This is a genomic window from Rickettsia japonica YH (assembly GCF_000283595.1).
Taxonomy (GTDB): domain Bacteria; phylum Pseudomonadota; class Alphaproteobacteria; order Rickettsiales; family Rickettsiaceae; genus Rickettsia; species Rickettsia rickettsii.
On sequence record NC_016050.1, the window covers coordinates 1235573 to 1283087 of the forward strand.

Here is a 47515-nt window from a genome sequence, read left to right on the forward strand (position 1 = left end):
ACTAGTATCATATTGCTTTGTTTTGCCTGTGCAGCTATTAAAGCATCGATTGCATTCGTACTATCAATACTCATTAATTCACCCCACTCCTCACATATTTCTTTGTCAATATTAAGAATTCTTTCATTATAATCTATTATTATTCTTTCTAACCATTTTTCTAATTTCAAACTTGCTATTTTATCTTTCTTTGCTAATTTTGATATTCCCTTTCTTATTTCGCCGATAGTAATACAACTTAAGTATAACTGGCTAGAATGAACAATTGAAAACCATGCTGCTACTTGAGAATTGGATTTTTTCTTTTGAATTTCAGACACAACATTAGTATCTAATAAATATTTCATAATTCAAAATCTCTAGCATATCCTTTTGCTCTCTGAATATCCAAATTATCTGTCTTAGGTATGCTCAATAAATATTCTTTGAAATCAGGTTTTTGTTTAGTAAGTTGTTTATAGTCTTTTATACTAATAATTACAACTGCTTCTTCACCCCTTTTCGTAATACATTGAGGGGTACCATGCATTGCAATATCAATAATATTACTTAACTTATTCTTTGCTTCGTGTAACTGCCATTTATTCATATAAAATCCTCATATAGCTAGATTGTCTAGATTATTATAATATAAAGATTCAAAAAAATAAAATATTTTTTTATTAATTTGAGGTCTTAATAATACTCCTTGCCGATCTCGATTTTAGGACGATTGTTTGCCACTCGCCAATTGTTAGTATCACGGAAAGAATAAACACAGCCACAAAATTCTTGTTTATAAAAGTTCTCTTCTTTGGCAATTTCGTACATTCTGCTAGCACCGCCGTCTTTACGCCAATTATAAGTCCAATAGGTCACCCCTTCATAATGAGATGCCGCCCTAGTTCCTGATTCATTAATTTGGTTCATATCTTTCCATCTAGAAATACCAAGCGAGCTAGTTATAACTTTAAAGCCGTTCTCATAAGCATATAAAGCCGTACGCTCGAAACGCATATCAAAACACATTGTACAGCGTATACCTCTCTCAGGCTCAAGCTCCATCCCTTTAGCACGCCTAAACCAATTTTGCGGATCATAATCTGCATCGATAAATTCTATATTATGTTTCTCGGCAAATTTAATATTTTCATTTTTACGAAGCTCATATTCTTTTTTAGGATGAATATTAGGATTATAGAAAAAAAGCATAAACTTAATGCCGGTATCGATCATTTTTTCCATTAAAGGGCCAACACAAGGAGCACAACAACAATGGAGTAAAACCTTGCTTTCACCGTTTGGTATTTCAAAAACTTCGCTCATATTAATTTACTAGATTCTTTTTATAGGTTTCTTTATAGAATTTTAGAATTATAGAAGATAACAAGGCAAGTGCAATTAAATAATATGCAATAGCATAATTGTTTCCGGTAACTTTCGTTAATATCATTGCTAACATTGGAGCAGTACCGCCAAATATAGCAGCTGCAAGGTTGTATGAAAGTGCAACACCGGTAAATCTTATGCTAGTCGGAAATATCTCTACTAAAACCGTTGGAATAGGCCCCATATAGATGCTAATAACTCCAGCAAATATTACTTGAGATATTATAGCTAAAGTAAAATTCATCGACCCTAAGGCTACAAAAATAGGATAGACTGATAAAATTAACAAGATAATCCCCCATATTAGTACAGGACGTCGCCCCACCTTATCCGAAACATACGCAGATATAGGAAATACTATCATCATTACGATTAATATTATACTACTAACAATTGTGCTTTGCTGATTAGTATAACCGAGTGTTTGCATAAAATTACCAATAAAAACCGTAGAAGTATAAAAAGGAGCAGTTACGGTAATATACAGACCAAGTGCGATAATTAGTTCTTTTGGGTATTTTGTTAATGTTTCTCGTAAAGGAAAACGTGCTAAACGCCTTGTTCCCTTAGCTTTTTTATAAATAGGACTTTCTGCTAGGTTTTTTCTAATATATAAACCTACAGAGCTAATAAATAAACCGGCAATAAAAGGTATCCTCCAACCCCATTCAAATAGCATATCGGCAGGCATAAAATAAGAAAAACCGGCTGCTGTACCAAGTCCAAGCAGCATACCACCGCACATACTAACAAATGAGCTACTCCCCGCAAGTCCTCGCTGCTCGAACGAAGCATGTTCTACAATATACGAAATACAACCGCTAAATTCCCCTCCTAAAGAAAAACCTTGTATGAGTCTGATAATAGTTAAAATAATAGGAGCGGCAATTCCAATAGTTTTATAACTTGGTAAGAGCCCTATCCCGGCAGTCGGTATTGCCATAGCTATAATACCCATCACCAAAGCAGTACGTCTACCGAATCTATCACCTATATTACCGAAAATAATACCACCGAGCGGTCGTACTACAAAGCCTGCAGCAAATACCGCAAAAGTTAACGTCTCTCGCATTTCTGGATCCGGAAAAAAATGCTGCCCTATAATATAAGCAAATTGCGCATATAATGCATAATCATACCATTCTAAAGCGTTGCCGATCATGCCGGATATTACTACTTTTCTCATTAAGTTATTTTATTGATTAAAAAAAAGATAATAAGAGTAATATTTTATATTCTCAAGTAAAAATAGCTTTATTTCATGCGAATAGCTTTGCTTGCGTTGATACCGTAGTCGTCATTGCGAGGAACGTAGCGATGTGGCAATCTAGAAAAATAATTAAAAAAATTCTGATTTACAGAATTTTTACTGGATTGCTTCGTCGAATTACTGCGTAATTCTTCTCGTAATGACTATACCCTATCTATGTTTTTCATTAACCACTTTCTTAGTTAATTTAGTATTGATTTGAGAAGGAGAAACTTTAATATTTTGTTTGATGTTTTTTATTTTTTCTTGAGATAGAAGACTTTCTTTATCATTTTGTAATGTTTTCATAAACTTATCTATATTGCTTTGTTCTAGTTTTATTGCATTATCATTATTTAAAATTAATCCTCCAATTTTTTCACCAAGTTCAGGTGCATATCTGATGGCAAAAATTGATGCTGGTACAACTATGATAGAAAAAGCCGCTCCTGCAGTTGCAACACTGATTGCTCCGACTAATAAAGCACAAACAGCACCGGCGATTTTTCCAGTTGTTTGTTTAAATATATTACTTTTTTGTGTCAATGCTAAAGACATCTCTAATATTTTATTAAATTCTTTCTTTATATAGATGGTTGCTTCATCAATATTATTATATTTCTTCATGGCATACATTACAGAAGCCTTAAATAATTTTTTGTGAGACTCCGCATAATTTATTATTTTATCAAAATTCTTCTCTTTTAAAAGAGTTTTAAATATATTTTTAATTTTTTCTTTTTCGGTACTATTTATTTCATCTCCAAAATAAACTTCTACAAGATTTTCTGCTATTATATCTTGTGATTGCTCTAAAATATTATTCTTATTTTGCTCATTTTCGTCTTCAGAAGTAATCATTATTGCAAATAACTCTAATGCTACAGAAAAATTATCATCGTTAATAACCCGCATACCTAAATAATTTTTGAGTCTAGAAATACATTTATTAATATATTTTTCAGCCTCTGGTTTAGAATTAAGCCTTAGCGTATAATCTATAGCAAGCATATTTGCAATAGTAGAGCAAGTAGATTTCATAAGATTATTGACAAAATTATTAACAATATCTTTTTTAAATAAATTAGTATTTACGTTATTAAGTACTATTGCATTATTCATTTTGGTAATTTATTTTGAGGCTAATTCTCTGATATATAATATCAATTTAGCATAAATAAGATTAGGAGCATGATTTACTGAAAGTTTATATATATTCTTAGGTGTTAACACTTCTTCATTACGTACTCGTACAAAAGATATAAGAGTATTAGGAGGCATATAAGAATAAATTTCAGAGAATATTTTTAGAAAAGTCAAAAAATCTGCACATGCATATTTTATATTTATGCTATAATTATTTACATGAATCGATTCACCTTCTCCTTCAATTGCCTGAACATTATTTTTAAAAAATACTGAATTTATAAATACATCTATAGGTTCTACTAAATCATATTTATTGCTTAAGCTTTTTATTTTAGGAATTAGTTCTTGATAATTTAAGCAACTCACACTACTTGGCACACTTAAATCTACATATTTTTTGTACGATTCTAATATTTCTTCTTTAGAGTTAATGACAGAATAAAGCTTTAAAACTTTCTCTGTTAGATTTTCTTGTAAAACTTGTTTATCAAGAATAGATTTACTGTATTCTTGCTGGAAAATTTTTATTATCCAAATAGTTAAGGAAATAAAGAAGAAATATATAATAAATTGAAAAAATATAAGATTCTTTAAATACATAATATATTTTTCAAACATTATTTTTACCTTGGGTTATTAGTGCCTTTGCATGGTTTATGTCATTCCCGCGTAGGCTGGAATCCAGAGTAAAGCGAGATAAATCGAACTTTTAAAAAGCTTTAAAGTACTGGATTCCCGCCTACGCGAGAATGACATGGAATATTACGTTTTATTATCAACTATATTAACCGATAAAGGAATTACTACCTTACCGAATATATCAAGTATTTTATCCTTATATATAACATAATCTATCTGCAAATTAGATAATTTATTTTTTACGTTTGTCATATGATCATCTAGCATCTTTAGAGATTCATCTACCGATAGATTATTAGTATGATATTTAAGTATTAACTTGATTATTAATTGTCTCTTAGAAACTAACAAAATATTATCTATATTTGTTAATTCCCATTTAATTTCTTCTAATTTAAAAGCCGGATTTAAAGTAATTATTAGCCTTTTAAGTAAATCAAACGGCAGTGGTACCGGTGTTTCTAGTAATTTTTCTATTACATATAAATCAGCTAGGCTAGTAGTATTTTTAATATAAGGATATTTATATTTGATATCATCATATTCTTGATTTGTTGCATAATATTTTTCATTAATAGAGTTTATGTCTTTGTAATTTTGTTTTGTATTATATTTGATAATACCGACCACTAATATTAATATTATAAGTAATGCACTATATAATTTAAATGTCAGATCCCTTATAGTAACTAGTTTTTTTATTGATTTTAAATTATTATTATAAGCGGGAAAACTCTTATATTCTAGAAACAGTCTACTAATATTCGTATCTATAAATCTTTCTTTTTCTAGAGTTTGCTTATTTAGTATATTATCAACCGGTATAAAGATTACAGGGCGTTCTTCAAAATTTGTTGATTCTAATAAAGATTTTAACTCTTCATCTACTATAAGAATTATACAGGCTCTTTGGTCAAGATTACTTATATAGTTTTTAAATAATATCAAACAATCATTAATTTCTTGTTCTATAATACCTTGAACATAGCCGGTTGTTTTATCCAATGGATACTCAAGATTTCTAATTGTTATTATATTATTTTTATGTTTGATAATAAATTTTATACCGCTAGCTTGTGATGCATATACACAAATTTGAAAATAATCGTTATATTTATCATTTTCTATATTCTGCACTATTTTATTTATAATAACTTTTAGCTCTAACGTTAAAAAGTAAATTCCTTTTAAATCAAGAGATCTTTTATCTATAATGCATGAAATTATATCACTTAAAGGTGTTTCAAATGGACACGACATAATTAAAGTCGACCACATTTCACTTGGGGTAGTAGTAATTTCGTAAACACAATGTGCTATAATGTCTTCTTTATTAAAATAACCTTCAATAAATTGTTCAATAGGATCAAGTTTAACTATTGACTGTAATATAGGTATTTGATCGTGCCGTGTTTTACATTCACTGCCGTCAAGTAAAAAATAAATATCACTTTTTGGAAATTTACTAAAAAAGTTTTTATAAGGATTTAAATCTATCTGTTCCCGAGTAGGGATAAATAATTTATCTAATAATTTATTATCAAGAAAAGTACTAAGAAATACACCTTTATTACCTAGTAACACCACAATCTTTTTTCTTTTGAAAGAAAATATTTTTAATTTTGTAGCAAATTGAACAAAATGTAATTTGATCGAATCAAAAATATTTTTCATAAATAAATTTATTTTAATCATAATTCAGTGTATTTTACTATACTGGACGTCATTTCTGCGTGGATACCCGAACCGTCATTGCGAATGACTGATAAGGAGCGTGACAATCTCAGGACTTTGGCACGAGATTGCGTACGTACAATTACTAAGTAATTTTCCTCGCCATGACGAAAAATGATCCTCTCCGGAATGACATAACATTAAATAATATATCTTTCCATGACTAAATTTACCACCGAAGAAGTTAGAAGTAAATTTATAACTTACTTTAAAGCAAATAATCATACACATGTACCGGCCAGTTCGTTAATTCCACACAATGACCCTAGCTTAATGTTTGTTAATTCCGGAATGGTACAATTTAAAAATGTTTTTACCGGACAAGAAAAAAGACCTTATAACAAAGCGGTAACTAGTCAAAAGTCTCTTAGAGCCGGCGGCAAGCATAACGACCTTGAGAATGTCGGTTATACGGCAAGACATCATACCTTTTTTGAAATGCTAGGTAATTTTTCATTCGGTGACTATTTTAAAGAACAAGCCATATATTACGCTTGGAATTTATTGACTAAAGAATTTGAACTCCCAAAAGACAAGCTTTATGCAACAATTTATCATACTGATGACGAAGCAGCTACTTATTGGAAAAAAATAGCAGGTTTTGGGGATGATCGCATCATAAAGATCAAAACAAACGATAATTTTTGGTCAATGGGTGATACTGGCCCTTGCGGTCCTTGTTCCGAAATTTTTTACGACCACGGTGAACAAATATATGGCGGACTTCCTGGTACTAAAGATGAAGACGGTGATAGATTTATCGAGATTTGGAATATGGTATTTATGCAATATGAACAAATCGATAAAGATACTAGTATAGAATTATCGCAAAAATCTATCGATACCGGTATGGGTCTTGAGCGTATGACGGCAGTATTACAGCATGTTAACAACAATTATGATATAGATTTATTTCAGGAAATAATTAATTTTATAGAAAATATAGTAAAAGTGAAAGTAGAGGGAGAAGCTAAATTTTCTTACCGAGTTATTGCCGACCACTTACGAGCAAGTAGCTTTTTAATAGCTGACGGCGTTATTCCTTCAAATGAGGGGCGTGGTTACGTACTTCGCCGCATTATGCGAAGATCCATGAGGCATGCTCATATGCTTGGGTCAAAAGAGCCGTTAATGTATAAATTACTGCCAAAACTTGTTGATTTAATGGGGAATGTTTATCCTGAACTTAAAAGAGCAGAAAGCTTTATAAGCAGTATCTTAGAACAAGAAGAAATTAGATTTAAAGCCACATTAGAACGTGGTCTCAAACTTCTTACCGAAGAAACAGAAACGCTAACAAAAGGTAATGAATTATCAGGAGAAGTAGCATTTAAACTATACGATACTTACGGATTTCCGCTTGATCTAACCGAAGATATTCTAAAAAATCGTGATATTTTTGTTGATCACAAAGGGTTTGAAGAGCAAATGCTTATGCAAAAAGAACGTGCTAGAAAATCTTGGCTTGGCTCCGGTGAATCAAAAACCAATCAGTTGTGGTTTGATATCAAAGAGCAACATGGTAGCACGGAGTTTTTAGGATATACACTTAATGAAGCAAAATGTAAAATAATTGCATTAATCAAAAATAATAATTTAGTTAATGATATAAAAGAGATAGATACACAATTCCTGCTAATCAGCAACCAAACTCCTTTCTACGGTGAATCAGGCGGTCAAATAGGTGACATCGGAACGATATTTGCAAAAGATTCTGAAGTAGAAGTAATAGATACTTTAAAATATTTAGGCTCTATTATAGTCCACAAATGTATTTTGAAAAAGGGGCAGATTAACGTAGGCGAGAATGCTAATTTTAGTATAGACATAAGATATAGGCAAAATTTAAGAATTCATCACTCGGCAACGCATATATTACATGCAGTACTGCATGAGGTACTTGGGAAACATGTTACTCAAAAAGGTTCGTTAGTCGCTCCGACTTATTTACGCTTTGATATTAGCCATTCTAAAGCTGTGACTAATGAAGAAATCACTTTAATCGAAGATAAGGTAAATGAGATTATTAGAGATAATCATGAAGTAACTACTACATTAATGGCAACTGAAGATGCAGTTAAACAAGGAGCTATAGCACTGTTTGGTGAGAAATACGACTCTGAAGTAAGAGTAGTTAAGATGGGTGAGACTTCTTTAGAATTATGCGGCGGTACGCATGTCAGACGTACCGGTGACATCGGTTGCTTTAAAATCACAAGCGAAAGTGCTATAGCAGCAGGTGTTCGTAGAATTGAAGCAGTTTGCGGTGAATTCGTAATTAAATTAATGAGAGAAAAGGATAGTTTACTTAAATCGATAGAAAACAGTTTCAAAACTAATAAAAATGAACTTATTACTAAGGTTAATAATATCTTAGAGCGTAACAAGGAAATTGAGAAAGAGTTAGAAAAAACTCATTTAGCTAGTTTAGATTTAAGTATAGAGCAAATTGAAAAGCAAGCTGCACAAATAACAGGAATAAAACTATTATACAAAAAAGTAGGAAATATAGACAATAAAATATTACGTCAAGCTGCCGAAAATTTAACAAAAAAAGTAGAAGATTTGATAATGGTATATATTGCCGAGGGAATTGGTAAATTATCTATTACAGTTGCGGTGAGTAAAGCTATAACAGACAAATACAATGCAGATATAATTGCCAAAAAACTTTCTTTATTCTTAGGTGGCAGTGGCGGAGGTGGACAAGCAAGCCTTGCTCAAGCCGGTGGAAATGATATAGGTAAGCTAACTAACATCCATGAAAAATTATACAGTTTATTGACAGTGTCGTAGTATACTAATTTAGGACGTCATTACGAGTGTGCTTTGTAGATGGATACCCGGTTGTCATTGTGAGCAACCGTAGTACTTGCGTGGCAATCTTGTCAAATATCCTGAGATTGCTTCGTCAATTACTTCGTAATTTCCTCGCAATGACAAGGTGGTATCCACGTAACAATGCCTATGCAGGGAGGCATTGTAATGACAAAATTTATGGTTGTTAATACGCTGCTTTCACAAAATAAAGACCGGAGGCGGGAGCAGTAGGACCGGCGGCTTTTCTATCTTTGGCTTCTAAAACATCTTTAATTTGTTCTGCCTGCCAAATATTTTTACCAACAAGTACTAAACTGCCGACAATATTACGTACCATATGATGCAAAAATGACGGGGCTGAAAGATATAATTTTATTTCTTCGTCTTCTTTAATAATATTAAGTTCAGTTAAAGTTTTAATCGGTGATTTTGATTGACATGAGCTAGCCCTAAATGAAGTAAAATCATGTTTGCCTAATAGATAGGCGGCAGCTTGTTGCATAGCCGAAACATCTAAAGGTGAACTAATCCACCATGCTCTATTTAAATCAATTACCGATGGATAAGGTCTATTAATAATTCTATATATATAATAACGAGAGGTAGCTGAAAACCTAGCATGAAAATTATTGGGGGCTAATTCACAATTCCATACTCCTACGGCATACGGTCTTGCAAAATAGTTGATAGCTGTAATAATTTTGTGAGGTTCTAAATATTTTGAAAGATCAAAATGTGCTACTTGACCTATAGCATGAACACCGGCATCTGTCCTTCCTGCCCCAAACAACATCACCTGTTCACTGGAAAATTTATAAATCGCTTCTTCTAATACCTGCTGTACCGACATTACTCCTGCTTGTCTTTGCCAACCTGCAAGATCCGTGCCTAAATATTCAATGGTAATTTTATATCGATACATAATAGCCCACTGTCATCCCGTGGCTTGACCACGGGATCTTGTATCATAGCCCGTGTCCTGAGATCCCAAATCACGGGATGACAGTATAAGTATTATCATGCTTCTAGTAAATCCGATGGATTACCGTCACCACGCTTTCCTCCGCTTCTAAAGCTATTAAGTTTTTTGGATCTAATAGGATGTTGTAACTTTCTTAAAGCTTTTGACTCGATTTGTCTTATACGTTCTCTAGTTACTTTAAATTGCTGCCCTACTTCTTCTAATGTATGGTCAGTATTCATACCTATACCGAAACGCATTCTAAGCACTCTTTCTTCACGAGGCGTAAGGGTTGCAAGTACTCTAGTGGTAACTTCTCGTAAATTTGACTGAATTGCCGCATCAATCGGTGCTACTGCATTCTTATCTTCGATAAAATCGCCTAATTGACCGCCGTCACTATCATCACCTACGGGATTCTCAAGACTTATAGGTTCTTTAGCTATTTTCATGACTTTACGCACTTTATCAAGCGGCATTGAAAGACGGTTAGCGATTTCCGTTGCTGTTGGTTCGTATCCGAGTTCATTAAGCATTTGTCTTGAAGTACGTAGTATCTTATTAATTGTTTCAATCATATGTACAGGAATACGTATAGTCCTTGCTTGATCGGCAATAGCTCTTGTTATAGCTTGTCTAATCCACCACGTAGCATAGGTAGAGAATTTATAACCACGGCGATATTCAAATTTATCCACCGCTTTCATAAGTCCTATATTACCTTCTTGAATTAAATCTAAAAACTGCAATCCTCTATTAGCGTATTTTTTAGCGATAGATATAACTAAACGTAAATTCGCTTCTATCATATCTTTTTTTGCTTGTAGTGTTTGTCTCTCGCTTTTTTGTATAGTATTCACTAGTTTTTTAAAATCATTAACTAAAAGACCGGTTTTAGATTCTATAACCGATAATTCAGCAATCATTTGATCTATATAATCCGATTCTTTAGTCATTAACTCTTTCCAAGCGACTTTTTTATTTTTCAGCATTTTTTCTTTCCATGCTGCATTGATAACCGATCCTATATATTCATCAAGGAAATTTTGGCGAGTTACTCCATATTTTTCAGCAAGTTTTAAAAAAGCTGTTTCTTTATTAATTAAATCACGATTTATTCCATACATCTTACCTAAAATTTCTTCCGTTCTTTTAGAATTAAAATGTATTTCCGAAACTTCATTTATTAATAATTCCAAATTATTATATTTTTTGCTATTTTGTAAAACCTTCGGCTCAAAAGATTTCTCATAACATTTTTTAGCTTCAATGAGTAGCTCTTCACAGATAAAAGAAATCTTTTTCATACGCTCTATAATATTAGGTAATATCTGCGTTTCTACTCTAGACATAGATAAGTGATTATCCTCATGTTCTTCTCCTTCGGTCTCACTACTATGTTCTTCATCATTTTCGGGTGTTTCGTCATGTAACATGTTAGCTTCTAAATCTATCAGATCACGTAGTAACATTTTTTCATTAACTAAATCTTCATACCATACTATAAAACAACGCATAGCAATAGGACTTCTGCATAAGGAAGCAGTCATTGTTTTATGTCCTTCCTCAATCCTTTTTGCTATTTCTACTTCATTTTCACGAGTTAAAAGATCGACTCCCCCCATATCCTTAAGATATAATCTTACAGGATCATCAGTAGTACCTATATTTTCTTCTTCTACCTCATCCTCAGGTTCATTATCAACATTGGTAGATAGCTTAAATTCTTCATCCATTCCGATATCAAGCTTAATTTCATCATCTTCATTAGATTCTAAAATATCTACTCCTGCATCAGAAAATTTTAATATAGCTTCCTCTAATTGTCTTATTGAAGGATTTTTATTAAGAGGAAGAGCGTTGTTTATATCATCATAAGTGACCGGTATCTTTTTAGATTTAGCTTTTTTAAGTAAACTATCTATTTTATCTAGATCATTGTCTATATTGCTATTGCTCATTAAATACCTATATGCTTTTTTCTTTTAAAAGAAGTTTGAAATAATTAAGTTATCGTGTGATTAATAAAAGATTCGTTTAAAACTTGCAGTTCATTTGCAATCTTCAGAATTTCTTTTTTATATAGTAAAACTTTTTCAAAGTCGTGATTGTCAGTACTGTTTATGGTAATAGAGTATTCTTGTTGTAAATTTATTAGATAATATTTCTTATGTAGCCACTGCCATAATAAATCCAGTCTGATATTATTTTTATTAAATGAGATATCTAAAAACAAATTATCCGTTTTTGATAATAATAAAAAAATATCAAAAAAGCTAGTTTTTTCCACAATTGCAGTAATTTCACTTGCTTCTACGTTATTATCTATAATCTCGTTTAAATACCAATTACGGAATTCTTCAAGCGATTTATTATTAAAATTTAAATTTAAGATGAAATCTCTAATATCTTTTTCTTCAAGTATTATAGGAAATTTAACCAACAAAGCACAAAAAGCGTGTTCTAGTATTTCAAGCTCCGAATAGCTGTGACTTGAAATTATAGGAGCTAAATTTGAGTTTTTAGTTGTAGCTTTCTTCTGCGTTGTAACTAAATTTTGCCATATTTGATCTTTAAAAAACCTGTAATAACTTGCTTTTAAATAACTATCCGATATTTTGCTGCAATAATTTGTTAAATTTTTTTCTAAATTAGCTTTTTCTTCCGCAGTTTTAAAACTCTTGCCGTTATACTCAATATGCCAAATCATTTCTGATAAGCTTATTCTTTTATCTATAAGCTTTGCAAAAAAATCAGCACCGTTTTTATTTACTGCATCGTCGGGATCAAATCCGCTTGGTAACCTAATAAAAGAAATTTTCTTTTCACTATTAATAAGCGGTAATGCTAAGTTAATAGTTCTTATGCTAGCTTTTATGCCTGCATTATCTCCGTCAAGACATAATATAATTTCATCGCCAGCACGCCATAATTTATGTAAGTGATTCTCGGTAATGCTAGTACCGAGACTCGCAACTGTTTCACTAAAACCTGCTTGATGTAGTGCTATAACATCAAAATAACCTTCTACTAAAATCGAATGATTTTTTTTATAGCTACTGCTTATCGCTTTATGCTCACCGTATAGAGTTTCACTTTTTTGAAATACTGTAGTTTCAGGTGAATTTAAGTATTTAGGCAGCCCCTCCCCTAGTACTCTACCACCAAAGCCTACAATTTTATTGTAAATATTTCTAATTGGAATAGTAATACGGTTAGAAAATAAATTATATATTTCACCGTTCTCTCGCTTGCCGATTAGCCCTGCTTTACCAAGCTTTATAATATCTATATTTTTATCGTGAAAAAATTTTTCAAATTTATTATTCTTCGGGGCAAAGCCTATTGAAAACTCTTTTACTGTTTCTTCGGTAATACCCCTTTCGTGTAGATAATATAATATTTCAGGTGTTAATTGTGTCCTGAAAAACTTATTGGCGAGTTCTAAAATATTTAGAATTTCATCGGATTCTTCATAAAATTCTTTCTGTTTTGCAGTTAATTTCGGTATCTCTATACCGTAATCGATTGCAAGCTTTATAGCAGACTCATTATAAGATAAACCGCTAATATTAGAAGTAAATTTTATAACATCACCGGCTGCTTTACAACCAAAACAATAGAAAAATCTCTTACTATTACTAACCGTAAAAGATGGGGTCTTTTCTTGATGGAATGGACATAAACCTACATAGTTACCGGATTTTCTAGTTAAAGCTACTTTTTGCCGCACTACATCCGATATGTTAATACGGTTTCTTAAGAACTCATAAAATTCCGGTGCAACTCTCATTATATTACAATATGTAGGAAAGAATAGCTGTAGAAAGACAATAAGAAAGCGGTATAGACAAATTATCGTTAATTCTTAAATCTTTTGAATAAAATTCAGCTACTGTAGCCCCTATGCAGCTTATAATAATAATAATAAAACTTGTATTATATCCTAAATAGAAATACACTAATATACTTATAAAAATTGCAGAAGCTAAAAAGGTAATAGAACCGGCTATAGATTTACCGTTACCTAAGCTATTTCCTATTTTAACGCCGACAAGAGCCGCTAAACAATCTGAAATAATTAAAATCAACCACGAACAAATCACTAAATTTTTAGGGAAAAGAAGAGCAGTTAAGAAAAAACCGAGCATCATAAAGCTAACGCCGCTTAAAGCAAAAGAACCGTTATTTTCTTCAAGCCTTATAACTTTTGAAAAAAATCTAGTTACAAATTCGCTAATTTTTGCATTATTATGACGTGATACATCTAAATATAATGTAATAGCCGTTATTATAAATAATAATAACGTAATAGCGGTTCTTGGAATAAATAAATAAAGCAGCGGAAATATTATAGCCGATAGGTGGAAAATTTTACGCTTTTTCTCAAAGTCCAAATCTTTAATTTCCATAAGATTACTAATTTGTTGCTATTGTTATATGAGAAATAATGCCAACATCATTGCGAGCAGTATTCGATGTCATTCCTACGAAAGCAGGAATCCAGTAATCTTTTGTCATACCGCGACTTGATCGCGGTATCCAGTCTCTGTTAGTTTTTTCTGGATTCCTGCTTTCGCAGGAATGACATAACAGAATCCGCTTAGACAAGGACCACTTGCAATGACGATATTTAGGCAATGCCAAATAATTAAAAAGGCTTATTTGACAAATTTCACTATTACAAATATACTTGCTGAAATCTATATTATTGAAAATAGTATACTAAACTTACTAAATCTATACAATATAATTATGAATACAAAATTTCCTATCACCGCTAAAGGTTTTGAAAAATTAGAACACGAGCTTAAACATTTAAAACATGTAGAACGTAAAAAAATTAGTGCAGATATAGCCGAAGCACGAGAACACGGCGATTTATCCGAGAATGCGGAATATGAAGCGGCACGTGAGAAACAAGCATTTATAGAAGGGCGTATTAAAGAGCTTGAAGATATGACAGCAAGAGCGGAAATTATTGATATTGGTAAATTATCGGGAGATAACATAAAATTCGGGGCTACGGTTACTTTGATCGACAACGATACTGAAGAAGAAGTAACATATATCATTGTAGGAGAATATGAAGCCGATATAACTAGAAAAAGAGTTTCAATCGCTTCTCCTATAGCAAAAGCTTTGATTGGAAAATCGGTAGGTGATTTTGTAGAAGTTACAACACCGAAAGGATCTAAATCATACGAAGTAGTTACCGTTGAATATAAAGAACTAGAACTTTAATTTGATTTTTTTGTCACTATAAACGTTAACCGTATGGCTTGTTATGTCATTCCCGCCTACGCGGGAACGATATCGAGTAGGTTCTTCGATCCATGCAAAAATCCCTGCTCCTTGCAATGACGATTTGGGTATCAACAACGCAGGTATGACATTATTAATTACTTCTTCTTAAACATCTCGAGCATTCTTTTTGTTACTATAAATCCGCCGAAGATATTTATAGAAGCAAGCAGCGTTGCAAAATACCCTAGTAGACCGGGAAACCCAAAAGCAGAGCTACTTGCAGCAATCATAGAACTAAGAACTATAATACCTGAAATAGCGTTAGTAATAGACATAAGCGGAGTATGGAGTGCAGGCGTTACTTTCCACACAACATAATAGCCCACAAAAGAAGCTAATACAAAAATAGTTATAGCAAATACTAGCGGATCTATAGTACTTGTGTTTGTTTGCCAACTAGTATCTATTACCAAATCTTTTAATTTATCTGATAATTCTTGGGTATTATGGGCAATCTCAGCAGCCTGTTTAGCCATCGTCGGTAATTGATTCATATATTTAATTTCTCACTCACAATTTTTCCGTCTTTAGTAATCAACATCTCACGTACTAACGCATCATCCATATTAAACTTACCGTCTTGCAATGCATAGGTTAGAAAATTATACAAATTCTTAGCATATAATTTTGAGCTGTCGGTAGCAATTTTAGTAGCAAGGTTTGATAAACCTATTATTGTAACTCCGTGCTTAGTAACGATCTCATCCGGTTCTGAACCTTCCACGTTCCCGCCTGTACTAGTCGCTATATCAACAATCACTGAGCCGCGCTGCATAGATTCTAGCATTTTTTCCGTAACAAGCAGAGGTGCTTTTTTTCCCGGAATTTGTGCAGTAGTAATAACTATATCATATCCTTTAATAATTTTTGCTAAAAACTCTTCTTGTTTAGCTTTATAATCTTCCGAACTCTCGTGAGCATAGCCTGATTTATCTTGTAAATCCTCCTGTAATTCCGGTGAAACAAACTTAGCTCCTAAGCTTTCTACCTGCTCTTTGGTAGCAGCTCTTACATCATATCCTGCAACAATGCTACCAAGCCTTTTTGCCGTTGCAATAGCTTGAAGACCGGCAACACCGATACCAAGCACTAAAGTTTTACACGGTGAAATCGTCCCTGCTGCCGTCATCATCATAGGAAAAGCCCTTGTGTAATGATAGCTTGCTTCAATTACCGCTCTATAGCCTACTAAGTTACTTTGAGAAGATAAAGCGTCCATATTTTGAGCTTTAGTAATTCTCGGCACAAACTCCATAGCAAAAGTCGTAAGGTTTTTTTTAGCTGCCGCTTTTATATATTCATGATTTAAATAAGGCGATAATAATCCTACAATAATTGCTCCTTTTTTTGCAAATTCAAGCTCACTATATTTATCTGTAACGGATGAAGGTTGCACCTTTAATATAATATCAGCATCAGAAATAATTTCGAGTGGTACCGAAGATATTTTAGCACCTAGAGCAACATATTCTTCATCAAGAAAACCGGCATGAAGCCCTATATCTTTTTCTACCATAACCGTATAACCTTTTTTGACTAGCAATCCTGCTACTTCAGGCGTTATAACGGCTCGTGTTTCATGCTTGGCTTTTTCTTTTAAAGCAACGATTTTCATAAATACTAATTATATTTTGCATTAACTGAATACATAAGGTATTTTAAACATAATTTAAAATATAAAACAACGAAAATGAAAAAAATATTTTTTCTAATCATTATTTATCTTTTTGTGAATTCAAGCTTAGCATTTGGGGCAGATGATAAAACAGCTATTTCGGAGCTAAAAACTTATCTACGTACGATAAAATCGGTTGCGATAGATTTTACTCAAGAAGATTCGTACGGTAAAATAGTTAAAGGAAAATTACTGATCCATAAACCTTATAATTTTAGATGTAATTATTATCCTCCTTTCCCTTTAGTTATAATAGGTACTAAAAATTTCGTATCGATGTATGATTATGATATGGAGCAAGTAAGCCGTATTAATAGAAGCGAAAATACATTTAATTTTTTATTAGAAGATAATGAGCATTTTGACAAGGATTTTGTTTTTGAATCAGTAATTAACGAAAGAAATATTTCTAAAATTACTATCTATCATACTCTAACGGAAAAACGTAGCGAAATTACTTTTAATAAAGCTACTCAAAAAATTGAAGCATTAAAAATATTTGAAGATAATAATATAGTCACTATTACTTTTGATAAAATAGCTAAAGTACAAAAATTTTCCGATGATTTGTTTAAAGTAAAAAACCCTGAAATATTCGGTCCTCCTAAAAGATTAACAAAATCGGAAATAGAAAAAAAATATATTGTTTCTTGAAAATAAACAGGTTATGTTAATTATGCTAGTAGTGGGCATTGTACCTGTTTAGTCGGTCAGGTCTGAAAGGAAGCAGCCAGAGTGGGATTTGATGGGTCATTACTAGCATTATTCTAATTTTTGTCATTTCTACAGCAAGGCGGTTCGTTTTATGTCATTCCCGCGAAAGCAGGAATTCAATAAAACATATACAAAATAATTTTTTATATGTTTATTTTACAAAATACGTATTTTGTAGCAATATCAAGGTTATTTTCTCTAGATTCCCGCTTTCGCGGGAATGACATAGAGAACCATGCAATAAAGCCAGTTTTCTGCTAAAATGATATAAAAAGTCTTATAACTATCGTGCTAGATATAAATTCATCAAATCAATATATTCCTTTTGCAAGGAAATATCGCCCTAGTAACTTTGCCGAGCTTCAGGGGCAAGAGGTATTAGTCAAAGTTTTAAGCTATACTATTTTAAACGATAGGCTCGCCGGAGGCTATCTTTTAACAGGTATTAGAGGAGTCGGTAAAACTACTTCCGCCCGAATTATTGCTAAATCCGTCAACTGTTCTGCTTTAATTACCGAAAATACGACTATTAAAACATGCGAGGAATGTACGAATTGCATCAGCTTTAATAATCATAATCACCCTGATATAATCGAAATTGATGCGGCAAGTAAAACTAGCATAGATGACATACGTAGAATTATAGAATCCGCCGAGTATAAGCCCCTACAAGGTAAGCATAAAATCTTCATTATTGATGAGGTGCATATGCTCTCTAAAGGGGCATTTAATGCACTTCTTAAGACACTGGAAGAACCACCACCTCATATAATATTTATCTTTGCAACAACGGAAGTACAAAAGATACCTGCAACTATTATCTCAAGATGTCAACGTTATGATTTAAGGCGGTTGAGTTTTGAAGAGATTTTTAAGCTACTTGAATATATAACTAAGCAAGAAAATTTAAAAACCGATATAGAAGCACTAAGAATTATAGCTTACAAATCGGAAGGGTCGGCACGTGATGCAGTCTCTATTTTAGATCAAGCAGCTAGTATGTCGGCGAAATCTGACAATATAATTAGTTCTCAAGTAATTAATCAAATGCTTGGGCTTGTCGATAGTTCGGTTATAATAGAATTTGTCGAATGTATTATCCACAGAGAGACGGAAAAAGCTATAAATTTAATAAATAAACTTTACGGTTCTTCGGTTAATCTTGAGATTTTTATAGAATCGGTATCAGATTTTATTGCTTATCTTAATAAAGTAAAAATGTTACCTAATTATAGTTTGCCTATATACGAATCATTTAATGATAGAACTAAAAACATATTAGATAACACCAGCTTGCCGCACTTATCAATCTTATGGCAAATATATAATAAGGGAGTAGGGGAAATAAAAATTTCCTATAACCAACTAACAGAAACGGAAATGTTAGTTATAAAATCTATATATTCGACATCGCTACCCTTGCTTACAGATTTTGACGGTAATAATCAAAATTTAAATCAATCAATTAATCCAGAAATAAAAAAAAAATTTGAAATTGTAGATTTTCTTGAATATTTATATAAAAATAATGAGATAGATATATATTATTTCCTGCTCAATCATACGGAACTTAAAAATCTCAGTAATAATAGATTAGAGTTCGTAAGTCTTGAAGTTACAAGCAAAATAAAAAGACAAATAGAAGATTTATTAGCTGCTTTTACTAATGAAAAGTTTGAGATAGTAATAATAAAAGAGCAGAACAAGCAAACCTTAAAGAATCAGTTAATTGGTAAGATTGAAGCAAGTAACGATTTTGGTTTAATTAAAAAACATTTCCCAAATATAACAATTTCAGATATTTTACTTAAAAGCTAAAAATATATAGGATAGAATTATGGTAAATTTTAATCAGTTTTTAAAGCAAGCCCAATCAATGCAAAAGAAAATGCAAGAAGCTCAAGAGCAAATGGCAAATGCAAGATATACCGGTAAAGCCGGCGGCGGACTTGTTGAGGTTATTGCAACCGGTAAAGGCAACGTTGAAAAGATTTCAATTGATGAATCTTTATTAAAAGCAGAAGAAAAAGAAATGCTTGAGGATTTAATTAAAGTTGCCTTTAATGATGCTCAACAAAAATGTGATGAAGATTCTCAAAATTCTTTATCAGGAGCTTTAAACGGTATGAGCTTACCACCAGGCTTTAAAATGCCGTTTTAACACGGCTCTTTTATGTCATTCTTGCAAAGATCGTGTTGAGTGGACACAAGTCGTCATTGCATGCGAACGTTAGTGAGCGTGGCAATCTCAGGAATTCTTCCCAAGATTACTTCGTCAATTTACTATTGTAAATTTCTTCGCAATGACGGAAAAACTGCTCCACGCAACAACGTCTTTAGTCGCTTAGCTCATGACGATTTGGTATCCATATTTATTCACAAAATATCATCATAATAAGATGTATTATCCCCAACATCTCGTTAAGCTCTGTTTGCGCTATCTCAGGCAAAACTTTAAGTTTCTCTTTTAATATTTGATATTCTTCATTATATATTTCTTTATATTTCAATAGCGTTTTATCCCTATTTTATACCTAAGAGACGGGATAATCATATCGTTTAGTTTATCTAATTTTTGCTCTAATTTTTCTTTTTGCTCTTCTGTTAGCTCTTTTTTACCGGTTTCTAAAAAACTTTTCAAATTACGAGCATCTTGTAGATAAAGTTTAACAACATCAATATTATAATTAGTATCCAAAAGTTTTATTGATGCTTTCCAAGCTATAAATTCTATTAATTTTTCAAATGAAAATTTCTACTAAATTTTCCGTTTCTACATTCTTCTACCAATTTATGAAAATTATCTTCACAATTTACGTCATCAGGATTAGCCTCTGTCTTCAGTAGTATTTTAACTATATTTTCTTTACTTAGAATAGACGCTATATGCAGAGGTGTATCATCGTGTTCATTTAGTGGTATTGCTGCAAACTCATTAGAAACAGCCATCTTATTATTGACAAGTTCTTTGATCTTCTTAATGTCTTAATTGTAAATAGTATTAAACAAATTGATTTCGTCATATTTATATTGATACACAAAACCCCTTTTATTTAAAAAAGGCATGTTGGCACTTTTTGATATAAAGGCCAAGAAATAATTAACAATTTAACTATTTCTTAATAACAAGGAAATTTGTAAAAAATAGACATCTTTCCAAAGCAGTTTATAGAAAGGAATTTAAAGGATACACGGAAGCACTTGCCGCTGCAGCATATATAGACATACGTGAAGATTAGGGATTAGGATCGACGTACAAATTGCCTTTAGAAGCAAGTTATGCAAGAAGTCTAATAATTCAAGATCAATAAATCCTTATCAATCCTGAAACCTTTGAAACGTTCAAGTAGCGACATACCAAGAAGCGAAATATCAAGGTCACCAAGACCTACATGTCCTTTGATGTTCTTAAATTCCGTACCGATTACTACACTATTTAAGGTTATAGGGGCGGCTTTGTTTTCGCCGTTAGCTGTTAGATAAGTTCTAGTATATTTTAATTTAGTTAAGTCAAAGCCTAATTTTTGAGCATCTTCTTTAGTTAAAGCTATATCACTTGTCCCTGTATCTACCATAAATTTTATTTTAACGTTATTTACAAAAGCATTGATATAAAAATGCCCGTCTCTGCTACGGGCTATAATAATTTCTCCAACTTCAGTAGACCATTTATATGATGGAATTAAAGCAGACATTACTCTATGATAAGCGTAGTTCAGCTCAAACCTAAAAGCATAACCGGTTATTATAACTAAGAAAATTACTGCCCACATTGCTAATTGCAAACAAAATCTGCGTATTTCATTTTGGCTAATAATACTGTAAATTATACTAAATAATATTAATAATGACGCACAAAAACTCCCTATATTTTGTGGTGCTTTAAAAAATTTTGGATAATGTTGATTGATATATTTGCATAATAAACCGGTTACAATTACGGTGCTGCAAATGATAAAAATAAGTTTTATGAGTTTTTTATTCATATAATATACTACAAGTAAATAAAGAATAGGTATACGAAGTTCTATCTGAGTATATAAATTTTAATCCATATAATCAAACCAAAGTCCCAGCTCATTTTTAAGTGGAAAACTACCTTCTTGGTTCACTAGAATAATAATTCCAAGTTCTTCTGACGGTATAAAGCCAATAAAAGAATTAATACCGTTAATTATATAGCCTGAGTGAAAAATTAAATCCTTATTTTGAGCATCCTCTTACTCTTTAAGAATACGCCATCCAAGAGCATAATATGACTCAATAATTTTTTGATCAATAGGCCAAATTGGTTGCCATTTAAATCCAAAAACATCTTTGTTTGATTCTACTATTTTATACATACGATCTTAAAGTACTTTTAGCAATAAGATTCGGTTTATAACCAAAACTAAGTGTGAATATTTCAATCATTCCATCTATCGATGCAAAAATACCGACAGATGCAGGTACCGTCTTTGGGTAATAAGGCAGAAACGGCAGCAATGTTATTACCTCCTGTCCGTCTATTATTGCTTTAGAATGCGGATAAGCAAGTTGTACATTCAGGCCCTAGCGGTAATATTTGTATATCTTGCGTTCTAAGCGTTGTACGCAAATTATCTATTGCAGCATTTAAACTTGATTTTTTACAATTTAAAGCTTCTTCAAGTAAACTAAAATATGTTACTATACTTATAGCATTGCCCGGGTTTACAACTAGCTTGTTGTTTTTTTAGCAACGTTAAAAGCTTTGAGCGATTCATTCCTTGCTCAATTTCAATATTTCCTGAGAATTGATAACCTGTTGTATTGCTTAAAATATTATTAAGACTAATAGCATTTTTAGGTATGGTAATTTGAATTTTTCGTCAAAATCTCAACTTATCTTGATCTACCATTAATGCAATTGCTGTTGCTGAAACAGCTTTTAAAACCGATGCTAAAGGAAATAAAGTTTTATCCATAAATAACTCCTCTATTACCTTTCTGATTTCCAAACATTGTTTTATAAATAACTTCACCTTTGTATAAAATTGCAATTGCTCCTCCTTGTAATTCGTCTTTTTGCAATTCAAGCTTTTTAGTTTTTGCGGTAATTCTACTCATGTCTGTACCAAAACTGTACGATGTGATAATAGTAACATTATACTAAAAAATAGGATAAGCTTTTTATTCATATGGCGATATTATTTATTGATTCTATGTCATTCCTGCGAAAGCAGGAATCCAGCTTTCTAAACAAATTACATACTAAATTTTTATATGATTTTTTTTATTTTTACCATTTTTTACTGGATTCCCGCTTTTACGGGAATGACAAAAGCTACTTTTACCGCTATTGCCTTTTCTTTATCTTTTAATCTAATAAGTAGCAAGCTCTAATAAATATTTGTCATCTAAAGCTTCAATAATTTGCTCATATAATTCAGCTGGAATTAGATAAGCAATCGGTTTATTATGATTTAATAAGGCAACAGGCTCACCACTTGCCTTATCCAATAATGCAGTAGGGCTTTTTTTAAATTCTGATATACTAACTGCTAGATTTGCATAAATATGTTCCATTATTGACTCCAAGTAAACGAAGAAAGTTATACGAAGATCAACTTGGACAAGAGCAAGGAGTCTGCAAGACTAGGAGCGGAGCGTATCCTTAATACGTGGCTACCTGCGAACTTATTTAGACGACGTAGCCAGTTTTTTAAGTTCATTGAGGATACCTATAATTAATACTAAATCTAAATACTAATTTATAGGCTATAATTTTATCTTTATCAAGAAAATCACCTTAAATCGCCGATATTCTCTAAAAACAACCTAGCTCGATGCGATGCCGGTTTATTAAAAAAATCCTCGGCAGGCTGATTTGCTAAAATCTGTCCTTGATCCATAAAAATAACACGATCCGCTATTAATTTTGCAAACTTCAAATGGTGCGTGACTACTACCATGCTCATTTGATCTTTTAATAAATTTATATTCTCTATAACATCTTTAATATTTTCAGGATCGAGTGCCGAAGTCGGTTCGTCGAATAACAAAATTTTCGGCTTCATCATTAAAGCCCTTGCTATTGCGGTACGTTGCTTTTGCCCTCCTGATAGGCTTGGCGGATATGAGTCAAATTTTTGCGTTAGCTTAAATTTTGCAAGCAATTCCTTTGCCATAGAAATTGCTTGTTCTTTTGGCAAATTTAAAACATTTACCGGCGTATAGATTAGGTTTTCTCCTACCGTTAAATGCGGGAATAGATTAAAATTTTGAAAAACCATACCAACTTTTAAAAGAAGCTTTCTTCTATCTTTAAGCAGTAGCTTCTTCCCGTCTACCAAAAAAGTACCGCTACTTGGTTCTTCTAAATTATTTAAAATTCTAAGCAGAGTAGTTTTACCGCTTCCCGAAGGACCGATTATTACAGTAGTTTCCTTAGTAGTAAAACTTAAATCAATATTCTTAATTGCGTAATTCTTGCCATAACGCTTACAAACTTTTTCTAAAATAATCATAAACTAGACCGTAAATTTATAACCGTCATAAAGCGGCTTAACGTTATTTGGAAGCATTTTCGTAATCTCATGATAATCTATCGTGTGTCTCATATTGGTTAATAATATCTGCTCAGGTTTATATTTTTCACGCCATTCTAAAACTTTATCAAGCCCTGCATGATTCGGATTTGATTTATAATCCATACAATCTAATATCCATATTTTTATATCTGTTAAAAATTTATCTGATTCAGGAGGAAAATCGATTAAATCGGGCGAATAAACGAAATCACCTATACGTAAGCCCAAGCTATCTATAGGACCGTGATGCTGTCTAAAAAATTGTATTTCGATAGTATTAATCTTAATTTTATCAAAAAAACTAACAGATTGAGTTGTGAACAGTCGCCCAAGCTTAAATAACTTATTGTTAAATAGATAATCAAATTTTGTATGGAGCTTTGCCGTACTATCGTGATCTGTATAGATTTCAAATGGCTTGCCTTGCATAAAAGTAAATACTCGTAAATCATCGATGCCGTTAACGTGATCGGAATGATAATGTGTTAATATAGCACAATCGAGCTTATTTATCTTTTCTCGTAATAGTTGATTTCTAATATCAAAACCGAAATCAACTAATATTTGACTATTTTCATCGTTAATATATATTGCTGATCTAGTCCTTTTATTGTACTTTGAAGGAGATGTGCAAGTACTACAATCGCACCCGATCACCGGTACGCCTATAGATGCTCCACACCCAAGTATTGTTACTTGTAACATAAATATTTAAAATAATGTTTGAAGTTTTTTATAATTTTTGCGGCTTAAATCAAGAAATATTCTTATGTTTGAATAAACTTACTAATATCGGCTTTATACCTTATTTTTTTAAAATAATTTCGTTTTGTTTTAATATCGCTAATTTCGCCTTAATATATATTTTATACTGTATATATTTTTATATTCAATTAAAGAAAACCAAAAATGATAAGAAGCAGCAAAATAAATTCTGGCACAATTATAATAAGTTAGTTGAAATCGGTATAATATACGGGGTATTCGGTTTAATTTTTACCGCTCTTAAATTTTCAGTTAATTTCCCTCGCCCTTATTGCAGTCTTCCTGTAGATAGTTTCATGACCATAATAAATACTGCAAACGAAAGATGCTTTTCAAGCTTTCCAAGCAGCCACGCAGCTCTTAGCGTGTTAGTAACGTATTTTGCTTGGAATTATATAAAATTACCATTAAAAATCTTAATGATTTGTGTTATTATGCTCGTGTCTTTATCTCGCATAAGCCTTGCTATGCATTACCCAAGTGATATAATCTACGGCATTATTATTGCATTTATAACAATACTGATAGGTAAGTTAATTTATCGCATCTTTGCAAATCATATAATAAGAAAGATCGGGGATTTTCTATTCATGAGGCAGTAATTAAGAAAAAACATATAAAAAACTTGTTTTTTAATCTTGAAAGTTTTTAATATGTGCGCTACAATGTAGCTACATTATTGAAAGAAGATTTTTATGTCTGCTGATTCTATTGTGCGAGCCCGTATTAATGAAGACGTGAAAGAAGAAGCAGCTTTAGTGCTTGCTGCTATGGGACTTACTTTATCTGATGCTGTTCGTATGCTGTTATTTCGTGTTGCTCGTGAAAAAGCATTGCCGTTTGATCCACTTATCCCAAATGATGAAACAATTAAAGCTATGAAAGCTGCAAGAAGCGGCAAATTAGTTCATGTTGGTAATATCAATAATTTGTTATCTGATTTAAATGAGAACGATTAAACGTACTGCACAGTTTAAACGTGGAATAAATTTGGATGATATTTTACTGAAAGCAGTTAGATACTTGGTTGCTGATATAACATGACCTATACATATGAGAGATCATGCCCTTATAGAGGTAATTGGAAAGATTTTAGAGATTGTCATATTAAACCGGATTTAGTATTAATTTATAGAAAACCCGATGCTGACACATTGAAGTTAATACGATTAGGTTCACACAGTGCACTTGGTTTTTAATTATTTTGAAATGAACCGGGAACGAGTTCCCCCAAAAACCATCTAACCATCCATAGTACTGGACAGTCTTTGAAAAGCGTTTGATGTCGCTCCTAGCTAAAAACGAGAATGACATCAAAAAACCAAACAAACATTATGCTACTATACCGAAAATACTTTATAAAAAATATCTTACCGCTGCTTATAGTCGTTACTTTTTCAGTGACTAGTATAGTATGGATAACGCAAATATTAAAACTCTTATATTTATTTGATAAAGGTATAAAAGTTATAGACTTCTTCAGTTTAATAGTTTTAGTACTTCCTACTTTATTATTTATTCTGTTACCGGTAATAACGGTTATTACCGTGATCTATATCTATAATAATTTAAAAGTCGAGCGACAATTAATTATATTACAAGCTTCAGGAGTTAATAATGTACAGCTAGCACTACCTGCTTTATATGTCGCATTAATAGTTATGCTACTTGCTTATTATATATCTTCTAACATCCTGCCGTTATCTCATATAAACTTAAAATCACGTTTAAACTTTATAAAGAATAATTATATCTCAAGTATGATTGAAGAGAAAACTTTTAATAAAGTAACGAAAGATATCACTGTTTTTATAGATAAAAAATCAGCAGGAAATATTATGAATGGCGTAATAATATTTGATAACCGCAACGCTGATAACCCATCAGTAATATTTGCGGGTTCAGGTACTCTTAATATATATGATAATAGCCCGATTTTTGAACTTAATAAAGGCTTAAGACAAGAATATGACGTAAACGGTAATTTAACTCAGTTAACTTTCGATTCTTTAATGATAAAACTGCAAAATGATAATCCTTTAGTATCGCAAAGAACTAAACATAATAAAGAAGCAAACGAATATTATATAAGCGAATTACTTGCCCCTCCTCATGATTTAGCTATTACTAAAAAAATTAAATTAATTGCTGAAGCACATCAAAGAATAATTTGGCCTTTATACAATTTTGTATTACCTTTTGTAGCACTTGCAGTTTTTTTGAGATATCCTTATAGCAAAAAAACAACTTTTATGCCGGTATTATTTTCTGCCTTAACAGTATTGCTAGTTACTTCAAGTCATTTTATATTACAAAATTTTGCTTCAAAAAATCTAGATTTTATTTTTGCTTGTTATTTCAATTTGGTTATTGCTTTAACGATCGGATTATATTTATTTGTACGTAAAAGAATATAAATTTATTAGACTACTTTATTCCAAGCTCCACGAGGATTTTGAGTAAAACAATCTATTTTGTTTTCCTGTCCGGTAAATTTATTTATTTTAATTGTTAATTCTTTTAAATCTTCCGGTAAATCGGTTATTATAATTATCCTTTTGAAAACTCTTATATACTCTTTTGCTTGTAAAATTTTTCCTATATCTGTAGGCGAAATAATAACAAGCACACTAGCATTATTAGGATTTTGTAACTCATCGGTAATATAAATCGGCTGTTTTTCAGGCTGCGGATCAAGTTTACTACCGTGAGGTATAAATTGCTTACGTGAATAAGTCCAAAGATTTTTATTGAGCATTTCTTGTTGATCTGCATCTGCAGTTAATATCACACTTTTAAGATCAGAGTGATAGCATTTTTCTATCAGAAGCAATATCGATTTTAGAAGCAATTCATCGCTTGTTTGATAAATACTAAATTGCTGCATAAAAATTTTATGTTATTTTTTATGAGAAAATTTAAGTGGTACGGATGAAGGGACTTGAACCCCCACGCCTCACGGCACAAGAACCTAAATCTTGCATGTCTACCAGTTCCATCACATCCGCGTATGGTAATGCCATTCCTGTAAAAAGGTGGCCTTGTTGCATGGATTCTATGTCATTCCTGCCTCTGCGGGAATGATATCAAAGTATTTCCATCAAAAAGTTATAATACACATCATATAATTTTTGTAAATCGCTAATTTTTGTGTATTCGTTTATTTTATGTGCCGTTTCGGATAATAAACCAAACTCTACTAACGGACAATAATTTTTGACGAATCTTGCATCCGACGTACCGCCACTTGTAGAGAATTCAGGCTTTATTTTAAGCGTATGCTCTACTACTTTAGCAAATTCTTTTATTTTATCGCTAGGGTTCTGAATAAAACTTTCAGCAGAACTACTATATTCTAACTTATAATCTACTTTATATTCTTTACAATGCTGTTTAATAATTTCTTCTACCTGTTTTGCTAAAGTTTCTGCACTATGTAAATTATTAAAACGTATATTGAAAGATGCTTCCGTACTTGCCGGAATTACGTTTGAAGTATTATTACTGACCTCGATATTCGTTACTTCAAGATTTGAACGTTGAAAAAATTCAGTACCTTCATCAAGTTTTATATTTGTTAACTCATTCAATATTATTATTAAGCAAGGCAATGGGTTATGTGCTTTATGAGGATAAGCTACATGCCCGCTTAAGCCTTCTATATTTAATTTAAAGTTAACACTTCCTCTTCTGCCAATCTTAATTGCATCGCCTATTTCTTTTTCACAAGTAGGTTCACCGACAATAGCAAAATTTATCTTATATCCTTGATCATAAATATATTGCAGCATTTCTTTAGTACCATGCTTTGCTTTTCCCTCTTCATCACTAGTAAGTAAGAAACTAATGGAACCTTTAAAATCGGTATTATTTTTTATAAAATCTAAGCTGGCAGCTAGAAAGCACGCTATAGCCCCTTTCATATCCACCGCACCTCTGCCATATATCTTACCGTCTTGCTGGCTAGCTTTAAATGGCCTCGCATTATGCCAAAGCTCATGATTGCCTGCCAGCACTACATCTACATGACCAACAAAGCAAATATTAGGCTCATTGCTACCGAAAACAGCATAAAGATTAGTGACTTGCTCACTTTTAGAATCACCGAATATTTTTATTTCGGTCTTAAAGCCGTGCTGTTTAAGCAAATCATTAATATACTCAATAGCCCCATCGCTCTTAGGAGTTACAGACTTAAAACCAATCAAATCTTTTAAGTAGTTAATGTACATCAATTATTGCCAAAGAGAATTTAATGTGGTTTTTAGTTTGTTTTCAAATTGTTTTATATAGTTTTTAAGGTTGTCAATCTTACTTTGATTATTATCAAGCTCTGTTACCATTTTTTGCTGTTCTTCAAGAGGCGGGATAGGAATTTGTAAATCCTCTAAATCTTTCAAATAAACTTGAGGTTGACCTGATCCAGCTTGCTTTTGGTATATTATATTTTGCTGAGATTTTAAAATATAATATAGATATTTAGTTAACAATAGTTTTTCATTAATTGAATAGATTACGTTACAATCTGAAGCCCACATTGGTGAATTATGATACCAAATATATCCAGCATATGCTCCCAATGAAGAAATAGTGATTATGTTACCGTTAAAATTATATTGATTATGTGAATAAGGACTAACCCGACCAACTGCTATTACTGGAATATCCCCCTTAATTGCAGTATTAATGTTAATCATTTTACCTTTTTTACATACTATTAATGTTGTATACTCCTTATGCTCAAGAGATAAAATATTACTTTTTAATTTATTGATAATGATATAGCCAAATTTAACAATTTCCCATTGTTTATTTATTTCAAAATAAGGATGCCAATTATCTATTATCTGTTTTGCCCCCTCTATTATCTTTTGATAGCTATTCAATTCTTCAATAATTTTCTGTTGTTTTTCTAGAGACAGAAGAAAAATATAAATTGAGTTTATATGTTCTCTATTTAAACCAGGCTGAGCACCTTTATTATAAGCTAAGTTCTTATTAATTTGACTTTGAATTATATCACTATTTAAACAATAAAATAAATAAGATTGATGCATAATATTCGGTTTCCCTCTAAAAATATAAACATGTTCATTAACCATTACTTCTATTTGCGGTAAAATTTTATCATCTACAAAGCACACTTTACCCGTTAATGCTCCATCTTTACACATTAAAATATCATTGTTTTTCACCAATCCTTTTTTAGCTATTTGATAAAAATCGAGATCTATAAAAGGAATTTTAGATAAATTTAATTTTCCATCCTCGCCTGTTTAAATAATTTATACCGACAATTTTTCTTTTTTTATTGTCTAGATGTAACGCCGATATTTTAACCTCATAAAACCAATATTCTTTTTGATTATTCGGTTTATGTGCATCGATAAAATAAAGTATTGACGTTTTTACTCCTGTATAAGGTAAAAAAGTACCTTGCGGTAGAGAGATAACGAGTTGCAGCTTTGCTTTTGATAGTAAAAATTGACGAACAGCAGCGGTGTCTTTTCTGAATAAGAACCCTTCAGGTACTACCAATGCCATTCTACCACCCTCTTTTAAATTTTGTAGGCAATGCAAAACACAAGCAGCATCACCGTTATTTTTTGCAATGCTGTTATAAAAAGAGAAGTTATATGATTTTCTGTTATAGTTTTGCCGTTTTTGCTAGTTTTTTTAGTGATAGTTTGAAAAAATGGCAATTAGCAACAATTACATCAAACTTTAACTGCTGATCAGTTAAGGGTTTAACATCATTAGGGTTCTCAAGACTATTTATTTGCTGAATTCCGCTATGTCCATCACCATGCAAAATCATATTCATCTTAACAATTCTAGCGGTTTTGGTTAACTCTCGCCCATATAATATATTAAATCTTAATTTTTCTACATCGGTATTAATTATATTATTTTCTTTGATATAATTAAAAGCTTCAGTTAAGAATCCACCTGTACCGAAAAAGGATCATAAATTGTTTCTTTAAATTTAGGATCAACCAAATTAATAATGGTTTTAACTATATTTCTCAGTGTAAAATATTCGCCTAAATCATTTTTCCGTTGATGTAATTTTTTCTAAGAAATATTCCATCGCCTTTTATATCTTCATATAAGATATAATCCGGTCTTTTTCCGTTTAATCTTGTCTGTTCTATTTTTGATTTTGGTTTTTGGAAATAAACATTCTTTTTAGTATCATTATCTATATGCCATACCTTATTTACAAGGTTATTGCTGATAATACATTCAATCCATTCGGTTTGCTGTTCTTCTAACATAAGAATTGCTTAGATATTTTTTTTGTAATTAATAATTTATATCTTCTTACACTTATTATACAAGCTTATAAAAGTACAAAAAACAACTTTTTATCTCACTAAAAAATAAATTATTGCTATGGATTTATATAGATTTTTGACTTTCTTAATGAATTTAAATAACTTATTATTATGAGCTTGTTATAACTAATATTAAAATCATGAGTATAAATAACCAGTTAAGAGAATTAATTAAATCAGGTACTTTTGCCGGTATATTATTAATTATTGCTTTTACCTTAGCAATAATTGTCAGCAATAACATTTTCCTAACAAAATATTATTCTTCTTTTATTTACAGTAAATTTTCTTTAACAATAGGAAATGTAAGTTTACAAACAACTTTTATAGAGTTAGTTAATGACGGTCTCATGACTTTCTTCTTTTTATTAATAGGTTTAGAGATGACATTTCACCTAGTAGAAGGTGAACATAAAAATAAAAAAACTAATATTACCTGCAGCGGCAGCCCTTGGAGGTGTGGTAATTCCTGTCTTAATATACATGTTTTTTAATTACGATAAACCGGGATTAATAAAAGGATGGGCTATTCCTATCGCAACTGATACTGCTTTTGTCCTTGGTATTTTATCTTTTTTCAGCCGACATATATCTTTAGAATTACGAGCTTTTATTATAGGTTTCTCATTAATTGACGATGCTTTTACGTTAATTATACTAGCTTTGTTTTATACTAAAACAATCAATACTCCGGCATTATTAATTTCCTCTATAATTATATTCATCTTGTTTATATTGAATTATCGACAAGTTAAACAATTATTTTATTATATAATTGTAGGTTTATTATTATGGATTAGTATGGTGGAGTCAGGTATTCACGATACTTTATGCAGAGCCATTATAGCACTTTTTATACCTGTTAATATAAAAGGAGAATTTAATACTTCTTTTAAAAAACTTGAAAACTTAACTCGTCCTTTTGTAAATTACTTTATTTTACCACTTTTTGTATTTATGAATTCCGGTATCCTTTTAGAAAATTTTGCATTTAAAGGCATTTGTTCCAACTCAATACTTGCTTTAATTTATGGGATAATATTTGGTTTATTTGTAGGTAAGCAATTAGGTATTATGCTATTTTCATATCCATTTGTAAAATTAAACTCTGTAATTTACCAAGTGATACTTCATGGTTAAAATTTTATTCTATAGCTATACTTGGAGGGATTGGATTTAAAGTTTATTTATAGGTAGTATTACGTTTGAGAGCAGCTGCCCTTCAAACTCTATAAGAGCTGCAGTAATAATAGGCTCTTTAATTTCTGCATTATTTAGCGTAGCCGTTCTAAAATATTGTACTGGAAAAGAGTAAAGAAGCAAATTAAACGAGTATACTCATTAAATAACGATGATAGGATTTTAATAACACATCATATTTTTGTTTGGAAAAAACAGGAGATGGTACTATATAGATATTATTAGAAGAAGAAATCGCTTTTTCAAGCTTATTTAGCATAAAAGGCATATTATAATTATGCTCTACTAAAATTATTGAAGTAAGATTGTAAGTTACAATAAAATCAACCGCTTTCTTAATATTATCTTCTTCAGACATTATTTTATTCGGAGCAAATATTACCTGCTGTTCTATAACATTACGTTCCTTTAACAAATTTTTTAATTGCTCTGTAGATTCTATACCAGTAATAAATAATATAGGTGCATAGCCTGCCTTAAGCCAAGCAATACCGGTTTCAATTTTATGTCCTCCTCCTGCAAACACTATTATTGCATTAGTGGTATTACTATTAAGCTTATAAGAATTTATTAAATATAAATAATAACCAAAACCACCGACCCAAAGAGCAAAAATTGTGAGTAAAAATTTTCTGATCATTTAAATATTTTATTAAATTCAGTTTGAATAATTTTATCAAATTCAGACATTTCAACATGAATCCCTAACTGATTTAAAGATGTTACTAAAGAATTTTCAAGTCCACAAGGAATAATCCCACTAAACTTACTTAAATCTGTTGAAATATTTATAGCTACACCGTGATATGTAACCCATTTTCTTACTCTAACACCTATTGCAGCAATTTTAGCAAATTCATCTTTCCTTACTTTTACCCAAATTCCTATTTTATCTTTAATAATATATGCTTTAATTCCAAAATAATTTAAGCTATTTATAATCCATTCTTCAAGCATTTTTATATATAGCTTTAAATCTTTGTGTCGATTTGGTGAAGCTAAATTAAGAATTGGATAAATAACACGCTGACCCGGTCCATGAAAAGTAAATTTACCGCCACGTCCTGTGTAAATTACCGGAATATCACCGTAATTTAATAATTCTTCTTGTTTATAATTAGTACCAGCTGTATATACTGCCGAATGTTCAACTAAATAAATAATTTCCGGCTCATGATCACTAATTACTTTGTTAACGTAATCTTCCATTAATTTCAAAGTAACTTGATAATCCGCAAAATCCGGTATAGTTATAAATCTTATCATATTAATTCAGATTTATATTTCAATATTAATGCATCTAAAATTGCTATGGTTTCAGCATCCAAATCGCCAGAAAAATTACTAGGACGAAAATGCATTTGAAACGAAATTATAATATCTTTCATTTTAGAGTCTAAAATTTCGGTAACTTCAAGCTTATAACCGTATGTAATAAATTTTTGCTGAATTGCTGCAATATCGGTTATGTCGACTTGCGGCAATAGATCGTTAAACGCCTGTTCATCATACCAAGCTCCAATATCGTTATCATATAATAGTTTCCAAGGAAATAGCGGGCCAGGGTCCTGTTTTCTACCTGGAGCAATATCAGAATGCCCAACTACTCTAGTAGGTTTAATATCATATCTAGCAATAATCTGTTTACACAAACTTATAACACTATTAATTTGCCTTTCCGAATAGGGTAGCCAAACTATATCATTGTTTTTTGCATTTACTTCAAAAGCAGGATTTACGATTTCAATACCGATTGATGTATCATTAATACGCTCATGACCTTGCCAGTAACTTACTCCAGCATGCCATGCTCTATCACGCTCTTCTACTAATTGAAATATATGTTCAGGGTTTTCATTGTTTATTAAATAATGGCTACTTAACTTTTCACCGGTTAGAAAATCTAAAGACTGCTTAAAATCACACTGTGTATAATGTAGCACTAGGAATTTAATACGTTTATCAAATCCCACAGCTCTATAAGATGTTTTATCGATTACTATCATATATAAAAATTTTAAAGGATGTCACTATTGTATGTTTTTTTCTATATAATTCTTGTGAAAGCTTGCTTGCATGGATCGGTAAATCGTCATTGCGAGAAGAATTACACAGTAATTCGACGAAGCAATCTCAGGAAGTTTGTTATTATTTCATAAGATTGCCACGCAGCCTACGGCTGCTCACAATGACGATTTGGTATCTATATAAAGATAGTCCCAGTATGACAAGAAAAATTTTGATGGTGCCGGATATCGGATTTGAACTGATGACCTACCGCTTACAAGGCGGTTGCTCTACCACTGAGCTAATCCGGCATATTAATATGATTATAGAGAAGAGATATGTGTGTCATACCCGTGTCTTGACCACAATATCTAGAAAAATAACTTGTAACAGTCAAATTTACTAAATCCTGCACTCAAATAGCGGGATGACAGGGGCTGAATTGATCCACACAGTCAATGCCTGCTCGCAATGACGAAAATACACTATAAACTAAGCTTCTTTAGCTTCCTTTTTACTTAATCTAGCTTTGCGGTTTTTTGCTTTCACTTCCATTTCCTTTTTAACTTTCTTAGGAAGAGTAACACCCGCTTGCTCAATAAATTTTGCGACTCGCTCAGTTGGTTTAGCACCGGTGCCAAGCCAATATTCTATACGATCTTTTTTTAAAACAACACGCTCACTATTATCTGAAGCAAGCATTGGATCATAAGTTCCAACTTTTTCTAAAAAGTCACCGTCACGAGGTGCTGTTGCGTTAGCTACCACTACACGGTAAAAAGGACGCTTTTTAGCACCGCCTCTAGCTAAACGAATTTTTACTGCCATATATTACTTACAATTATTTTATTTTTTCTTCTTTAAAAAGAACATGTTTTCTAACTACTTTATCATACTTACGAAAAGAAAGCTTCTCGGTTTGGGTCTTCGGATTACGTTTCTTTACCCAAAAAACACCTGTGCCGGCAGTACTTACTAGCCTTACCAAAACATTTTTATTTTTCTTTGCCATTAGCTGACACCTTAAATCAAGATATTATTATTCTAAGAAAAGCAGAATAAAACGAAATTGAAAAATAGTCAAGTAAAAACTAGGCATTGCAAAATAAAGAGAGATACGTCATTGCGAACGAGTTACCGTCCAAATAAGCGTTCGATATCCTTAAGCTTCAACTCAATATAAGTAGGTCTGCCGTGATTACATTGACCTGAAAGCAGCGTATTTTCCATTTGACGCAGTAAGGAATTCATTTCATCTGCCGATAATTTTCGTCCTGCTCTAATAGAGTAATGACAGGCATAAGTTTCCGTTACATGCTCGATTAACTCTGTCAAAGCTATATTCTTGCCAAAATCCGATAAATGATCGGCGAGATCCTGAATTAACTTTTGTACGTTTACATCTCCAAGGATATTTGGAATTTCAGTTACTATAATAGATTTTTCGCCGAATTTTTCTAGAGTTAAACCGAGTTTATATAGTTTTTCTCTATGGTCATATAAACAATCTGCTTTTTTTTCATTTGGCAGTTCTACTATCTCAGGGATAAGCAAACGCTGTTTGATTAACTCTTCCGTTTTAAGGTAATCTTTTATTTTTTCATACCCTAAACGTTCGTGTGCTGCATGCTGGTCGGTAATCACTATACTATCTTCGGTTTGTGAAATAATATAAGTCGTATGAAGTTGTGCTTTAGCTGCCCCAAGTTTATATTGTTTACGGGTTTGCTGTTCATGTTCTATACGGTTTTCTACTTCTTGTTCTATTTTAGCATGTGATAATGTATCGATTAATTTTTGACAAACATGATTTTGAGGAACTGCATTAAGTGTAGAATGAGTAGTAGGTCTATAATCTGCCGATTTACTATTAACATTTATAACTTTACTTACTGGCGATTGTTTGTTAACTAAAGGATTTTTAAATAACTCAAGAGCATCAGAGGCGATAGTAGTAGAAGTAACATGGCTTTTATTTGTTAAAGCATTTTTAATTGCTTCTATTAATAAGTTTCGCACATAATTCGGGTCATGAAACCTAACCTCTGCTTTTGCCGGATGTACGTTAACGTCAACAAGTTGCGGATCGATTTGTAAGAATATAGCACATAGCGGATAACGATCACGAGCTAAATAATCTTGATATGCTACCCTTAAAGCTACCTGTAATAATTTATCTTTTACTGGTCTATTATTAATAAATAAAAACTGATCTTCACTTGAAGCTCTATTATATGTCGAGCTACTAGTATAGCCGCAAATAGAGAAATCAGGTGTTTTGAAGTCTATATAAGCGGCGTTTTTTATAAAATCATCACCTATTACATCAATTATACGCTGTTTTAGGTTAGTTTCAGCATCTTTATTTTGTCCCTTTAGTTTTAATAAATTCTTGCCGTCATGTGTTAAACTAAAAGAAATTTCAGGATGTGCTAGAGCGATTTTCTTAACCACATCTACAGTTGCTGCAAGCTCTGTTTTATCGGCTCTAAGAAATTTTAAACGTGCAGGTGTTGCGAAAAATAAATCACGTATCTCTATTTTAGTACCTTCATTATGAACAGAAATAGTAACTTGTTTTTCATTGCCGCCGATTAACTTAATCTGAAATGCTTTGTCGGCATCTCGTTTTTTAGAAGTAATTAGCATTTTGCTAATAGCAGCAATAGACGGCAGTGCTTCACCCCTAAAACCGAAAGTATTAATATTTAGAAAATCGCTTTCATCAAGCTTAGAAGTTGTATGACGTTCAACAGCAATTTCTAATTCCTTATCAGTCATACCAATACCGTCATCGGAAATAATGATTAGATTTTTACCGGCACGTTCTAAAATAATATCTATTTTAGTACTACTTGCATCAACAGCATTTTCAACTAATTCCTTTACTACCGATGCGGGCCTTTCTATAACCTCACCGGCAGCAATTCGGTTGATAGTACTTTCTGACAAAAATTTTATAGTCATTTTGTTACTAGTTTAAATTTCTTACTACAATATGGGCAGATAACTTCCTTTTTTTCTTTATCTATCTCTAAATAAACTTTCGGATGGTCATATGGAGGTTCTTTGCCCTGGCAAGATACAGATGCATCAACACTATTAACAATTTCCATAGATTTATACATTATTTCTTTAAGTGTAATCTAATATAAGTTACTTTTAAATAAAAGACAAATATTACTTGATTAAATATGTCATCCCGTGACTTGATCAGCTTTGTTGCATAATTCTAATTTTCTTGTCATTGTGAGGAAATTACGTAAGTAATTGACTAAGCAATCTAGTGCCAAAGTTCTGAGATTACCACGCAGCCTATGACTCTGCTCGCAATGACGATTTAGCTGGCTGGTACAAGCCACGGTATGACAGTGCATATTTTATAAGGCGATAAAAATGAAAGACAAAGTAGCAGTTATTACCGGTTCTACTAGCGGTATCGGGCTTGAGATAGCAAAACATTTTGCAAAAACGGTTTTGCAAAAGAAGATGAAGTAGCCACAATTTCAGCAGAATTGAAAGAACTTGGGACAAGGGCTGTATTTTATCAAGGAATAAATTTGGAAAAACCTGATGAAATTCATTCTATGTTTGAGAGGATAATAAAAGAATTCGGTAAAATAGACATATTAGTAAATAATGCAGGTATTCAGCATGTTGCTGCTATCGATGAATTTCCTAAAGATAAATGGGAGCAAGTTTTGCGTATAGATTTAATAGCATCTTTCTATACTACATACGCAATACAGATTATAAAAAAAACGGTTTCGGACGAATTGTTAATATCGCTTCCGCTTATGCATATGTCGCATCACCTTTCAAGCCGGCATATGTAGCAGTAAAGTACTGTATCCTTGGGCTTACCAAAACCGTTGCTTTAGAAGTGGCTGAGAATAATATTACAGTTAATGCTATCTGTCCCGGTTACGTCAACACACCATTAGTAAGGAATCAAATAGCAGATACTGCTAAAGCTAGACATATCAGTTAAGAATCAGCGTTAAGGGATGTAATCCTTAAATCTCAAGCTACGAAAAAATTTGTAGAAGCTGATGAAATAGCAAACTTAGTAATATTCTTATGTGACAAAAAAGCATCATCAATAACAGGTAGTGGACTCTTGATAGATGGTGGCTGGACGGCACAGTAGTTTTTAATTCTTAATATTTGTTAGTTATTGAGAAATAACTAACAATAAAAACTTCTTGCAAAAATTTAATTTACTCCTTTACACTTGAAATAAACCACAATTTATTCAAGGAGGAATTTATGCCAGAAAAAAAACATCCACATTTTCAAACTGAAGAAACTGAATTAAATAGAGTAAAAATGCCAAATTAATTCATTTTAAAGATGAACTGGGCAGCCCCATAGATGGGCAATTAGTTATAGGAGAAGTTGAAGAAGTAAAAGAAAAAGAATTTTCTAGACCCGTAGAAGTTGAGGTAAAGCGTAATTTGGGTAAGTTTAAAAAAGCTCTAGCCTATCTTGGAATTATTAAAAATACGAAAAAAGTAGTAAGCAAAGAAGAGAAAATTATAGGCACCTATGAATTAGGCAATTTTACTAATGATAAGAATTCTATAGAGAACTTTTTGAATAACCTAGATTTCCATGAAGAAAAACTTTACGCATATGATCTTAGTGGTACAAAAGTTGGAGAAGTAGGTGATTTTGGAAAAGTAGTATTAGATGAGAATATTAAGCTTGATGAAACTATTCTTCAAAAAAAATGGTAAATTCTTAGATTTAGAAGGTAAAGCTTTACAAAATCAGTTTATACAAAAAGGTAGCGGAAGTTTACCATTTAAGTATTGCTACAGACGTAAAATATTTTGATAAAGATTTGTGAAGTATTAAGACTTCAAAAGATGTTACGAATCTTAACACAAAGCCCGTAAAAAGTGCTCTTAAAGGTAGCAGAGAAGCTGCAAAAATAGGAAAAAAACTACGAAAACAACAAGAAGAACAGAAATTTGCAGGAATTAAAAAGCCAAAAGGAGCTAAACTTACAAAAGTAGGAATTCCGGTAGTTCCCACTAGAGGATAACTAGGTTATAAGTGCTTGACCATTATAACGTGTATATTATAATAGTTATGACCAAATTAATATGTACGTTATAATAGTCATAATTTATTATGACTATTATTTAGCCTTTTGCATGTCTAATATAGCTTGTATTTGAGCTTGTGTCTCAAAAGTCATTTGGCTCTAATTCTAATGCTTTGTTGTATTATTCAAGAGATAAATCGTATTTGCCTAATTTTTCCAAAGTAAGACCTTTATTAAGATGTACTTTATAATCATTGATATTTAATTTAAGTGCTGCATCAAAAGCTTTTAATGCTAAATTATATTTTTTAAGAATTCCTAAAACTATTCCTTTATTCACGTAAGCTCTAAAATCATCAGGATTAAACTGTATTGTTTTATTATACATTTTAATAGCTAAATCATATTCTTCTATATTAAAATATATATTTCCTTTATTAAAGTATATTACAAGCTCATTCGGTTCTAGCTCTAATGCTGTATCATACGATCTAATAGCTTCTTCATATTCCTGTAACGTATCTAAAGCTAAACCCTTATAGAAGCTTTAGCGTCATTAGGATTAAACTCATTTCCTTTATTTTATGCTTCAAGTGCTAGTTCGTATTTTTCAAGCTTTCTTAATATTTCTGCTTTATTGTTATAAGCATAAGGATGACTTGGATCTACTTCGATTGCCTTATTATAAGCTTCTAAAGCTAAATCGTATTTTCCCAACTGAATTAATACCGCTCCTTTATTAAGATAAGCCTGAAAATGATTAGGGTTTAGTGCAATTGCTTTGTTATAAGCTTCAAGGGCCAACTCATATTTTTCAGGAAATCTAAGTCCCAGTATTCTTAATCTAAATCCATATCCAATATATGCATCTGCATCATTCGGATTTTGTTTTATAGCTTTATCACATTTTGCTAATTCTTTTTCAAAATCATTTGCAACTGATTCAGGTTGTTTATTAAACAAGAACTTATAACCACAAAAACATATTACTATCACCACAAGAATTAAAATGCTGACAATTAAATATTTATACTACATATGTTAATTAATAATATATAAAAAATTAAATATTATAAATTACACTTTATAAATGATGTAACTTGTCTATAATAACTAATTAGTAATTAAGTTATTTAAAGCTCGATGAATAGGTCTAAGTTCATTTTTTTATCTGCTATTTCAGGTAATGTACTCGAATATTATGATTTTACGGTATATTCAGTTTTTTCGCTGATTATTGGACAAGTTTTTTTTCCAGGCGAATCAGAATTCATTAGAATTCTTCTAAGCCTTGGAGTATTTGCGGTTGGCTTTCTGACAAGACCGATAGGAGGCATATTATTCGGTTATATCGGTGATAGATACGGTAGACGTATCGCTTTAATAATCTCGATGCTAGGTATGACTATTCCGACCTTTATTATGGGTCTCATACCCTCATATGCAAGTATTGGAATTTATGCCCCTATAACTCTAGTTATAATGCGGCTTATTCAAGGTTTATGTATTAGCGGTGAAGGAACGGGAGCGGCTATTTTTATCCTTGAACATCGTCAAAATTTAAGACCGGGTTTTACGGCAGGTTTAGTACATGGTTCAAATATCGCCGGTACCTTAATTGCAACATTTATCGGTATTATAATAGAACGTTATTTCTCTCATATAGATTTTGCTTGGCGTTTTGCTTTTCTGCTTGGTGGATTTATGGGTCTTGCAGGATTTTACTTGCGATTGCGTGTATCGGAAACACCGATTTTTAAAATGCTTGAGAAAAAGAAACAAGTTCTTAAAGCACCTTTTTCCAATGTAATTAGAACTGCTTGGAGATCGATGTTTTTAACTATGTGTATAGGTGCTATCGCTAGCAGCGTTATGTATTTAGTAAAAACATATATAAATGTTTTCTATTATAATGTAATGCATCTTAGTAATACTATTGCTTTATCATATTTAGCGTATAGTTCGTTTATTGCGATGATAGCGATGCCGCTTGCCGGCGGTACTTCCGATATTATCGGAAAATTTAAAATGGCAATGCTTGTTGGTGTTGCTATCTTGATATTGATTTTACCGACCATGTTACTTATGTCGACAGAAGAGATATGGCAACAAATTATAGCTCTTACAATACTTGGTATGCTCGCAGGAAGCATAGCAGGTACAGCTTATATACTCGTTATATCCTTGTTTACGGCAGAACAAAGATTTACCGGTGTTGCTTTCAGTTACAATTTTGCAATAGCGATATTCGGCGGAACTTCACCTATTATTTCTCGTTGGCTTGTAGAGCGCACAGGCTTATTTTATGCTCCGGCTTTTTATATTATGATCATTGCTGCCGTATTTTTAGTGATTATGTATATGATGAAGAAAGTAATTAAATCGTTGCTTAATAATTATGAACATAGAAAATAAAGAAATAACAAGTAGTTGGTTTACTAATTTACGTGATTTATTGTGCAAAGAATTTGAAAAAATCGAAGAAGAATATGCACAAACCAAAGGTTTAAAACCGGCTAAGTTTATACGCTCAAGCTGGCAACGTAACGGCGGCGGTGGCGGTGTCATGTCTCTCATGAAAGGAGAAGTATTTGAAAAAGTCGGGGTTAATATATCTAACGTATTTGGTGAATTTTCTCCCGAATTCCGCAGCGAAATTCCAGGAGCAGAGCTAGACGGGAAATTCTTTGCAACAGGCATTTCATTAGTCGCACATCTTAAATCGCCGCTAATTCCCGCTATGCATTTTAATACTCGTTATATAGAAACTTCTAAAAGTTGGTTTGGCGGCGGTGGCGATTTAACACCTTTTTATCCGGAAAAAAACGAAACTGTAAAGTTTCATGCAGCTTTTAAAGAAGCGTGCGATAAGTATGATTCTAGCTATTATCCTAAATTCAAAAAGCAATGTGATGAATATTTTTATCTAAAGCATCGAAAAGAGCCGAGAGGAGTAGGCGGAATATTCTATGATTACTTAAATAATGGTAATTTTGAACAGGATTTTGCCTTTACACAGGACGTAGGTAAGGCTTTGTTGTCGGTATATCCTGAAATCGTTAGAAGTAAGTTATTTTTACCTTGGACAGCTGAGCAGAAAGAATACCAGCTTATAAGGCGAGGTAGATATGTAGAATTTAATTTGCTATATGACCGCGGTACTAAATTCGGCTTAATGACCGATGGAAATGTCGAGGCAATATTAATGTCATTGCCACCTGAAGTAAAGTTTAATTGACTTTTTTAAAATCATAACCGGAATGGCAAAATGCTATTTCGGTGTGTTGAAACTTCTGTAAAAAGTGAGAGTATTTTCCACAAAACCGATGCAATCCTTGGTTTATAGTGAAATACATTGAATTAGATGATATTTATAAGAAATATTTTATTTTTTTAAGGATATAGCGAATGCCAACCCATTTACGATATGAGATATATTATTTAAAAATTAAAAAATGTCACCTAATTCAATGCATTTCACTATAACAAAATTTTTTACTTTGTAAGTTTAGGCGGGAAATAATGTTCTGTTGAGATTACTTTTTTACCAGTTTTATTTTCCAAGGCCGTTTTAGCGTTTTTAGCTATACTTCCTCCTATTTTACCTGCAACCTTATTTTCTTCCATTCCTGTTGTATTATTAGTTTCTGTTACCTGACGAGTAGATAATTCAGCAAGAGCAGTAAAAATTAATTCTGCTTCATTCATGTGATCACGTAAATTTTGATTTGTTAAGCCCTTTATATTTTTGTGTTCTTTAAGTTATACCAGCCCATTCTTGATGAATAATATTAGTTAATATAGCAAATTCATTCTCTTTTGTTACTTCATGGTTTTTCCAAGTAATCAGTTAATTTATTTCGTGTTTCCTGCCCATCATACATTGTTAAATCCATTTCTCGCTACGACCGTATCGTTTCCAATTATCCCTTGCTCTATCAATTGACTTTTCTGGATCAGAAATTTCTTGAATCCTTTCATAACCGACTTTAGCAAGCCATTGTTTAAACGGTTCTGCCTTTGGAGACAGAATAGATTGTATAATACGAAGTAATGACTCTGTATTTGCACAGTCTGTTATATATTTTTTCCATCTGTGGCAGTTAATTTCAGTCCGTGACAATTTGTCACGACCTCACTTTTTTCTTCGTTTAACCCTTTGTTTTAGTTTTCTCCAATAAGCTCCAGGGTCACTACTATCAGTCAATGCTCCTACTACATCGACTACTGAAAACCACCATTTGTTATTATGCAAAATTCTTCTAATGGTTTTATCTTTAAAGATTACTAACTTATTAAGTTTATCGCTATTATTCATAATGTTCCATATTATTTTTTATGAATTATAGATATTCTAAATAAATTTTATAACTTACATTAGAAATAAAAAATCCTTTAGATAAATAAACTATTAGTTAAGTTATAGATTAACTTTTAAAGGAAGTTAGGTATAAGCTTTAACTGAAATAGTAAAACACTATTTCAGGGTGTAGCAACCTCTACCAAAAGTGAGAACATCTCTCACATAACTGATGTTAATCCTCGACCTTATGGTCGGAGGATAATAGGCATGTCCAGAGCTTAAAAGCAATACTTTAAGCAAAACCTATTATAGCTGACTTTTGGCAGTTTTGCTAACTCCCTGACCACCAAGGGTTTTATTTCTCTTTGGTGGTTGAAACTTAAGCAATTTAAGTTTAATTAATCGGGAGTAACTACATATCCAACCAAACTAACAAGAACCTACCTGAACTCGTAGCAGAGTTTACTTCAAAAGAAAATTTAGAAATCCTAAAAGTTGAGATAGCAGAGGTGCTAGAAAGACCTTTGAAAAAGAGAGATATCAACGCAATAGAGAAAACGCTTAGCAGAATTAGAAGCAACATTTGGTATTGCTAAAGTATAGATTAGCAGACATTGCTTTATTATGTCATTCCTACTTTCCTTTCACGGAAAAACATTGCCGGCATGGATCTGTTTTAACATCATTATTAGGAAATTACGTAAGTAATTGACGAAGCACAATCTTAGAAGTTTGTTATTATTTCCTACTCGCAATGACGATATATCTTTAACAATCCCTTTTCAAATAAAAAGAGTATACTAGTCAAATGGTTTCACTATAACCATAATTACTGCAACAATCATGCAAATAGCCGGAATCTCATTAACTATGCGATAAAATTTTTCTGAATGTACATTCTTACCATTTGCAAAATCTTTTCGCCATCTTGCAAGTAAACCGTGAAATATCACTAAAACTAATACTGCAAACATTTTAACGTGAAACCAAGTATCAAGAGCAACAAACCCGTAAATATGAGCATTTATTAAACCAAAAATAAATGTGCTAATCATTGCCGGATTCATAATGAATCTGAGTAATTTTAGCTCCATTACTTGTAAAGTACTATCTAGCTCACTACCTATTTTAGCTTTGATATGATAAACATAGATTCTAGGTAAATAAAGAAGTCCTGCAATCCAACATATAGCAGATATCAGATGGACTGACTTAAACCATAGATAGTAACTTGCCATTCTTTTCCTTATTAACTTGTTAATTTACACAAACATTTAGTAAATTCGTTTGGACATATTCTTGTACTAGAGCTACTCATAACTAAATTAGTATCAACCTTATTAATAAATCGTAGCAATATATTTGTCAAACTATTAATAAAAATTTTATTTGTTCCAAGTGTCGGAATTCTGGTATATTGAATTTCATATTTATCTGCGATTAATTTATATTCAATATCAAGCTCTACTAGTGTTTCAACATGCTCGGATACAAAGGATATAGGTACGATAATTATGTCTTTTTTTAACTTTCCTGCTAGCTCTATTTCGTCTTCCGTATTCGGTTTTAACCACTCTATAGGTCCTACTCTACTTTGATAAGTTATCTTATAATCTAGATCTTTTATATTTAATTCTTTAACTATTGCTTGTACTGTTTCTTTTATCTGAAAACTATAAGGATCGCCTGCTTTTATTATTTTTTCGGGTAACCCGTGAGCAGAAAATAATATACGAAAATTTTTATCGTATAGTTTTTCTTTAATTAATGAAACATGGGCTTTTATAAAATCTTTTTCTAGAGGATAACAGCAAATTGTTTTAATTGGAATATCAATATCAAGGTTTTGTAAAAAATTTTTAACCGATGATCCTGTCGTGGTACTTGAAAATTGAGAATATAGAGGCAATAATATTACTTCGCTTGGATTATATTTTTTTATTTGGCCTATTACTTCTTTAGCAAACGGTGCTGAATATCTCATATTTATAAAAATAGCGAAATCTTCTTTTATAAGTTGCTTTAGCTTTTCGGTTAGTGCTAATTTCTGCTCCTCTGTTTCCTGAAGTAAAGAAGATTTACCACCGATTAAAGAATAAATTTTTTGAGATTTTTTCTCTCTAGTAATAGAAATTATTTTAGCGATAATATAACGCAAAGGATTTGGTAGATTAATTATAGCTTTGTCATAGAATAGATTAAATAGAAAAGGCTTCACTGATTTAAGGTCTTTTGGACCGCCTAAATTAAAAAGTACTATTGCTATTCTTTTCTTCATATAACCTAACATATTTTGTCAAAAATTCTACATTTTCCGTAGGTGTTTCAGGCAAAATACCATGTCCTAAATTAAAGATAAAATTCTTTCCTTTCATTGCCTGAAGAATTTTATAAGTTTTTTCTTTAATAATTTCTTTATTAGTTAATAATACAACCGGATCTAAATTACCTTGTACTATTACTTTATCACTCCACTCTTTCATTTTTTCAAGAGGGACCATTTGATCTACGGCTAAAACATCTATCGGTACTTCTTTTATAAATTTTTCGTACAATAATCCTGCTCCTTTAGGAAAAGTAATTATAGGAGTTTTTGGAAAAACTTCTTTTACTTTTAGTACAATCTTTTTTGTCGGCTCTATTACAAATTCAGTAAATTCCTCTTCTGCAAGTACTCCTGACCATGAATCAAAAAGCTTTAAAACATCTGCTCCAGATTTTGCTTGATTTATAAGATGATCAGCTGTTTTTTCCGTAATAAAATTTAATAATTCTTTAGCAAGTATTTTATTTTCATATATGAATTTTTTGCTCGTTTTAAAATCCTGTTTTCCTTTTCCTTCTAGCATGTAACTCATCACTGTCCAAGGACTACCTGCAAATCCTATTAAAGAAATGGGGGATGGTAATTCTTTTTTTACTTTTTTTATTATTTCATAAACCTTTTCTAATTTATCATTCGGATTGATTTGCAGATATTTAAAATCTTCTTGTGATTTGAATTGCTTTAATATAGGCCCTATATTTTCTTTAAAATCCACTTCCCATCCAAGAGCATGAGGTAAAACTAATATATCAGAAAAAATAATAGCTGCATCAAATCCATAACGTTTCATCGGTTGTAAGGTTACTTCCGTTGCTTTGCTAACATCATAACAAAAATCTAGAAAATTTTTTGTTGTTTCTCTTACTTTTTTATATTCCGGCAAATATCTACCTGCTTGACGCATAAACCAAATAGGTATTTTATTACTATTTCCTTTTAACGGATTTATAATTTGCTTCATGTTATTACTAAAAATATTAAAATAATAAATATATTTATTATTTGTTGTTTATGTAAGTAGAATTATGTAGATTAAATGTTTTAAACAGAGTTATCAACAAAATTTTCATTAAAATTTTCTTAAAAATATAGGCATTTTAAATTATTATTCACATAAGTTTGTAATGAATTTATACAAGTGGATAATTAAGTGTAAAATTCATTTATAGCTTAGAAAAGACTATTTTTTCAAAGAAAAATGATATTTATTCACAATTTTATCCACAAACTATTTATTTAAAAGAAAATACACTAGATTTACTTGATTTAATAAGGATTTGAGGAAATTTTTAATAGGTTTTAATAGGAAAAATAATAAGTTATTAAAAAATTTATCCACAATTACATGTGTAAAGT

56 protein-coding genes, 2 tRNA genes, 1 other RNA gene and 5 pseudogenes (1 of these 64 only partly in view) are annotated in these 47515 nt (G+C 31.6%); 15 read left to right on the plus strand and 49 right to left on the minus strand.

Annotated features, from left to right (window positions below; genetic code table 11):
• The 7 genes from RJP_RS06715 to RJP_RS06745 form a co-directional block, all read right to left on the minus strand.
• A protein-coding gene (locus tag RJP_RS06715) for a type II toxin-antitoxin system VapC family toxin (RefSeq protein WP_014014890.1) crosses the window boundary here: on the minus strand, nt 1-347 show its 5' portion. It extends 61 nt beyond the left edge of the window; only the first 347 of its 408 coding nucleotides appear in the window; its start codon is at nt 345-347; its stop codon lies beyond the left edge, outside the window.
• The gene (locus tag RJP_RS06720; protein WP_004997145.1) at nt 344-589 is read right to left on the minus strand and encodes a type II toxin-antitoxin system Phd/YefM family antitoxin; all 246 of its coding nucleotides are present in this window, start codon (nt 587-589) and stop codon (nt 344-346) included. Before RJP_RS06720 ends, RJP_RS06715 begins: the two co-directional genes overlap by 4 nt.
• 86 nt (nt 590-675) lie before the next feature.
• Complete coding sequence (locus RJP_RS06725) at nt 676-1305, minus strand: epoxyqueuosine reductase QueH (protein WP_014014891.1); 630 nt, start codon at nt 1303-1305, stop codon at nt 676-678.
• A 1-nt stretch (nt 1306) separates the two neighbouring features.
• A complete protein-coding gene (locus tag RJP_RS06730) occupies nt 1307-2554 on the minus strand; it encodes a metabolite/H+ symporter (RefSeq protein WP_014121154.1) in 1248 nt (415 codons plus the stop codon).
• A gap of 234 nt (nt 2555-2788) precedes the next feature.
• Complete coding sequence (locus RJP_RS06735) at nt 2789-3739, minus strand: RP853 family protein (protein ID WP_014121155.1); 951 nt, start codon at nt 3737-3739, stop codon at nt 2789-2791.
• Nucleotides 3740-3748: 9 nt separating this feature from the next.
• Nucleotides 3749-4384: a hypothetical protein gene (locus RJP_RS06740; RefSeq protein WP_014121156.1), complete on the minus strand. Its 636-nt coding sequence runs from the start codon at nt 4382-4384 to the stop codon at nt 3749-3751.
• A 144-nt stretch (nt 4385-4528) separates the two neighbouring features.
• Nucleotides 4529-6100, minus strand: a complete 1572-nt coding sequence (locus RJP_RS06745; RefSeq protein ID WP_014121157.1) for a hypothetical protein — start codon at nt 6098-6100, stop codon at nt 4529-4531.
• Between the two features lie 198 nt (nt 6101-6298).
• On the opposite strand from RJP_RS06745, the gene alaS reads away from it, so the two are divergent.
• The gene (alaS, locus tag RJP_RS06750) at nt 6299-8935 is read left to right on the plus strand and encodes an alanine--tRNA ligase (RefSeq protein ID WP_014121158.1); all 2637 of its coding nucleotides are present in this window, start codon (nt 6299-6301) and stop codon (nt 8933-8935) included.
• A gap of 208 nt (nt 8936-9143) precedes the next feature.
• On the opposite strand, the gene truA is transcribed toward alaS, so the two are convergent.
• From truA to RJP_RS06770, 4 genes are all read right to left on the minus strand, one after another.
• A complete protein-coding gene (gene truA / locus RJP_RS06755; RefSeq protein WP_014121159.1) occupies nt 9144-9881 on the minus strand; it encodes a tRNA pseudouridine(38-40) synthase TruA in 738 nt (245 codons plus the stop codon).
• 95 nt (nt 9882-9976) lie between these two features.
• The gene (rpoD, locus tag RJP_RS06760; RefSeq protein ID WP_014121160.1) at nt 9977-11881 is read right to left on the minus strand and encodes an RNA polymerase sigma factor RpoD; all 1905 of its coding nucleotides are present in this window, start codon (nt 11879-11881) and stop codon (nt 9977-9979) included.
• A gap of 44 nt (nt 11882-11925) precedes the next feature.
• Nucleotides 11926-13713: a DNA primase gene (gene dnaG, locus RJP_RS06765; RefSeq protein WP_014121161.1), complete on the minus strand. Its 1788-nt coding sequence runs from the start codon at nt 13711-13713 to the stop codon at nt 11926-11928.
• Nucleotides 13714-13717: 4 nt separating this feature from the next.
• Nucleotides 13718-14332 (minus strand): diacylglycerol/polyprenol kinase family protein, encoded by a 615-nt coding sequence (locus RJP_RS06770; protein WP_014014900.1) that lies wholly within the window; start codon nt 14330-14332, stop codon nt 13718-13720.
• Nucleotides 14333-14675: 343 nt separating this feature from the next.
• Between RJP_RS06770 and greA the strand changes: the two genes are divergently transcribed.
• Nucleotides 14676-15164 carry a transcription elongation factor GreA gene (gene greA, locus RJP_RS06775; protein ID WP_024704400.1) on the plus strand — a complete coding sequence of 163 codons (489 nt, stop codon included), beginning with the start codon at nt 14676-14678 and terminating at the stop codon, nt 15162-15164.
• A 158-nt stretch (nt 15165-15322) separates the two neighbouring features.
• Here the strand turns inward: greA and RJP_RS06780 are convergent, their stop codons facing one another.
• Nucleotides 15323-15721, minus strand: coding sequence for an NAD(P) transhydrogenase subunit alpha part 2 (locus RJP_RS06780; RefSeq protein ID WP_010977888.1), 399 nt, complete (start codon nt 15719-15721; stop codon nt 15323-15325).
• Entirely contained in the window at nt 15718-16842 is a 1125-nt protein-coding gene (locus tag RJP_RS06785) for an NAD(P) transhydrogenase subunit alpha (protein ID WP_014121162.1), read from the minus strand. Before RJP_RS06785 ends, RJP_RS06780 begins: the two co-directional genes overlap by 4 nt.
• A 75-nt stretch (nt 16843-16917) precedes the next feature.
• Between RJP_RS06785 and RJP_RS06790 the strand changes: the two genes are divergently transcribed.
• From RJP_RS06790 to RJP_RS06800, 4 genes are all read left to right on the plus strand, one after another.
• A complete protein-coding gene (locus RJP_RS06790) occupies nt 16918-17556 on the plus strand; it encodes an outer-membrane lipoprotein carrier protein LolA (RefSeq protein WP_014121163.1) in 639 nt (212 codons plus the stop codon).
• Nucleotides 17557-17576: 20 nt separating this feature from the next.
• Nucleotides 17577-17670: signal recognition particle sRNA small type (gene ffs / locus RJP_RS07200), an RNA gene on the plus strand.
• A 234-nt stretch (nt 17671-17904) separates the two neighbouring features.
• Nucleotides 17905-19434: a DNA polymerase III subunit gamma/tau gene (dnaX, locus tag RJP_RS06795; protein WP_014121164.1), complete on the plus strand. Its 1530-nt coding sequence runs from the start codon at nt 17905-17907 to the stop codon at nt 19432-19434.
• Nucleotides 19435-19453: 19 nt separating this feature from the next.
• Nucleotides 19454-19777, plus strand: a complete 324-nt coding sequence (locus RJP_RS06800) for a YbaB/EbfC family nucleoid-associated protein (RefSeq protein WP_014121165.1) — start codon at nt 19454-19456, stop codon at nt 19775-19777.
• 345 nt (nt 19778-20122) lie between these two features.
• Here the strand turns inward: RJP_RS06800 and RJP_RS06805 are convergent, their stop codons facing one another.
• From RJP_RS06805 to RJP_RS06840, 9 genes and pseudogenes are all read right to left on the minus strand, one after another.
• Nucleotides 20123-20314: a hypothetical protein gene (locus RJP_RS06805; protein ID WP_014121166.1), complete on the minus strand. Its 192-nt coding sequence runs from the start codon at nt 20312-20314 to the stop codon at nt 20123-20125.
• 35 nt (nt 20315-20349) lie between these two features.
• Nucleotides 20350-20565 (minus strand): ankyrin repeat domain-containing protein, encoded by a 216-nt coding sequence (locus tag RJP_RS06810; protein ID WP_014121167.1) that lies wholly within the window; start codon nt 20563-20565, stop codon nt 20350-20352.
• Between the two features lie 341 nt (nt 20566-20906).
• Entirely contained in the window at nt 20907-21602 is a 696-nt protein-coding gene (locus tag RJP_RS06815) for a TIGR02281 family clan AA aspartic protease (protein WP_014121168.1), read from the minus strand.
• A gap of 234 nt (nt 21603-21836) precedes the next feature.
• Entirely contained in the window at nt 21837-21959 is a 123-nt protein-coding gene (locus RJP_RS11160; RefSeq protein ID WP_261792621.1) for a hypothetical protein, read from the minus strand.
• Between the two features lie 507 nt (nt 21960-22466).
• The gene (locus tag RJP_RS09935) at nt 22467-22562 is read right to left on the minus strand and encodes a serine hydrolase (RefSeq protein ID WP_014014913.1); all 96 of its coding nucleotides are present in this window, start codon (nt 22560-22562) and stop codon (nt 22467-22469) included.
• On the minus strand, nt 22555-22704 hold the full coding sequence (locus RJP_RS09940; RefSeq protein ID WP_014014914.1) for a hypothetical protein: 150 nt from the start codon (nt 22702-22704) through the stop codon (nt 22555-22557). The genes RJP_RS09935 and RJP_RS09940 overlap by 8 nt, the downstream gene beginning before the upstream one ends.
• A 182-nt stretch (nt 22705-22886) precedes the next feature.
• Nucleotides 22887-23163: pseudogene (locus tag RJP_RS06830) on the minus strand (type II toxin-antitoxin system Phd/YefM family antitoxin).
• Between the two features lie 218 nt (nt 23164-23381).
• On the minus strand, nt 23382-24104 hold the full coding sequence (locus tag RJP_RS06835) for an amino acid ABC transporter ATP-binding protein (RefSeq protein ID WP_014121170.1): 723 nt from the start codon (nt 24102-24104) through the stop codon (nt 23382-23384).
• Nucleotides 24105-24107: 3 nt separating this feature from the next.
• On the minus strand, nt 24108-24872 hold the full coding sequence (locus RJP_RS06840; protein ID WP_014121171.1) for an MBL fold metallo-hydrolase: 765 nt from the start codon (nt 24870-24872) through the stop codon (nt 24108-24110).
• Between the two features lie 14 nt (nt 24873-24886).
• Between RJP_RS06840 and RJP_RS06845 the strand changes: the two genes are divergently transcribed.
• The 4 genes from RJP_RS06845 (at nt 24887) to RJP_RS06855 (ending at nt 27349) form a co-directional block, all read left to right on the plus strand.
• A complete protein-coding gene (locus tag RJP_RS06845) occupies nt 24887-25534 on the plus strand; it encodes a phosphatase PAP2 family protein (RefSeq protein ID WP_014121172.1) in 648 nt (215 codons plus the stop codon).
• Between the two features lie 93 nt (nt 25535-25627).
• The gene (locus tag RJP_RS06850) at nt 25628-25891 is read left to right on the plus strand and encodes a type II toxin-antitoxin system RelB/DinJ family antitoxin (RefSeq protein WP_014014920.1); all 264 of its coding nucleotides are present in this window, start codon (nt 25628-25630) and stop codon (nt 25889-25891) included.
• An 81-nt stretch (nt 25892-25972) separates the two neighbouring features.
• Entirely contained in the window at nt 25973-26131 is a 159-nt protein-coding gene (locus tag RJP_RS11660) for a type II toxin-antitoxin system mRNA interferase toxin, RelE/StbE family (RefSeq protein WP_014014921.1), read from the plus strand.
• 135 nt (nt 26132-26266) lie between these two features.
• Nucleotides 26267-27349: an LptF/LptG family permease gene (locus tag RJP_RS06855; RefSeq protein WP_014014922.1), complete on the plus strand. Its 1083-nt coding sequence runs from the start codon at nt 26267-26269 to the stop codon at nt 27347-27349.
• Nucleotides 27350-27354: 5 nt separating this feature from the next.
• Here RJP_RS06855 and RJP_RS06860 read toward each other — a convergent pair whose 3' ends face one another.
• The 9 genes and pseudogenes from RJP_RS06860 to RJP_RS09685 form a co-directional block, all read right to left on the minus strand.
• Nucleotides 27355-27819, minus strand: a complete 465-nt coding sequence (locus RJP_RS06860; RefSeq protein ID WP_014014923.1) for a DNA polymerase III subunit chi — start codon at nt 27817-27819, stop codon at nt 27355-27357.
• Nucleotides 27820-27855: 36 nt separating this feature from the next.
• A tRNA-Leu gene (locus RJP_RS06865) sits at nt 27856-27940 on the minus strand.
• A 78-nt stretch (nt 27941-28018) separates the two neighbouring features.
• On the minus strand, nt 28019-29164 hold the full coding sequence (dapE, locus tag RJP_RS06870; RefSeq protein ID WP_024704402.1) for a succinyl-diaminopimelate desuccinylase: 1146 nt from the start codon (nt 29162-29164) through the stop codon (nt 28019-28021).
• Between the two features lie 3 nt (nt 29165-29167).
• Nucleotides 29168-29629, minus strand: coding sequence for a restriction endonuclease subunit S (locus RJP_RS10895; RefSeq protein ID WP_225981301.1), 462 nt, complete (start codon nt 29627-29629; stop codon nt 29168-29170).
• A gap of 156 nt (nt 29630-29785) precedes the next feature.
• Nucleotides 29786-30127 (minus strand): annotated as a pseudogene (locus RJP_RS10900) (restriction endonuclease subunit S); the annotation flags it as partial.
• 49 nt (nt 30128-30176) lie between these two features.
• Nucleotides 30177-30512: an N-6 DNA methylase gene (locus tag RJP_RS11165; protein ID WP_269446266.1), complete on the minus strand. Its 336-nt coding sequence runs from the start codon at nt 30510-30512 to the stop codon at nt 30177-30179.
• A gap of 67 nt (nt 30513-30579) precedes the next feature.
• The gene (locus RJP_RS11170) at nt 30580-30852 is read right to left on the minus strand and encodes an N-6 DNA methylase (protein WP_167535738.1); all 273 of its coding nucleotides are present in this window, start codon (nt 30850-30852) and stop codon (nt 30580-30582) included.
• Nucleotides 30853-30869: 17 nt separating this feature from the next.
• On the minus strand, nt 30870-30962 hold the full coding sequence (locus RJP_RS11175) for a hypothetical protein (protein ID WP_167310031.1): 93 nt from the start codon (nt 30960-30962) through the stop codon (nt 30870-30872).
• Nucleotides 30963-30976: 14 nt separating this feature from the next.
• Entirely contained in the window at nt 30977-31210 is a 234-nt protein-coding gene (locus RJP_RS09685) for a hypothetical protein (protein ID WP_024704404.1), read from the minus strand.
• Nucleotides 31211-31410: 200 nt separating this feature from the next.
• On the opposite strand from RJP_RS09685, the pseudogene nhaA reads away from it, so the two are divergent.
• A pseudogene (nhaA, locus tag RJP_RS08505) lies at nt 31411-32410 on the plus strand (Na+/H+ antiporter NhaA).
• Between the two features lie 36 nt (nt 32411-32446).
• Here nhaA and RJP_RS09945 read toward each other — a convergent pair.
• From RJP_RS09945 to RJP_RS08510, 9 genes are all read right to left on the minus strand, one after another.
• Nucleotides 32447-32593: a hypothetical protein gene (locus tag RJP_RS09945; protein WP_172413267.1), complete on the minus strand. Its 147-nt coding sequence runs from the start codon at nt 32591-32593 to the stop codon at nt 32447-32449.
• A gap of 1 nt (nt 32594) precedes the next feature.
• Nucleotides 32595-33110: a YdcF family protein gene (locus RJP_RS06900; RefSeq protein WP_014121175.1), complete on the minus strand. Its 516-nt coding sequence runs from the start codon at nt 33108-33110 to the stop codon at nt 32595-32597.
• The gene (lipB, locus tag RJP_RS06905) at nt 33107-33736 is read right to left on the minus strand and encodes a lipoyl(octanoyl) transferase LipB (protein ID WP_014121176.1); all 630 of its coding nucleotides are present in this window, start codon (nt 33734-33736) and stop codon (nt 33107-33109) included. The genes RJP_RS06900 and lipB overlap by 4 nt, the downstream gene beginning before the upstream one ends.
• On the minus strand, nt 33733-34476 hold the full coding sequence (locus RJP_RS06910; RefSeq protein WP_014014932.1) for an N-acetylmuramoyl-L-alanine amidase: 744 nt from the start codon (nt 34474-34476) through the stop codon (nt 33733-33735). The genes lipB and RJP_RS06910 overlap by 4 nt, the downstream gene beginning before the upstream one ends.
• 237 nt (nt 34477-34713) lie before the next feature.
• Nucleotides 34714-34788 (minus strand) — tRNA-Thr (locus tag RJP_RS06915).
• 181 nt (nt 34789-34969) lie between these two features.
• Nucleotides 34970-35305: a 30S ribosomal protein S16 gene (rpsP, locus tag RJP_RS06920; RefSeq protein WP_014121177.1), complete on the minus strand. Its 336-nt coding sequence runs from the start codon at nt 35303-35305 to the stop codon at nt 34970-34972.
• A 13-nt stretch (nt 35306-35318) separates the two neighbouring features.
• The gene (rpmG, locus tag RJP_RS06925) at nt 35319-35489 is read right to left on the minus strand and encodes a 50S ribosomal protein L33 (RefSeq protein WP_004997072.1); all 171 of its coding nucleotides are present in this window, start codon (nt 35487-35489) and stop codon (nt 35319-35321) included.
• Between the two features lie 122 nt (nt 35490-35611).
• Nucleotides 35612-37444: a DNA mismatch repair endonuclease MutL gene (gene mutL, locus RJP_RS06930; RefSeq protein WP_014121178.1), complete on the minus strand. Its 1833-nt coding sequence runs from the start codon at nt 37442-37444 to the stop codon at nt 35612-35614.
• Nucleotides 37441-37593, minus strand: coding sequence for a zinc-finger domain-containing protein (locus RJP_RS08510; protein ID WP_231839099.1), 153 nt, complete (start codon nt 37591-37593; stop codon nt 37441-37443). The genes mutL and RJP_RS08510 overlap by 4 nt, the downstream gene beginning before the upstream one ends.
• 399 nt (nt 37594-37992) lie before the next feature.
• Between RJP_RS08510 and RJP_RS10910 the strand changes: the two are divergent.
• A pseudogene (locus tag RJP_RS10910) lies at nt 37993-38627 on the plus strand (SDR family oxidoreductase).
• Nucleotides 38628-38934: 307 nt separating this feature from the next.
• Complete coding sequence (locus RJP_RS06940) at nt 38935-39216, plus strand: hypothetical protein (RefSeq protein WP_225981278.1); 282 nt, start codon at nt 38935-38937, stop codon at nt 39214-39216.
• 495 nt (nt 39217-39711) lie between these two features.
• Here RJP_RS06940 and RJP_RS11630 read toward each other — a convergent pair whose 3' ends face one another.
• The 3 genes and pseudogenes from RJP_RS11630 to RJP_RS10935 all read right to left on the minus strand — a co-directional run bounded on the left by RJP_RS11630 (nt 39712) and on the right by RJP_RS10935 (nt 40493).
• On the minus strand, nt 39712-39918 hold the full coding sequence (locus RJP_RS11630) for a tetratricopeptide repeat protein (protein ID WP_024704407.1): 207 nt from the start codon (nt 39916-39918) through the stop codon (nt 39712-39714).
• 9 nt (nt 39919-39927) lie between these two features.
• Nucleotides 39928-40035, minus strand: a pseudogene (locus tag RJP_RS11635) (tetratricopeptide repeat protein); the annotation flags it as partial.
• A gap of 77 nt (nt 40036-40112) precedes the next feature.
• Nucleotides 40113-40493, minus strand: coding sequence for a tetratricopeptide repeat protein (locus RJP_RS10935; protein WP_050982258.1), 381 nt, complete (start codon nt 40491-40493; stop codon nt 40113-40115).
• 180 nt (nt 40494-40673) lie between these two features.
• On the opposite strand from RJP_RS10935, the gene RJP_RS06955 reads away from it, so the two are divergent.
• Both RJP_RS06955 and hemF read left to right on the plus strand, forming a co-directional pair.
• Nucleotides 40674-41945, plus strand: coding sequence for an MFS transporter (locus RJP_RS06955; RefSeq protein WP_014014938.1), 1272 nt, complete (start codon nt 40674-40676; stop codon nt 41943-41945).
• On the plus strand, nt 41929-42768 hold the full coding sequence (hemF, locus tag RJP_RS06960; RefSeq protein ID WP_014121179.1) for an oxygen-dependent coproporphyrinogen oxidase: 840 nt from the start codon (nt 41929-41931) through the stop codon (nt 42766-42768). The genes RJP_RS06955 and hemF overlap by 17 nt, the downstream gene beginning before the upstream one ends.
• A gap of 257 nt (nt 42769-43025) precedes the next feature.
• On the opposite strand, the gene RJP_RS06965 is transcribed toward hemF, so the two are convergent.
• The 6 genes from RJP_RS06965 to hemE form a co-directional block, all read right to left on the minus strand.
• Complete coding sequence (locus tag RJP_RS06965; protein ID WP_024704408.1) at nt 43026-43238, minus strand: hypothetical protein; 213 nt, start codon at nt 43236-43238, stop codon at nt 43026-43028.
• A 178-nt stretch (nt 43239-43416) separates the two neighbouring features.
• On the minus strand, nt 43417-43653 hold the full coding sequence (locus RJP_RS06970) for a BRO-N domain-containing protein (protein ID WP_024704409.1): 237 nt from the start codon (nt 43651-43653) through the stop codon (nt 43417-43419).
• A gap of 12 nt (nt 43654-43665) precedes the next feature.
• Complete coding sequence (locus RJP_RS06975) at nt 43666-43848, minus strand: BRO-N domain-containing protein (protein WP_024704410.1); 183 nt, start codon at nt 43846-43848, stop codon at nt 43666-43668.
• A gap of 785 nt (nt 43849-44633) precedes the next feature.
• On the minus strand, nt 44634-45071 hold the full coding sequence (gene hemJ / locus RJP_RS06980; protein ID WP_014121180.1) for a protoporphyrinogen oxidase HemJ: 438 nt from the start codon (nt 45069-45071) through the stop codon (nt 44634-44636).
• 11 nt (nt 45072-45082) lie between these two features.
• Complete coding sequence (gene hemH, locus RJP_RS06985; RefSeq protein ID WP_014121181.1) at nt 45083-46123, minus strand: ferrochelatase; 1041 nt, start codon at nt 46121-46123, stop codon at nt 45083-45085.
• Nucleotides 46080-47120 carry a uroporphyrinogen decarboxylase gene (gene hemE / locus RJP_RS06990; protein WP_014014942.1) on the minus strand — a complete coding sequence of 347 codons (1041 nt, stop codon included), beginning with the start codon at nt 47118-47120 and terminating at the stop codon, nt 46080-46082. Before hemE ends, hemH begins: the two co-directional genes overlap by 44 nt.
• Nucleotides 47121-47515 lie beyond the last annotated feature (395 nt).

Excerpts from the sequence above, each read along its gene's own strand:
- RJP_RS06720 (WP_004997145.1), bottom strand. The coding sequence starts at position 589 with ATGAATAAATGGCAGTTACACGAAGCAAAGAATAAGTTAAGTAATATT.
- RJP_RS06725 (WP_014014891.1), bottom strand. The coding sequence starts at position 1,305 with ATGAGCGAAGTTTTTGAAATACCAAACGGTGAAAGCAAGGTTTTACTC.
- RJP_RS06730 (WP_014121154.1), bottom strand. The coding sequence starts at position 2,554 with ATGAGAAAAGTAGTAATATCCGGCATGATCGGCAACGCTTTAGAATGG.
- RJP_RS06735 (WP_014121155.1), bottom strand. The coding sequence starts at position 3,739 with ATGAATAATGCAATAGTACTTAATAACGTAAATACTAATTTATTTAAA.
- RJP_RS06740 (WP_014121156.1), bottom strand. The coding sequence starts at position 4,384 with ATGTTTGAAAAATATATTATGTATTTAAAGAATCTTATATTTTTTCAA.
- RJP_RS06745 (WP_014121157.1), bottom strand. The coding sequence starts at position 6,100 with ATGATTAAAATAAATTTATTTATGAAAAATATTTTTGATTCGATCAAA.
- alaS (WP_014121158.1), top strand. The coding sequence starts at position 6,299 with ATGACTAAATTTACCACCGAAGAAGTTAGAAGTAAATTTATAACTTAC.
- truA (WP_014121159.1), bottom strand. The coding sequence starts at position 9,881 with ATGTATCGATATAAAATTACCATTGAATATTTAGGCACGGATCTTGCA.
- rpoD (WP_014121160.1), bottom strand. The coding sequence starts at position 11,881 with ATGAGCAATAGCAATATAGACAATGATCTAGATAAAATAGATAGTTTA.
- dnaG (WP_014121161.1), bottom strand. The coding sequence starts at position 13,713 with ATGAGAGTTGCACCGGAATTTTATGAGTTCTTAAGAAACCGTATTAAC.
- RJP_RS06770 (WP_014014900.1), bottom strand. The coding sequence starts at position 14,332 with ATGGAAATTAAAGATTTGGACTTTGAGAAAAAGCGTAAAATTTTCCAC.
- greA (WP_024704400.1), top strand. The coding sequence starts at position 14,676 with ATGAATACAAAATTTCCTATCACCGCTAAAGGTTTTGAAAAATTAGAA.
- RJP_RS06780 (WP_010977888.1), bottom strand. The coding sequence starts at position 15,721 with ATGAATCAATTACCGACGATGGCTAAACAGGCTGCTGAGATTGCCCAT.
- RJP_RS06785 (WP_014121162.1), bottom strand. The coding sequence starts at position 16,842 with ATGAAAATCGTTGCTTTAAAAGAAAAAGCCAAGCATGAAACACGAGCC.
- RJP_RS06790 (WP_014121163.1), top strand. The coding sequence starts at position 16,918 with ATGAAAAAAATATTTTTTCTAATCATTATTTATCTTTTTGTGAATTCA.
- RJP_RS06800 (WP_014121165.1), top strand. The coding sequence starts at position 19,454 with ATGGTAAATTTTAATCAGTTTTTAAAGCAAGCCCAATCAATGCAAAAG.
- RJP_RS06810 (WP_014121167.1), bottom strand. The coding sequence starts at position 20,565 with ATGGCTGTTTCTAATGAGTTTGCAGCAATACCACTAAATGAACACGAT.
- RJP_RS06815 (WP_014121168.1), bottom strand. The coding sequence starts at position 21,602 with ATGAATAAAAAACTCATAAAACTTATTTTTATCATTTGCAGCACCGTA.
- RJP_RS11160 (WP_261792621.1), bottom strand. The coding sequence starts at position 21,959 with ATGTATAAAATAGTAGAATCAAACAAAGATGTTTTTGGATTTAAATGG.
- RJP_RS09935 (WP_014014913.1), bottom strand. The coding sequence starts at position 22,562 with ATGGATAAAACTTTATTTCCTTTAGCATCGGTTTTAAAAGCTGTTTCA.
- RJP_RS09940 (WP_014014914.1), bottom strand. The coding sequence starts at position 22,704 with ATGAGTAGAATTACCGCAAAAACTAAAAAGCTTGAATTGCAAAAAGAC.
- RJP_RS06835 (WP_014121170.1), bottom strand. The coding sequence starts at position 24,104 with ATGATTATTTTAGAAAAAGTTTGTAAGCGTTATGGCAAGAATTACGCA.
- RJP_RS06840 (WP_014121171.1), bottom strand. The coding sequence starts at position 24,872 with ATGTTACAAGTAACAATACTTGGGTGTGGAGCATCTATAGGCGTACCG.
- RJP_RS06845 (WP_014121172.1), top strand. The coding sequence starts at position 24,887 with ATGTTTGAAGTTTTTTATAATTTTTGCGGCTTAAATCAAGAAATATTC.
- RJP_RS06850 (WP_014014920.1), top strand. The coding sequence starts at position 25,628 with ATGTCTGCTGATTCTATTGTGCGAGCCCGTATTAATGAAGACGTGAAA.
- RJP_RS11660 (WP_014014921.1), top strand. The coding sequence starts at position 25,973 with ATGACCTATACATATGAGAGATCATGCCCTTATAGAGGTAATTGGAAA.
- RJP_RS06855 (WP_014014922.1), top strand. The coding sequence starts at position 26,267 with ATGCTACTATACCGAAAATACTTTATAAAAAATATCTTACCGCTGCTT.
- RJP_RS06860 (WP_014014923.1), bottom strand. The coding sequence starts at position 27,819 with ATGCAGCAATTTAGTATTTATCAAACAAGCGATGAATTGCTTCTAAAA.
- dapE (WP_024704402.1), bottom strand. The coding sequence starts at position 29,164 with ATGTACATTAACTACTTAAAAGATTTGATTGGTTTTAAGTCTGTAACT.
- RJP_RS10895 (WP_225981301.1), bottom strand. The coding sequence starts at position 29,629 with ATGATTAACATTAATACTGCAATTAAGGGGGATATTCCAGTAATAGCA.
- RJP_RS09685 (WP_024704404.1), bottom strand. The coding sequence starts at position 31,210 with ATGTTAGAAGAACAGCAAACCGAATGGATTGAATGTATTATCAGCAAT.
- RJP_RS06900 (WP_014121175.1), bottom strand. The coding sequence starts at position 33,110 with ATGATCAGAAAATTTTTACTCACAATTTTTGCTCTTTGGGTCGGTGGT.
- lipB (WP_014121176.1), bottom strand. The coding sequence starts at position 33,736 with ATGATAAGATTTATAACTATACCGGATTTTGCGGATTATCAAGTTACT.
- RJP_RS06910 (WP_014014932.1), bottom strand. The coding sequence starts at position 34,476 with ATGATAGTAATCGATAAAACATCTTATAGAGCTGTGGGATTTGATAAA.
- rpsP (WP_014121177.1), bottom strand. The coding sequence starts at position 35,305 with ATGGCAGTAAAAATTCGTTTAGCTAGAGGCGGTGCTAAAAAGCGTCCT.
- rpmG (WP_004997072.1), bottom strand. The coding sequence starts at position 35,489 with ATGGCAAAGAAAAATAAAAATGTTTTGGTAAGGCTAGTAAGTACTGCC.
- mutL (WP_014121178.1), bottom strand. The coding sequence starts at position 37,444 with ATGACTATAAAATTTTTGTCAGAAAGTACTATCAACCGAATTGCTGCC.
- RJP_RS08510 (WP_231839099.1), bottom strand. The coding sequence starts at position 37,593 with ATGGAAATTGTTAATAGTGTTGATGCATCTGTATCTTGCCAGGGCAAA.
- RJP_RS11630 (WP_024704407.1), bottom strand. The coding sequence starts at position 39,918 with ATGTATAATAAAACAATACAGTTTAATCCTGATGATTTTAGAGCTTAC.
- RJP_RS06955 (WP_014014938.1), top strand. The coding sequence starts at position 40,674 with ATGAATAGGTCTAAGTTCATTTTTTTATCTGCTATTTCAGGTAATGTA.
- hemF (WP_014121179.1), top strand. The coding sequence starts at position 41,929 with ATGAACATAGAAAATAAAGAAATAACAAGTAGTTGGTTTACTAATTTA.
- RJP_RS06965 (WP_024704408.1), bottom strand. The coding sequence starts at position 43,238 with ATGAATGAAGCAGAATTAATTTTTACTGCTCTTGCTGAATTATCTACT.
- RJP_RS06975 (WP_024704410.1), bottom strand. The coding sequence starts at position 43,848 with ATGAATAATAGCGATAAACTTAATAAGTTAGTAATCTTTAAAGATAAA.
- hemJ (WP_014121180.1), bottom strand. The coding sequence starts at position 45,071 with ATGGCAAGTTACTATCTATGGTTTAAGTCAGTCCATCTGATATCTGCT.
- hemH (WP_014121181.1), bottom strand. The coding sequence starts at position 46,123 with ATGTTAGGTTATATGAAGAAAAGAATAGCAATAGTACTTTTTAATTTA.
- hemE (WP_014014942.1), bottom strand. The coding sequence starts at position 47,120 with ATGAAGCAAATTATAAATCCGTTAAAAGGAAATAGTAATAAAATACCT.